This window comes from Ligilactobacillus pabuli (genome assembly GCF_022836475.1).
Lineage (GTDB): Bacteria > Bacillota > Bacilli > Lactobacillales > Lactobacillaceae > Ligilactobacillus > Ligilactobacillus pabuli.
On sequence record NZ_BQXH01000001.1, the window covers coordinates 115,344 to 173,014 of the forward strand.

The following is a 57,671-nucleotide window of genomic DNA, read 5'->3' on the forward strand; positions in this document are numbered from 1 at the left end:
TCTTGTTCTTGGTCAGATCTTTGCTTAGCTGGGACTAAGAGCTTCACCAAGCGTTTGTCAGCGTTAGCGACTGCTTCACTGCGAACTTCGCTAAATAAGCGTTCCTGTTCCATTTGATAAGCAGATTCTACCAGATCACGGACCATCGATTCCACATCGCGGCCGACATAACCGACTTCGGTAAACTTGGTAGCTTCAACTTTAACAAATGGTGCATGTACGATTTTCGCTAACCGACGGGCAATTTCCGTTTTACCGACCCCAGTTGGTCCGATCATTAGCAAGTTTTTTGGCGTGACTTCTTCTTGCATGTCTGCCGGTAGCTTCATTCTGCGGTAACGATTTCGTAATGCGACGGCAATTGCCTTTTTTGCTGCGTCTTGGCCGATCACATATGCATCAAGTTCCTTGACGATTTGTTTTGGTGTTTTATCCATTGCATCCATCTTTTAGACGGTCAAGGCTTCAAACCTTGACCTGTCCTCCCTTCATTGGTCAGTTGCTTAAAGTTTTTTTCCTAAAGTTTCTGTGATCACATTATGGTTGGTGAAAATATCGATGTCGCCAGCGATTTCTAGTGCCGCCTGGGCGATTTCGGTCGCTGACATTTCAGGAGCGTGTTTGACTAACGCCACCGCGGCTGCTTGCGCGTAATTACCACCAGAACCAATGGCTAAGACATCTTCATCCGGTTCGATCACCTCACCAGAACCTGAAACTAACAACAGGTTGTCTTGATCCATCACGATCAATAAGGCTTCCAGTTTTTGTAATTGCTGGTCACCGCGCCATTCCTGGGCTAGTTCAACGGCGGCCCGTTGCAGATTGCCGCTATACTGATTTAATTTTTTATCAAAACGATCTTCTAAGTTAAAGGCATCCGAAACCGTACCGGCAAAACCGACGGCAACTTTCCCATCATAGATCTTATGAATCTTGTGGGCCGTACCTTTCATGATGACTTTTTCGCCCATGGTAACCTGACCGTCGCCAGCCATGGCAGTTTGTCCGTGGTGTCGGACTGCACAAATTGTTGTCATTATTGTTTTCCTCCTCAAAGATTAGGTTGAATTATTTAAGCACGCGGGAAAAATTTCCGGTAGTTTTTTTGGAGATTTTCCGTGGTGACATGCGTATAGATTTGCGTGGTCGATAAGCTGCTGTGTCCAAGCAATTCTTGCACGGCCCGTAAATCTGCCCCATTGCTCATTAAATGTGTTGCAAAAGTATGACGTAATTCATGGGGATGAATTGTTGTGTGTAAGGTACTTTTTTTCATGATCTGTTTTAAAATATAAGTGACACCTGCTGCGGTTAGCGGATCCCCATAATGATTAACAAAGACAAAGTCATGTTCTTTGTGGTATTTTTCCATTAACGGTGCTCTAGCCTGCAAAAAGTACTTCTTTAAAGCTCGTTCACAGTATTTTCCAAAGGGGACGTAACGATCTTTACCGCCCTTACCATGTAATAACATGGCATGGTTATCAAAGTCAACGACAGGCATCGTTAAGCCAGTACATTCCGAAACCCGCATCCCAGTGGCATATAATGTCTCTAGTAAGGCATTATTCCGCAGATCTATGGGAGTGTCGCCTTGTGTCGCAGCAAATAAGGCATCCATTTCCTTTTCATAAAAAAAGTGCGGTAAGGCCCGTGAATGGCGTTTAAGCTGCACATACATAAAAGGATTACTGTCGACTTTACCATTTTTTAATAAGAAACGGTAAAAGGAACGTAAACCGGAGATCATCCGAGAAACACTGTTTTCTCGGTAATTTTTTTCGTATAAATAACTCATATAAACGTGGACGTCTTTTTCTGTGACTGCTGCAAAAGAAGTGGCCCCGCCATTTTCTGCCAAGAATTGGCAAAAGTCTCGAATGTCATCGCGATAGGCCTTCACGGTTTCGCTAGAATATTGGCGTTCGTAGTTTAAGTAATCTTGATATTCTATGAGCCATTCTTTTTCCAAACTGTCGCCTCCTCAAAATACAAGTTAACTGTATTTTCCTATAATGGTCAAAATTAGTCAAGGAAACTCCGGCGGTTTTGCAATTTTCTTAATTTTTTCACAAACTACGGCTGGCTGGAGCACTTTACTAGCACGATGCTAACTTTAATTTAAAAAAATTCGGCTCAATCTTTTGTGATGCTTTAAACTTGCTATCCAAAAACCGCTTTACTCTTGCTGCCTCTGAGTAAATCGGCTGATATAAACGAAATTAAACTACCAGTGCAACTGAACTGGATACTAAAACTCTTGCTTGCTTTTTGCTGACCATGACTATGGCTCAGATCAAGCGGAAAGATACAAAGACCATTGAGCTGAGGTGAAGCTGATAAAAAAGCTAAAAAAATAACCGTCCTTTAGTCTAGTACAAACTGCGGGACGGTTAATTTTTTTTTGACTTGTTATTTTATTTTTGTAATGCTTCTTCGTAATCGCCATTCGGGCACTTAACTTGGGCACCTTTTTTGGACTTCTTATAAACTAAGAAGTGGTCACACTTCGGACAATTCCGTCCGACTGGTTGGTCCCAAGAAATAAAGTCACAGTCTGGATAACGGTCGCAACCGTAAAATAATCGGTTCTTCTTTGATTTACGTTCAACGATCTCACCTTTTTGACATTGTGGGCAAGTGACTCCAATCTTTTTAACGATAGCCTTAGTGTTTCGACAATCTGGAAAACGACTGCAGGCGTAAAATTTACCGTAGCGTCCGAGTTTGATCAACATTGGTGCTCCGCAGACCTCACAGTTGAAGCCGGCTGGTTCGTCTTTGATCTTAACTTTTTCCAACTTTTGTTCTGCACTTTCAACTTCTTTTGCAAACGGCCGGTAGAATTGGTCGATCACTTGGACCCATTGTTGCTTCCCCTCTTCGATCGCATCCAACTCATCTTCCAGGTTGGCGGTAAAGGTCACGTCTAAGATATCTGGGAAGCATTGGGTGATCATCGAATTTACGATTTCCCCGAGCTCAGTCGGTAAAAACTTCCGGGCACTTAACTTAACATAGTACCTTTTTTGAATCGTATTTAACGTTGGTGCATAAGTTGATGGTCGACCCACACCATTTTCTTCGAGTGTTTTGATCAAAGTCGCTTCAGTATAGCGAGCTGGCGGCAGAGTGAAATGCTGGCTCGGATCAGTGGCAGCTAAAGTCACTTCATCACCTTCAGCGATTTCTGGTAACAAATTATCTTTACGTTTCGAGTCGGTATATACCTTGGTATAACCAGGAAACTTCATTTTTGAACCGTTCGCTCTGAAAGTAGCTCCATTTTGAACGAGGTCAGCCCGTACGGTATCAACAATGGCTGGTGTCATTTGACTGGCAACAAAGCGTGACCAAACTAGAGAATATAACTTCATCTGGTCTTTACTCAAATACTTTTCCAATGACGCTGGTGTCCGGTTAACAGACGATGGTCGAATCGCTTCATGGGCATCCTGAGCATTTTCGGCTAATTTACCAGCACGTGGTTTAGTCGCAGCATATTCAGCTCCGTAGGTTTCACTAATAAAACTGGCAGCCTCGTGTTTAGCAATGGTAGAGATCCGTGTCGAATCCGTCCGCATGTAGGTGATCAAACCCACGGCACCGCCTCGACCAATGTTGATTCCTTCATACAGCTGTTGAGCAACCATCATTGTCTTTTGAGTTCTAAACTTTAAGGCGTTATTGGCTGTTTGCTGCATGGTTGAGGTAGTAAATGGTAAAGCCGGGAAACGTTTGCGTTCCTTTTTTACCACTTTTTTTGCAGTAAACGGAGCCTGTTTATCAATTTGTTTGAGGACTTCTTGAACCGCGTCATTGTTTGGCAAAGCTGTTTTTTTACCAGCTAGGCCATAAAAGGCAGCATCGAATTTACTGCGCCCTTTTTTAAACTTAGCATCAATGTTCCAGTATTCTTCTGGTTCAAATGCTTTGATCTCATTTTCACGCGAAATGATCAAGTTTAACGCGATCGACTGAACTCGGCCGGCTGACAAGCCTTTTTTAACTTTCGACCATAATAAAGGTGAAATTGAGTAACCCACTAAGCGGTCTAAAATACGGCGCGCCTGTTGGGCATCAACTAGATCCATATCGATCGAACGCGGATTTTTAAAGGCGTTTTTAACGGCCTCTTTCGTAATTTCGTTGAAAACGACCCGGTTTTTATCTTGTGGATCCAAACCTAATAAATAAGACAAATGCCAAGCAATTGCTTCTCCCTCACGATCCGGATCGGCTGCGAGATAAACATGTTTGGCTTTTTTAGCTTCTTTGCGAAGTTCCTTGATTACGTCGCCCTTACCCCGAATGGAGATATAGTGCGGTTCGTAATCATTCTCAACGTCAATACCCATCTTACTTTTGGGCAAATCACGAATGTGACCTAAACTGGCCATCACCTTATAGCGTGAACCTAAATATTTTTCAATAGTTTTAGCTTTAGAAGGTGATTCAACGATCACTAAATTTTTTTTAACTTTTCGTGTTGTTTTTTTCTTTTTTGTTTTGGCTTTTGGCTGTGTGGATGTCGGCAAAACGTCCCACTCCTTTATCTAAATTGAATTTTAACGATTATTTTTTACTGGGTAATTTAACTATTCGAAATCGATAACCATGTTATGCCTTTCCAGAACGCTTTGTCAAGGGATTTAAAAAATCTTCAAGAATATCTTGGCTGGATAAGACCGGTTTTGCCCCCGCCTGGATCAGTTCATTACAGCCGACAGACGCGGGACTATCGATCCGTCCGGGAACGGCCAAAACATTGCGATTTTCTTGTAAGGCCAGGTTGGCTGAAATCAAGCTGCCGCTGTGATGTTTGGCTTCAACCACCAAGAGACTGCGGCATAAACCGGCAATGATCCGGTTGCGAGCAGGAAAATGATAGGGTAAAGGTTGTTGGCCTAATGGATATTCGGTTAGCAGCAGCCCCTTTTGAGCAATCAATTCCTGTAGTTTTTGATTGGTGCGCGGATAAGCTAGATCAAGCCCGGTTCCGATCACCGCGATAGTTGGTGCATGATGGCTGAGCGCAATTTTATGAGCTAAGCTATCGCTGCCTGCAGCTGCACCGCTAACGATGGGGATTTGCTGGGCACACACCTCACCTAATAAGCCGGGCAAGAATGCATTGACATAAGAGGTCATTTTTCGCGCCCCCACGACTGCTAAACTAGCCGGCTTTAATAAGTTTAATTGTCCACGATAAAATAATACCAGCGGAGGCTGATAAATTTCTCGTAACTGTGGTGGATACTGGTCATCAAGAATGGTTAGGATCCCCGTTTGTCGGCGATTGGCCTCCATTTGTTGGGAAACCTTCTCAGAGTGAAAATCATGTAAAAACTTCCGTAAATTACTGCGTGTCCCACTAAAGAGTTGGGCTAATTCCGCTGCATGCGGGGCACGCTGATAAATTTTTAGAAATTGATAGAGCCGATTTTCTCCGGCCATTCCCACCCCTGTGCATAAGTGTACTCGTAATAAAAATGATCGTTGATCCATTAACATCGCCGCCTTTTTTGCCTTTATCTTAGAAGATACGCAAAAAAAGCCGATTTTAGTTTTTTAAATAAGATTTTATTGGTTCAAAACTGCGCCGATGGAGGGGCGTAATGCCAAATTGTTCAATGCCAAACAAATGTTCCTTGGTGCCATAACCAGCATTTTTTTCAAAGCCATACCCCGGATAATCCTTGGCATAGTCTGCCATTAGCTGATCTCGGGTTGTTTTTGCAATAATACTAGCTGCACCGATCGAAACGGAACGTGCATCACCTTTGATCAATTTTTTCTGAGAAATTTTAGTATCTAATTCCATCGCATCGATCAGTAATTGATCTGGCAGTAGACCAAGGTCGTTCACAGCACTACTCATCGCCTGGCGAGCAGCTTCATAAATATTGATCGTATCAATTGTCTGGTTATCCACGACCCCGATCCCAACAGCAACAGCCTGCTCTAAAATCAAAGGCGCCAAGTGCTCCCTTTTCTTTAAACTAAGCTGTTTTGAATCGTTAACTTCATATAAATTAAAGTCATGCGGCAAAATGACGGCAGCTGCCACTACCGGTCCCGCTAAAGGTCCGCGGCCAACTTCATCAATACCTGCCACCAATGGCCGACCTTGAGCCCAGGCTTCTTTTTCAAAACCCAAACGCCTTACAAAGTCTGCTTGAGCTTGCGCCACTTTAGTTTGACGTTTCTGAAAACTATGGACTAACTGTTGGACCCCCCGGCGTTGATCAGTCGCTAGCTCGTTAGCAAAATCTGCGGCTTGGGTGAGGGAGTTTTGTTCCAGCTGTGCTAGTCTTTTTTTTAGTTCAGCAATACTTAATTGCGTTATATTTTCCTTAGCCATGCGGCGTGACTTCACTTTTAGGAGTTTGGATCGTCTGAGGCACAGGATCTAAGGTATACCGCCCTAATTTTTCTTTGCGAATATCTTGGATCAACCGTTGGCTTCCACGGTCATAATCATCCCGAAAACCTGCATTTTTGGTCAACGCTAACAAGGTTTGTACATCCGTATCTGCCATTTCAGCTGCGGTTAAGCGGTAACGCTCTTGCAGTTTTTCTGGTGCATGGGCTTTAAAAAACTCGATGGCATATAGGGCAATATCATCGTCATGAAAGAGTTGGTCTTTAATGGCCCCGGTCAACGCTAATTTTTTGCCGACTAACGGATCTTCAAACTTAGGCCATAAGATTCCGGGAGTATCCAATAATTGCAGATTTTTACCGGCTTTTAGCCACTGCTGACTCTTAGTCACCCCGGGCTTATCCCCGACAATAGCGACGTTCTTTTTCACCATATGGTTTAAGAGCGTTGACTTGCCGACATTAGGGATCCCGATACACATCGCACTGACTTTCTGGGAAATGATCCCTTTTTCTTTTCTTTTAGCTAATTTGTCGGCCAAAACTGTCGAAATCTTTTGTTCGATCACTTTCAGCGACCCATTGACACTGTTGACCGCTACGGCTGGCTGACCTGTACTTTCGTAATAGTTAAGCCAACGGTTGGTTTCTTTAGCGTCAGCCAGGTCCATTTTAGTTAAGATAATAATTGACGGTTTATTTTCTAAGATATTTACTAATTCCGGGTTCCGTGATGATTCCGGTAAACGTGCATCGACCAGTTCTAACACAATGTCGACTGTTTTTAAATTTTCTTTGGCCTGGCGCAAAGCCTTTGCCATATGGCCAGGGTACCATTGAATAGTTGCCATACTGTTCCTCCTTGTAAAGTGCTAGTTAAACGGCTAGCACAAAGCTTTCATGGTGTATTATACACGGCTCGAACTATGAAACCAAATTGCGGGTGAGCTTTGGTCGCGAATAACACCTCGGTTTAACACAGAAAAACACCCCTTTTAAACCTCAGAAAAACTCAAAGTTTAAAGGAGTGTTCGCTTGATTGTATAAAAAATTGGTTAACGGACTGCTTTAATTGCCGCCTGATATGCACGGTCTGAATGCTCTAAATAGTTGCCAACTGCAGTTTGTAAACTGTTGATCGTTTGAGCATCGGCAACTCCTGAGGCAGGCAAATGCTGGTCAGTCTGGAATTTTTGCAGCGCTGTTTTGGTTTGACTACTAAAGTAGCCGTCAGTTCTTCCAGGCTGATAGCCGAGAGCTTGCAAGAATTTTTGCAAACTGGCGATTGGTTTAGCAACTTCATTTTCATGATAAGCTTTTTTAGTGTCGATCATTGCTTGATAAGCGATGGCTGGATAATCAGCCTTGACCGTTGGCTGCAAGCCTTTTTCATGAATCCACGTACCGTCAGGTGTTAACCACTTCGCAATGGTTAACTTCAATTCAGTCTTATCATTAAATGGCATTGCATTTTGGACCGTTCCCTTGCCAAAGGACTTCGTACCGATCAGTTTGATCCCAGCTGATTGGTGTAGAGCAGCTGAGAAAATTTCTGCCGCACTAGCTGAGCCGCCGTTTATTAATACGACGGTTTTTTCATGAACTTTGAACCCATCATCGTATTTTTTGCCAGCTTTGTAAACTTCTGGTCGACCGTTTTTTTGCTGGACTTGCATAATTGTTTTTCCGTCTTTCAAAAACATGGAAGACATTTTCAAAGCCTGGTCCATTAGGCCGCCTGGATTATTACGCATGTCGATCACAAAGGATGTCGCACCTTTTTTCCGTAAGCTTTGAATCGTTTGTTTCATTTCTTTGGCAGTACTTTCAGAAAAAGTAGTGACTTGCAGATAACCGACATGTTTGTCTTTAGCATCAAGTCGGCCAGCAACTGTTTTCACTGGGATTTTAGCCCGTTTAAAAGATTTTTCAAAAGTGGTATTACCACGCTTAATGGATAGTTTAACGGTGGTCCCTTTTTTACCTCTAATTAAGGAGACTGCTTTGTTTAAAGAGTAACCTTCTAAGGATTTCCCATCGATTTTTAAAATGATATCCTTGGCCTTTAAACCGCCTTTTTCTGCCGGAGTACCAGCAATTGGGGCTACAATTTGGATTTGTTGTCCATCCTTACGAACCTCAGCTCCAATCCCAGTAAAACTAGCTGAAATTGTGTCATTTAAAGATTGGGTCTCATCCTTTGACATGTATTCTGAAAATTGGTCATTTAGAACATTCACCATGCCATTTAAAGCACCATCTTCTAGCTTAGTTTTGCTGATACCTTTGTAATAATACTGGTTTAATGTATTAAAAACTGTGTTGATTTTGCCCAAAGATTGGTTGGTTCTTTCCACCGCTTGTAAACGCTGATTCATGACTACATATACGCTGCCTCCACCGATCACAGCTGCCAGGATCACTGTGACCAGCAGTGTCACCCAGCTAAATCTTTTTTTAGGTTGTGTCTTTTTGGGACTTGTATTCTGCGTTTCTTTCACCATTCCTAGCCCTCTTCCTGTGAATTTACTGCATTTTTTCTAAATATTGCTGCCATGCATCATCAAAAATTGTCATGCTTGGCAGATAGTTACCATTTAACTCTAAATATTGTGAAAGAGAGTCGTAATCTGTGGCTTGTTTTGGAAAAGATTGGTCATAAAAAGCATTGTTTGCAAATTGTGCCACTTCACTATAATCATCAGGATCACGTAAAGTCATTAAAAAACGATAAAAAGTCATTGTGATCATTAGTTATCCTCCCCTCCAAGCGGAATTAAAATTCTAAATCTGATGTCATCTTTTTTTAAGTCAAGCTGCTGGCCCTTCGCCTGAATTCCTTGTTTGGTTTTGACTTGATTCAAATTCAGCACGATTTCTGATTTTTTGGGGGAAATTTGAACAGCTGGACCGGCCTTAAAACGATTCTTTACATAGCTTAAGATGAAACTCTTTGGAGCATTGAGTGAGCCAATTGCCACTGATTTAATTTTTAGCAGGATATTTCCATCTTTGTTTAGTGTCGGTTTAGCATATAAAGTAAAGGAGATCTGGTCACCAAAGACTTTCGTCGTCCCGATTAAAATTGCTGACTGATCTAGGATAAACTTGTATTGAATATTATTTTTACCCTTTTGCTGATGATTTAAATAATAATTAACCGCACTGCTGAGCTGTTCTTTGTTCATTTTAACGTCAATTGCAGTTGCTTGGTCTGCCGGCAACTTAGTCTCAACCACTTTTTGTACATCTTGCCCTGGAGTATAGACTTTTACTAGTACAACGGCGGTTAAGGCAATCATCAATGCTAGTAAGGTCGTAAAAGCAATTTTCCAAGGATCACGCTTCCGACTACTCTTTTTCCGTTGTGTTCGTTGACTGTTAGTTTTCATTAGTTGACTCCTTTAACCAGCTGTCTCTGTGTTTCTGCATGACTTGGTATAACTTATTAGTCATTAATTGGTACCCTAAGTCATTGGGATGAAAATGATCATCCGGAGACAAGTACTTATTTTTTTCGGTTGGATCACTTAAAATTTTCTCGAGGTTCTTATTCTTAGTGCGACTGAGGTCTGAATTAACTTTGCGTTCAAGTTGAGTCTTAGATTTGCCATAGTATTGACCTTCTGATAATTGGCGATTCACATCTACAAAATACGCACTACTAATTTGAGAGGCCTGAGTTTGTGCTGCTTGGTTCCATTCGTCGGTATATTTTTGCAAAGCCGTCATATTCGGAAAATAAACGTAAAATGGATCATACACTGAAAATAAGAAAATCGGCGCAGTCGGGTTAACTGCCCGAACATCGGTGAGTAAAGCAGTCAGATCCACCTGATAACGGTCTTTTGCTTCAGCCATGTTCTTACTAAAATGATTAGATGATAAAGACTTAAAATTAGCCTGTAAGACATGCATTAAATCGTTACCACCGGTCGTGATCGTAATTACGTCAGCTTTTTTTAAACGGTTTTGAATGGCTGGTTGTTGGTCTAAACGCGTCTTAATTTGGTTAGTTGTATCGCCCGTTTTCCCAAAATTAGCAGCATCGACTTGTTTGGCATCTTTTTTTAGCAAACGCTGTTGAATCAAATAAACATAGCCGCCTCGTTGGCTGGTATCTCCAACTCCATGTGTCAATGAATCACCCAAACCGACTAAGTTTAGTTTTTTGATCCGCGGATCAGTGACTTTTTTATGTTTGACCGTCTGTTGTGAACTAGCCGTTGGTTGAGGCAGTTGCTGTTGTTTGGGACGAAATACGAAATAAAAAATTACAAAAAAGATTCCGCTAAGAACCAGCAAGGTTAATAAAAACTTGCCGACCTCAGTTATTTTCTTCATGAAACCCACCCTTATTCAAAAAAATTTACATGTGCTAATCATAGCACTTTCACTTTCAAGATTGTAACTATCTCGCCGTAATTTGGTTAATTTACAAATATCTTATTTTATTGGTGAACCTTTATAAACAAAAAACACTTTTCACCTAAACGCGGGTAAAAGAGTGTTTAATGAACAATTAATTAGGAGCCTTAAACAGCAACAGGGGCCTTAATAGCTGGAGCGGGATCGTAATCAGTCACCTTAATGTCTTCCATTGTAAAATCCGCTAAATGTTTTTTAGCTGGGTTCAACCATAACTGTGGTGCATCTTGCGGTGTCCGAGTCAGTTGTTCTTGGACTTGCTCAAAATGGTTGCTGTAGATATGGGCATCACCTAAAGTGTGGACAAATTCACCAACCTCTAAGCCGGTTTCTCGTGCAATTAAGCTGGTCAATAAGGCATAACTTGCGATATTAAACGGTACACCTAAGAATACATCACCACTACGCTGATATAACTGACAACTTAATTTGCCGTTGACCACATAAAATTGGAATAAGGTGTGGCATGGCGGTAAAGCTGCTGAGGGAACATCTTCTGGGTTCCATGCCGTTACGATCATTCGTCTTGAGTCTGGATTGGTTTTGATAGTATTGATAACATCTTGAATTTGATCGATCGTGTCATGGTTACGTGTTTGCCACCGGCGCCATTGTGCCCCATAGACATCGCCTAAATTACCATATTTTGCCGCAAAATCGTCGTCAGAAACAATTCGCTGACAAAAAGCCTTTTTTTCTTGTTGATAAAGCTCATTAAAATCCGCATCAGTTTGTGACCGCAAACCAAAATCGGTCATATCTGGTCCTTGATATTCTGGACTCTTGACCCAGTTTTCAAAGGCCCATTCATCCCAAATATGATTTTTATGCTGCAAGAGAAATTGGATATTGGTATCTCCATGTAAAAACCACAGTAATTCACTTTTAATGAGGCCAAATGGGACTTTTTTGGTTGTTAACAACGGAAAACCTTGGCTTAAATCAAAGCGCATTTGGTAACCAAAAAGACTTTTGGTTCCTGTTCCTGTCCGATCGCCCTTGAAGTTTCCATGATCTAAGATATCTCTGATCAACTGTAAGTATGGTTCTTCTACTTTTACCATTTTAATCCTCCCAAAATATTTTCAGTCGCATGATAGTTATTCAACATACTGTCCTAATTCTTCCCAACGGGCCATTTTCTCCTCTGACTTTTGGGTTAAATCGTTTAATTGTTGCTGTAAGTCGCCTAGTTGTAAATAATCATTACCGTTAGTTTGACTCATTTGTTCATTAACTTCTGTCATCTGCTGGTCAATTTGGTCAATTTCTTTTTCCAACTTGTCAAATTCAATTTGTTCGGCATAAGTTAATTTAGTTTTAACTTTAGGTTCAGCCGGTTCAGTTGGCTTCGGTGTTGGGGCACTAGCAACTTTCTTAGCCGGTTGCTGTTGTTGTTCTAGTTGCAAATAATCAGTAAATTGACCAGAATAGCGGTCTATTTTTGCATCACCGTCAAAAATTAGCAGCTGGTCCGCGACTTTATCCAAGAAATAACGGTCATGAGAAACAGTGATCACAGTTCCAGCAAAAGTTTCTAAATAATTCTCAAGAATTGTCAACGTCCCGACATCTAGGTCATTAGTTGGTTCATCTAAAAACAATACATTGGGTTGCATCATTAATAATTTTAATAAATATAACCGTCTTTTTTCTCCACCAGATAATTTACGAATCAAAGTTCCATGCATAAATTTAGGAAAGAGGAACTGTTCCAATAACTGGGTGGTACTGATCCGTTCACCATTGCTATTAATCACATTTTGAGCGACTTCGTTTAAATAGTTGATTACTCGTTTATCTTCGGGGATCGGTTCAGTTTGCTGACGATAATAAGCGGTCCTGACAGTTTCACCAATGATCACTTCACCTTGGTCCAGCGGAGTTTGACCAGCTAAAACATTTAAGAAACTAGACTTACCCGCACCATTTTTACCAGTGATCCCGATTCGATCGCCAGCATTGATCATGGTGCTAAAATCATTGATAATTTGATGGTCGCCAAGTTTTAATGAAGCATTCTTTAATTGTAAAACTTTTTTACCCAAACGTTGTTGACCTAAATTAATATCGATGTTTTGGTCGACTTGTACCTTGTCGCTAACTTGATCGGCTAATTTTTCAAACCGATTGATCCGAGCTTGCTGCTTGGTTGAACGGGCTTTAGCACCAGTCTTCATCCAAGCTAGTTCTTTTTTATAGAGTTGCTGATTTTTGTGTTCCTGTTGCAAAGCTTGTTCTTGCCGTTCGGCTTTTTGCCGGACAAAATCCTCGTAGTTCCCCTGATAAGCGGACATTTTGCCAAATGATAGTTCATAAATTTGATTAGCAACATGATCCAAAAAATAGCGATCATGGGTCACGATCAATAATGCACCTTGATAGTTCTTGAGGTATTCTTCCAGCCAATCGATCGAGTCAAAATCTAAATGGTTAGTTGGTTCATCTAAAATCAACAAGTCCGGACTTTGAATCAAAACTTGTGCCAGGCCAACCCGCTTGCGCTGTCCACCGGATAAGGCTGCAACTTTTTGGTCTAATTCAGTGAGGTGAAGCTGCGTCAAAATAGTTTTAACATCACTTTCAGCATTCCAAGCGTCTTCTTCGTTCATGCGTTCTTCTGCTTTAGTATACTGTTCGATCGCGCTTTGATCTGTCGGATTTAATTCAAGTTTTTGCAATGCTTGTTCATAGGCTCGAATTATTTTAAAAACTGGCGCACTTCCCTGAAAAACTGCCTCTAAAACAGTTTTATCAGTTGCTAAATCAGGATTTTGTTGCAGATAGCCGATCTCATAGTCGTTAGCATGGATCAATTCACCGCTGTCTGCAGGATCCAAACCGCTAATTGCATTTAATAAAGTGGTCTTACCAGAGCCATTTGTACCAATCAAGCCGATTCGGTCGTGTTCATTAATAATAAAGTTTAAATCCTCAAATAGAGTCTTTTCACCATATGTTTTAGTTAAATGTTCAACACGTAATGTTTGCAAAATTCTCACTCTCTTCTCTAAATACTAGATTATTTTCGAATCACTAAACCCTACTTAAACGTTTTTGCATAATGCAATAAAGTTTCTTTGTCATTTGCCAGTTTTTTCGTCAAAACTAGTTGTTCGACTGCTTTAATGATTTGACCAATTTGCGGTCCAGGTTTCATTTGTAAGGTTTGGATCAAGTCTGTTCCAGTTAATTGTAATTCTTTTTTGTCTTTAATCGGCAACTCGTTATACCAGTTGGTTAATTGTGTAACCGGTACAGCGTGACCTTCATACTGCGCCACTTGGTTAGCGACTAACAATAATGGTAACCCGGTTTGATACAAAATTTGTGCAGTTGGCTCTGGGAAAAAGGCAACTGCCTCTTGTGCATGAACAACTGCATTAATAATCTCATTGGAAGTTTTCCACTGACGCAGCATTTTACCAGTCTGTTGCGGCTTTTTATTTAAAAATCGCCCACATAACGTCCAAACAGCTTCTTCGGAGGACAGCTCTAAATTTTCTAAAGCTGCGATGTGAGTTAACTGCACTTTTTCTTCGGCAAAAGCTGGACAATACTTAAACATATCAGTTTGGAGAAATTCTGTTAAGCCTTGGTTCGGATTTTTGCCTAACATTAATTTGACCCATTCAACATGGATCCGTTCAACTGCGATCTTGGTCAATAAGCTAGCATTAGCCATAATTGCTTGCTTGGTTTGTTCCTCTAATTTGAAATTTAATTGACTTACGAATCTAACTGCTCTCATCATTCGTAACGCGTCTTCATGAAACCGTTCGGTCGGATCTCCCACTGCACGAATAGTTTTGTGCTTTAAATCTGTTAGACCACCAAACAGATCAATGACGTTTCCTTGCGCATCCATTGCTAAGGCATTGATCGTTAAGTCTCGTCGCTTGAGGTCTTCCTTTAAGGAACGCACAAAAGTCACCTGGTCAGGGCGACGAAAGTCTTGATAACCGCTCTCGGTTCGAAATGTGGTGACCTCGTAGCCTTCACCATGGTCCAAGATCATGACAGTTCCATGCTTGATCCCAGTATCAACGGTCCGCTTAAAAATTGATTTAACTTCTGCTGGATAAGCACTTGTTGCAATATCAACGTCGTGAATTTCCATGCCTAACAATGTATCACGTACACTGCCGCCAACAAAATAAGCTTCAAAGCCGTGCGCTTGGAGTTGTTCTAAAATCGGTTGTGCCTCAATAAACTTTTGTGGTAAATTTTCAATTTTCATAGAATATTTTTTTCGCCCTGCTTTCAACCATGGTCTATCGTGAATTTAAATAATTAAGGGTAATTACTTTTCAGTGTTTAAACTTAAAATAAAGGCCCTTTAAACGTTTAAAGCTTAAATCATAAAACTACCCGTTAATTAGTTTAAGTGGTCAAGAAGATTGGTTGTCGTAATAATTAACGGTAGTTTACATCGGACTAGGTTACTAATGTATAAACTAGTAATTTCTGATAGTTTAAGTCTCGTTATCAATTTTAACAAAACTGCTGTTGCTTGCCTAGTAGCAGCCAAGCGAAAAACGACTCCCTTGTTGCTAGTTTTTATTAATTTTGATAAAGTAAAAGTAACAATTTACTAATTGAAAGGAGCCTTACAAATGAGCTTTCCCTACGAAAAAAGATTTAGACACTATCTGCAAACCGACAAGCTAGCCGCTCAAGCAACTGAAACTGATACTTGTCATGATGTGAACGATCTCTTTACCTATCTGCGTAATTTTAATGAAACCTACCGGCAATCTCCAGACTTGTCCGTTTTGGAAGAAACCGATATTAACGAATACTTAATTATGTTACAAACTAAACGCGCAATCAAGAATACTACCTATAATAAAGTCCTGACTCACTTGAACACTTATTTTAAGTTCTTGTTTAAAAACAAATTATCTCACAGTTTACCAACACTCGCTATTAAGGGATTAAAACGTCCGCAAAAACAACTAGTGGAACTGCTAGGCTGGCAACAAGATCTGGTGAGTTATTTGAATAGTGACCAACTTTCAAATTATAGTAAGATGGTTTTACTGCTATTAACTCATTTTTATACGATTACAGAAATCGTTACTCCCGGTTTCTATCAGGTTTTAGACCGAGAAGATTGGCAACCGGCCGAAACAAATTTTATCCAGCGTTTCCAACAAGAACAGGCCTCTTTGCAGCAATTACAAAATTCGCCCGATTTATTCTTAAAGGTACGTTTAGATTTAACTGAACCACATTTGTCATTAGCTGGGTTGCATAAAATTTTAAAAAACGACCAGCCATTCTGTGACCTGCCCCTCGCCCCTCGTCGCCTCTATCAAGCAGTTATCATGGACTTTATTCAACGACACCAGGAACTAACTGACAGTCAGCTCTGTGGACAATTACGGCTAAATCCAACTTCACTAAATTACTACCGGGGACTGTTGACCCAACAAAGAATTTGAAAATACGGGTTAGAAATCGACTTGTTGATTTCTAACCCGTATTTAGTTATGTTTCGCTACTTGACTCCTAGCCGGCTCATTTCGTTTTTGTTAGTTAATCTTGCAGTTCTTCCCATAACTCATTTATTTCTGGATCATTAGGTTCAAGTGCCAAAAACTTTTGGACACATTGCCGGGCTAACTGCCGCTGCCCTGCATTCCGGAAAAAGAAAGCTGCATCAAATAAGAAGTCAGTTGAATCAGTTAATTCTTGATAGGCTGCTTGGTAGTCACTGAGAGCATCTTCATAATTATCAAGTGCAGCAAAAGACCGCCCTTGATTCCATAATAAACGGGCGTTAGAAAGTTCTTCTTCTTGGTAGTCCTTGATCAACGCCAGGTTTTCTTGATGTTCTCCAAAGCTAACCAGTAAATTACTGAGTGCAAGCACTAACGTCAAGTTATCGGGTTCTTGTTCTAAAGCTTTTTCCAAATACTTCTTTGCGTCCTCATTTTGACCTAATTTAGCAGCCAATCGACTCGCATTTTGGTAAAGCGCAATATTGTATTGATCGACACTTAAACCATCTTGTAAAATTTGTAAAGCATTTCTAAGTTGGCCTTGGTTTTCATAAATTTTAGCTAAATACGGATACAGGGTTGCGTAATCTGGTGCAATTTCTTTTAAATGAACAAAATTTTTCAAGGCATCTTCTTCATGTTTTAATTGGAATTGTGTCACTGCTAATTGAAAAATTAAATCTGGTTCCAAATCTTCTTTATGGATTTGTTCCAGGTAGCCTAACGCCTGCTCAAATTTACCGATTTCAGCGTAACATACGCCTAAGCGACCAACTAGATTAACCTGCGAATAATTTTGGAGACCTTGTTTGATCAGACTGAGGTAATACCCCAAAGCCTTGCGGTATTCTTTAATACTAAAGTACAATTCCGCTAAAGCAAACTGAATCACTTCTTCATCAGGAGCTAACTTAGCAGCGGTTAATAATTTTTGCTCACTAACTTCAAATAGTCCTTGAGTTTGATAAAGGTCAGCCTCTACCAGCAGCGATTCTACATACGCTGGCGATATTTCCTTAATCTGTGATAAATAGTTCAATGCTTGGTCATCCTTGCCCTCACTAATCAAAATATCGGCCAGAGCAGTCCGTAATTCATCTTCAGCAGGATAACGGTCTAATAATAGTTGATATGTCCGAGTTGCCATGGATGTAAAGCCTAAAGAATAAAGTTCTTCAGCCAGTCCATATAAAGTGTCATCATCATCTTTACGTAGGGCCCATGCAAACTTCTTTTTGGCTTCATCAAATTGTCCGAGTTCTAGATTACTTAATGTTTCTTGTGAATAGCTCATTTAACTGCTCCTTTGCTAGTAGTATTAATTATTTTTTTATTTGATTTATTGTTTCAATCCAGGCAGATTTTTCGCTGTTAAAAAAGACCAGGATAAGAATGAAATCTTACCTGGTCTTTAAAATGCAGTTGTTCTTATTTAACAACATCCTTCAGAGCTTTACCTGGCTTAAATGCAGGAACTTTGCTTGCAGGAATTTGAATTTCTGCACCTGTTTGTGGGTTACGGCCTTTACGAGCTGCGCGTTCGCGTACTTCGAAGTTACCAAAACCGATTAGTTGAACTTTTTCGCCATCCTTCAAGAAATCTTGAATTGAGCCAAAAACAGCGTCAACTGCAACAGTTGCGTCCTTTTTTGTCAAACCTGTTTTTTCTGCAACAGTTTCGATCAATTGTGCTTTATTTGCCATGTGTTTCACCTCCTGAATTGAAGATTTCGGGTATAAAATAACTTTATACCTTTTATAAGTAATTGGCTTGTGCCAAATACATGAAACAATGACTAATAAATCATTGCTCATGTAATAAGATAGCACATAAAGCCTAATATAACAAGGTTTTTGGGCTCATTTAGCTGATTTTTTTGCTAAATTATCGCATATATTAAAACATTCTAATATAAACCTTTGCTTTACTTATTTTCTCCGTCTTTCAATAATTCGGATCGGTGTTCCAGTAAAGTCAAACGCCTCTCTAATTTGATTTTCCAAGAAACGTTCATAAGAAAAATGCATTAAATCAGGGTCATTGACAAAGACCACAAAAGTTGGCGGCTTAATTGCAACTTGAGTCCCGTAGTATACACGCAGACGCTTCCCATTTTCAGTTGGTGTTGGATTATGCGCGATTGCATCCATTAAGACATCATTTAAGACAGACGACGAGATCCGCTGTTCATGATTATGGTAAACTCGTTGAACTAAATCAGGCAAGCTGCTTAACCGTTGATGAGTCTTTGCAGAAACAAAAACAATTGGTGCATAGCTCAAATACTGAAATTCGGCTCTGATCAATGCTTCGAACTGTTGTAAAGTATGGTTACTCTTCTTTAAGGTATCCCATTTATTAACAACAATGATCACACCACGACCAGCTTCATGAGCATATCCAGCAACGTGCTTATCCTGTTCACGAATCCCTTCTTCAGCGTTTAAAACAACACAGACCACGTCACTCCGATCAATGGCACGCATCGCACGTAAAACGGAGTATTTTTCAGTGTTTTCATAAACTTTACCCCGTTTTCTGATCCCGGCGGTATCGATCATTGTATATTCAGTATTATTTTCCGCCACAAATTTGGTATCGATCGCATCACGGGTTGTTCCTTCAATTCCAGAGACGATAACCCGGTTTTCACCTAAAATTGCATTAACTAATGAAGACTTTCCGACATTAGGACGACCGATAAAGCTAAATTTAATCGAAGAATCTTCCTCATTCGCAGTATTTTCAGGGAATGCTTGACAAATTTTATCAAGTAGATCACCAGTCCCGATCCCATGGGTTCCGGAAACGGCAACTGGATCACCTAAGCCAAGAGAATAGAAGTCAAAGATCTCAGCCCGAGCCTCGGGATTATCAACCTTATTAACTGCAAGGATCACAGGCTTATTAGATTTATATAAAATTTGTGCGACCTGCTCATCAGCATCCGTCACACCTTCTTGAACACTAGTGATCACTACGATCACATCAGCTTCATCGATCGCAATTTTGGCTTGTTCAGTAATCTGAGTGATCAAAGGTTCATCACTGATTTCAATCCCACCAGTATCAATAATATCAAAATTTTGCCCTAACCATTCACTATGGGCATAAATTCGGTCTCTTGTGACCCCAGGAGTATCTTCCACAATGGAAATTCGTTCCCCAGCTATCCGATTAAAAATAGTTGACTTTCCCACATTAGGACGACCAACAAAAGCAACTACTGGATTGGCCATAAATATCCACCTCTTTCTAAAACTACACTTTCACTATTTTAACAAATTTTATAAGTATAAAAAACCAGTCCAAGAACAACAGGCATGGACTGGTTTCGACTTATCAATTTAAGTTAAATTATTTTTTCAACTCGTCGCCAATAAGGTCGCCCAATGTGAAACCTGTTTCTTCATCAGGGAAGTTATTGGATTGGTTTTTGTTTGACTTGCGTGCTGGTTCTTGATGTTCAGCAGCAGGTTTTTCTTGCAAGGCTTTGATTGATAATGCCAAACGATGATTTTCACCATCAACGCTCAACACTTTAGCTTCAACTGTTTCACCAGAAGTTAATACTTCATTAGGTGTAGCAATGTGCTTGTGTGAGATTTGGGAAATATGAACCAAACCTTCAACGCCAGGGAATACTTCAACAAAAGCACCGAAACTTGTTAGACGTTTAACAGTTCCTTCAATGACGTCGCCTTCAGCAACTTTTTCGTTAATGTCATCCCAAGGTTGTGGTAATGTTTGCTTGATTGAAAGTGAGATTCGGTCTTTTTCAGGATCAACTGAAAGAACTTTAACCTTCACATCTTCACCAACTTTAAGCACGTCAGATGGCTTGCCAACACGTTCGTATGAAATTTCTGAAACGTGTACCAATCCGTCAACGCCGCCAAGGTCAACAAAGGCACCAAAGTTGGTCAAACGAGCAACTTTACCTTCAACAACATCGCCTGCAGCCAATTTACTCATGATTTCTTGGCGTTTAGCTTCACGTTCTGCACGAGCAACTTCTTTATGAGAAAGGATCAAACGATTTTCGCTTGGTTCGATTTCAATGATCTTAAGTTCAAGTTCTTGACCTTTGAACTGGTTAAGATCTTCCACAAAGTGATCAGAAACCATCGATGCAGGAATAAAACCGCGAACACCTGCGTCAACCACTAAGCCACCCTTAACAACTTGTGTAACAGGGGCTGTGATGTTTTCACCAGCTTCAAATTTTTGTTCAATTTCATCCCAAACTTTACGTGCTTCAAGTCTGCGTTGCGACAATAAGAAACTGCCGCCTTCTTTATCAGAGCCGATCTTCGAAATCACAACTAAATCAAATACATCACCGATTTTAACTTGATCTTCGATTTCATCTGCTTTAATACTTAATTCGCGGGCAGGAACGATACCTTCAACACCAGTACCTTCAATCCCAACAATAACTTGTTTTGAATCGTCTAAGGCCAATACTTCACCTTTAACGACATCACCAATTTTAACAGGCTTTACACTGTTCAACGCTTCTAATAAATCCTTGTTTTCTGATTCACTCATGGACTAAGTCCTCCTTAACAACTAACTCTAAGTTATATCTTAACCGATTTTAGTTAAAATTTCCAGTTAATTTTCATTTTTTTGTGCTTGTTTGACAAAATAAAGTATTTTTTCCACAACTTCTTCGATATTTAATGAAGTTGTGTCCAATAAAATTGCATCACTCGCCTGAGTTAATGGTGAAATTTCACGGTGTGAATCCTTGTAATCTCGAGCAGAAATTTCTTGTTCCAATGTTTCCATTGAAGTTTCAATGCCTTTGCTGATATTTTCTTTATACCGTCGAACTGCTCTTTCGTGAACACTAGCGACCATGAAAATTTTTACTTCAGCAGCCGGCAAAACAGTTGTCCCAATATCCCGGCCATCCATCACAATTGCACCAGCTGCTGCAATTTCTTGTTGTTTAGCGGTCATTTCTTGGCGGACACTGGCCTGAGCAGAAACTAACGACACTTGGTTCGTAATTTCTGGCAACCGAATCGCCTGAGTCGCATCTTCGCCATTTACGTATACTAATTGTTCAGGAGCAGCAGGTACAAATTTTAATTCAAAGTTTGTCAGCATTTTTTTAAGCGCTGCATCATCATCTAATGCTACTCCTTGCTTTAACGCTGCATATGTGACTGCGCGATACATTGCACCTGTATCACAGTAAATATAGTCCAACTTTTTTGCGACTAACTTAGCAACCGTACTTTTCCCAGCAGATGCTGGACCATCGATTGCAATTTGCATTTTTCTTGTCATAATTTTCCTTCCAAATTACGTATTTCAATCTTACTAATTTAAACAATGTTCTCCACAAATAAATAGAGGCCACTCACCAGGAACGACCTCTGTAAATATTACTTGATCCGAATCTGTTGACCAGGATTGATCGTTGAATTAGCATTCAAGCCAGGATTGAGTTGAATTAGTTCTTCAACTGTTAAGCCATTGTTAGCAGCGACCCGGTATAAGCCTTGTCCTGCGTCTACAGTGACATATGAGCCATCTGAGCTTGAACTGTTCTCGCTGGCACTAGAAGATTGCTGGCTGCTTTCTGCGGCACTGCTAGAAGTTTCACTAGCGACTTGAGAAGAACTAGCAGCTGAAGTTGTTTCACTTTCACTAGCACTCTCCTGAGTCTTGGTTGACTCAGTCGTACTCTTAGCGACAGTTTTTTTAGCCGCCTTCTTTTTAGCTGGCTTGGCTTTTTTCTTGGACGAAGAAATGACTTCGACTTGGTTATCACTATTTAATGTTTTATTCGATGAAGTTTTTTGTGAAATAAAATAAAGTGCGATAGTACCGATAATGATAATCAAAAAAATAACCAACAAAGAACTGGTCAAAACTGTATTGCTCTTATTATTCCGGCGAGTTACCGACCGCGAATAATTGCCGTTGTTATCTTTTTCATCTTCAAAAGTACTTTCCCATGGCTTTTTTGTATGTTGGTCATCCTTATTGTTCATGAATCACACCTCCTTAAGTTAACTCACCAATTATTTTACCATAGTTATTTTTTTTTAAAAAGAAATGGTGCAGAAATCTTGCAGATTCAGCAAACTTTTTACACACTGACCTAGTCATCCCGAAATAACTTCTGCAAGACTTGCCGATAATCACGACTTGGCGGTGTGTTTTTTGGTAAATTATTGGTTACTTGGTCGACGTTGGCAAAAATTTGTTGCAGATCATAGGATTCTTCTCCTAATTGACAACAATTTTGTTGATGCTTAACTACCCGTTCTTCATCAAAATACCGCAAAATAAAGTTTCGTTTACAGTCTGGATAATTAACATAGGCTAACATCTGTTGCAACGCTCGTAACTTTTCTGTCCGTCTTTGTGTAAAAATTTGTTCCATATCCGCAAAACTGATCCCCATTTGCTGGTAGCGTGTGACCAGATAAGCACTCTCACTCTCTAAACTGGCACTTTTTAAAGCAGCTGGTGATTGTTGATACAGTTCTAATTCATCTGAATTTGGCAATGAATTAAAGGCCAATCTTTTTTGTAAAAAACGGTCATTTTCATTAAATAAAATAATTGCAATACTTTGTTGACCGTCTCGACCTGCTCGTCCAATTTCTTGGACATAATTCTCCAGATCTTGCGGCATATGATAGTGGATCACGTAACGGATATCAGTTTTATTGATTCCCATTCCGAATGCTGAAGTGGCGCAGATCAAGTCCAACTGACCAGTTAAAAATTGTTGTTGGACAGCATAACGTTCAGCAAACGATAAACCGGCATGATAAGCAGCAACATGTAAACTGGTTTTTTGCTGAATTAACTCCGTCAGCTCATCACACTGCTTTTTGCTAGAAAAATAAATCAACCCTGGCCCAGGTAATTGCTTGAGCAAGGATAATAAACGTTCCTTTTTCGTTTGTTCATCTGGTAGTTTTTCCGTCGCTAAAAAAATATTGGGCCGATCAACTGAGTATTGAACTAACTTAAAACTAGCTGGTAAGCGTAATAGTTTAGTCATGTCCGCTAAGACACGCTTAGTTGCCGTTGCAGTCACTGCTAAAGTCAAGGGGTCACCAAGTTGATGCCGCATTTGACCTAACTGTAAATAATCTGGGCGAAAATCTGGTCCCCACGCTGAAATACAATGCGCTTCATCGATCACTAGTAAGCCAATGTTTAGTTGTAATAAAGCTGCAAGCACTGCTTCATTCCTTAACATTTCTGGTGCCAGATAAATAAAGGCATAGCGATTTAACTGCTCTAAGACCTGTCTTTTATCTTGGAAGCTTAAATTTGAATTCAAAGCGACCACTCTTTTTTCGCCTTGTAAGCGTAACTGTTCAACTTGATCTTGCATTAAGGATAATAAAGGCGAAATAATCACGACTGGCTGCTTAGTGTATTCACCAAAAAATTGATAACACAGTGATTTGCCGGTCCCGGTCGGTAAAATTGCAACCGTTGAACGATTATTCAATAAACTAGTGATGACTTCTTCTTGACCAGCTTTAAACTCAGTAAAACCAAATTTTTGTTGTAAAAAATGATGTAATTCATGTTCAACGTTCACTTTGTTCACGAGTCCTCCAAATTGCATATAATCTATACTTGAAAAAAGAAATTTTTGCCTGGTACTCACCCACCATCGAATACTGCCACTGATCAATGTCAGCCGGTAAGATTTTCCCCAATAACTGCCGTTCAGTGTTGCTCAAAAATAGTTCAAAGGGAAAATCAGCATTAAATATCGCTGCATTTAGCAGGTGTTCTAAAATTGTACTTTCTTTGAGCTGACTGCGCTGAACAATTTGGGGAATAGAAAATCCCCGCGTAATTAAAGTTAATGTTTTCTGCGATTTCTGGTATAAAGCATTTTTGGACTGAAAATGCGTAATCATCGGTGCTAACGGCGAATTGGTCTGGATCAGTTCCAGAACAAAACGACTATTGAGATCTAACAGGGTTAATTCAACTGCTCGTTGACTAATATTAAGTGCTTGTGCGACTTGTTTTGTGGTGGCAGGAACTGTCTCATGTCCGGCAAATTGGGAACAAAAGATCCAGGCATCCTGCGGGTCTTCTAGAGCTAAAAATTTTTTTAGTTCAGTCACTAGCTGTTCTTTTAGCGCCCTTAGGCCATGTGCTCTGACCCAGTTTTTGAGGACTGCCTGACATTCAAAATCATCGACAGCGACATAATAGCGGGCATTTTTCCAACTGGCTTCGGAAGCAACTTGTACTAATAAACGTAATAATTTGACTAAATCGTACACGCGGTAATTGGCAAAAACTTGTGGTGCAGCTAAAGAATGCTCTGCTTGTAATTGTGCTTGGCAAGCTTGTCCGTCTGCCGTTAATAAAACAGTCCCATCATCTTGTTTTAGGAGCATTTTTTGTTGACAAAGCAGCTTGATCTGCTGGTCAAATGCCTGTGTATCCATACTTGGACAGAGGTTAATATAAGCTAACCACTGATAACGCATGCCCCAAAATAACGTGGAATTGGATAACCGTTTGCTAAGTAATTGGCGCAAAACGGCAGGTCTGCGTGCTTGCTGAGTCGAAAAAAACAGCAGCCAATTGTCTTCACTAACCTTTGACATACTGCTGCCCTCCTCTTACTAATATGATCTGCTTATTTTTTCTCAACCATTTGTTTCAATAAGGTCACTTCTTGGTTACTTAACTCGCGGAAATCTCCAGAAGTTAAGCCATCCAAGTTTAAGAAACCATATGTTTCACGTTTTAATTTCTTAACCGGATGCTTTACGGCAAGAAACATCTTTTTAACTTGATGGTAGCGTCCTTCATGGATCGTTAAAGAGACCACAGCCGTATTTTTCTTAGTATCTGTCGAAAGAATTTTTGCTTTCGCAGCGGAACTGCGGTGTTTCTTGTCTAACGAGACCCCATGACGCAACCGTTCCAGGTCATGGCTGTCCGGAATTCCCTCAACTTTAGCAACATAGGTTTTATTGACATGGTAACTAGGGTGCATCAATTTATTGGCTAAGTCACCATCGTTAGTCATTAACACTAAACCAGAAGTATCATAATCTAACCGCCCGACAGGATAGATCCGTTGTGGCAGATCAGCGAAAAAATCTGTGACAACTTTACGGTTCTTATCATCCTTTGCGGCTGAGATCACACCACGCGGTTTATATAAAATAAAATAAACTTTAGCATTTTTTTGTGGAATTAAATGTCCATCGACTTCAACGGCATCTTCACCGTTAACTTTAACTCCTAATTCCGTGACTACCTTGCCATTGACCCTAACTCGGCCAGCCACGATCAATTTTTCACTGGCTCGCCTTGATGCTACTCCAGCATTAGCCATTACTTTTTGTAATCTATCTGTCATGCTTTTCATCCTTTTCTGTGCGATCTGCGTTTCCGACAGTCTTTTCAAATAATCCCATTAAATTTTCAACATTTAAATCAGTTTCAACTTGCTCATCGGTTTGAATTTCAGGCAAGTCAGCTAAACTTTTTAACCCAAAATAATTCAAAAATTCAGGGGTCGTTTGGTACAAAATCGGTCTGCCTGGCGCGGCTGAACGCCCCTGTTCAGTGATCAAGGAAAACGCACTGAGCTTTTGTAACATTCCACTTGATTGAACTCCCCGAATCTCATCGATTTCTGTCCGTGTGATGGGCTGCTTGTAAGCGATGATCGCCAAGGTCTCTAAGGCTTGCGCCGATAAAGCCGTCATCGTTGGCGACTCAAAATAATTTTTGACTAATGGTGCAAAAGCTTTCTTGGTGGTCAACTTATAAAAGTCGCCAGTTTGAACTAGTTGAAAACTACAGCTGGCATCAGTTACATATTTTTCTTGCAATTTTTTTAGCTGAGCTAAGACAGCTGGTTTCATTAACCCGCAAAGTTGGGAAAGGTCCGTGGCCGTAATTCCTTCATTACCGCTCACAAACAATAAGCTTTCAATTTTTGCTTGGTTTGATAACATTTTTATCACTACTTATCATTTTAATTTCGCCAAAGTTATCAACTTGTAAGACTGTCGCACTACCTTTTTTAACCAACTCAAGTAAGGCTAAAAAAGTTGTCACATACAGCTCAAGTTCAAAATCAGCGGTAAATAAATCAGCAAAAATGACCGGTTGTTGTGCACGTGATAAAAATTCATGCAGGCGAACCATTTCATCTTTAATGGAATATTTATCGTTGGTAATACTTCTCCGCAAAGGTGTCCGTTTTTGGCGCCGGACAAGGACTTTTTTAAAAGCCTGTTCCAATTGGCTAATGTTTAGCTCCGAAGTAGTCAGTTGCCCTAATTGTGCTTCACTAGGGATTAAAGCCTGCTCCCGTTCAAAATGCTGGGTCCGCTCTTCAAATTTACCCTGCAGCTGAGCAGCAGCTTGTTGGTATAATTGATGAGCTAAGAGCTGCTGCACCAATTGATCCCGGGGATCTTCTTCAAACTCGCCGACCTCATCATTTTCTTCATCAGCTGTCGTTGCTTGACTTGGAAGCAGCATGCGGCTTTTAATATTTAATAACATTGCTGCCGTAACAAAATACTCCCCAGCAAGATCTAACTCCATTTTCTTCATGTGATGGAGGTAATCAATATACTGCGAAGTAATCGTGGTCATTGGAATATCATAGATATCCATTTCATTTTTCTTGATCAAATGCAACAGTAAATCAAGCGGGCCTTCAAAATTAGCAATTTTAAAAGTCAGTTGAGTGCCTGTTTGCACGTTTGGCTGTTTCTTATCCATGATTCTTTTCCCACTGTGTGATCAATGGGCCAACCTCAAAACTGCCCATCATCTTATAGTCCGGGTACATTTGTGAAAGAGCCGTTAACATCGCAAAACTAACGCCTTCATCCCGATATTGTGGTGAAACTGCAATATGACGAACCAAAACAACTTCGTCACTAATTTCTGCTCCAATAATTCCACAAAAATCCCCGGACTCATTTTTCCACAAAAACAAACAGCGCTCATCTTCTGCTTCATACCAATCAATTTCTGTCGAAAGACGTGAAACATCCTTGAGATTAGCAATCAGCGATAATAAGCCCATTGCAATTTTTTTATAATCTTTTTTATATTTATAAAGCATTTGATTCCTCCGTGGCATTCTAAACGTTACTTGCCACAATACCATATTTAAAGTTTTAAAACAAATTTCAAAAAACCTAAATTTAGCTGCTTTCTAGCAACCAATCAACACTTAAGCCCGAGGATGAGTCTGCTCATAAATCGCACTTAGTCTCCGTTTGGACAAATGTGTGTAAATTTGGGTCGTCGAAATGTCCGCATGACCTAACAATTCTTGGACGATCCGAAGATCAGCACCATTTTCTAAAATATGCGTGGCAAATGAATGACGTAAGGTATGCGGCGTGATGTTCTTAGTGATTCCAGCTTTTTGCACTTGAATTTTCAGGTTTTTCCAAATTCCTTGCCGGGTTAATTGATTCCCATGAAAATTCAAGAATAAAAAATCGGACCGCTTTTGCTTCAACAGTTTTGGTCGTCCGTTTTCTAAATAACTATTGATCCAGTACACTGCTGTATCTCCGATTGGAATAATCCGTTCCTTTTGCCCTTTACCAATCGTTTTCAGCAATCCAACCGTGGTATGCAGATCCGCTAGCCGTAAATTAATGACTTCACTAACTCGTAAGCCAGTGGCATACATTAATTCCAAAATGGCTCGATCACGAATTCCCAACGCCGTACCGGTATTGGGTGTTTCTAATAAACGTTCAACTTCATTTCTGGATAGAACTTCTGGTAAATGGCGCTCTTTTTTGGGAGTATCGATCAACAACATGGGATCTGTTGTAATTTGATTTTCATGCAACAGGTACTGAAAAAAGCGTCGTAAACTCGTCACACTGCGGACAATTGAAGAATTAGCCTTTTTTAAGGCTGTTTCTTGGTGCAAATAATCCGTAATATCCGCTCGTTGGAGTTGGGCAAAACTCGTAAAATTGTGCTCCTTTAAATAAATAATAAACTGCTCGAGGTCATTTTTGTAACTAGCAACTGTGTTGTCCGAAAGTCCGCGTTCGACAGTTAGAAAATGTAAATAATCTTCAACAATGTCATTCATGCTAACCACTCTCCAGTAAGTTACTATTCTGACAATCTTGACATAAACCGAGAAATGTTAAGCGATGATCAGAGACTTGAAAATGGTACTGTCGTAACACGACCTTTTCAACGTCGCCTAATAAATCTTCATGAATTTCAACAGTTTTTCCGCACTGGGTACAGACCAAATGATGATGAAAATGTGCGGGATCCTCAGTTCTTAAATCATAGCGGGCTACACCGTCTTCAAAAGAAACACGGGTCAATAAATTCAGACTAGTTAAAATATCTAGTGTGCGATAAACTGTCGCCAAGCCAAATGCCGCAGAAACTCGTAATAATTCTACATAAATTTCTTCGGCTGATAAGTGTTCTTGGTGATGATCTAATAAGACTTTGACAATTGCGTGTCTTTGCGGCGTGAGTTTAAAGCCAGCCTCATGCATACAATTCTGAATATTGATCATTTTATTTTTTGTATCCACTGTGCTTTTGCCTTCTTTCACGACTAGTTAGTCATTTAAATAGATTTTACCATTTTCTTGTCGCACTGCCCCAGCTTTTAACAAATGGCCTAAGGCACGCTTAAATGAACCCTTGCTGATACCAAAATAATCCTTGATTTCTTCAGGACTGCTTTTATCTGAAAAAGCTAAACTGCCTGAGGAATGTTGCACTGCTGCCAAGATCATTTGTGCATCATCGCCAATCACTTCAAAGGCCCGTGGCTTCAAAGATAAGTTCAAACTGCCATCATCACGCACACCGATCACACGGGCATTAAGCACTTGACCTAAACGTGGTTCTTCGTTTCTTTCCGAAGGATGAATAAAGCCTAAGCAATAATCTTTGGTTAAAACTCTGGTCCCAATTTTTTTCAACCGGTAGGCCACACAAGTTACATTTTGATTTTTCATATCACCTTTAGCCCGTTGACTAACACCTTGGAACATTGTTTCTGTGGCTAAATCACCCCAGAGACGTCCCTTATTGTCAATTTTTAAACCGACCATCAGTTTGTCATCTTTCTTTGGCCAAAGTTCACGTTGTTCAGGCAGATCATCCAAAGAAACAACGATATCTTTGTTTGGTAAACCAATATCAACAAACACGCCTAAATCATGCTGCACGGAAACCACCGTACTCCAAGCATATTTGCCAAATCCAACTGCTGGTTCATTTTTAGTTAGCTGTAAATGATGATGTTCATTTTCATATGCAAATCCGGTGAGTTTACTCCCCATTTTAGGTAATTTATTTAGTTCTGCTTTAGCAGTTCTGAAAGTTTCACCTTCAATTTGCGAGTAAATATATTTTTCATTTTCATCAGTTACATCTGCAGTTACAATTCTGCCGAGTATTTCTTTTTTCATTGTTATTTTCTTCCCTTACTTAAAGCTTAATCCGAGTAATGTGACGATACAATATGCCATTCCGCTGGCAATGACTGGTCCGGCTGCGACACCACGTAAAAAAACTACCCCACAAATTGTTCCAAGCACCAATGCCAGCGTAACTTGCGGTGAAGCAGCTAACTGGTTGACACCATACCGGGATAAAACCGCCACTGCGATTCCACAGCCGATTGCGATCCAGCCGGCTGGTGATTTGAAGACGCTAATTAAATCACTGAACTTAATTTCACCTGTCGCAATGGGAACCAAAATGGCAATTGAAATAATCGTGACACCCCAATTGATCCCCTTACTTTGAATTGTTGGCAACCACTTTGTCGCAAATGGCAGTGCTTTGATCACCATCACTACCACAGCAGCAATGATCAAGGAAGAATTTTTCCCCAACAGTGCCACTACTAAAACCAACAACAAAAATAACCAACTTTCCATTCTATCCATCCTTACCTAAAAACTTCTCTTACACATTGTAACGGATTAACGTCCAAAAAGCTAATTGGACCCGTGTTAACTTTAGTTTTGCACACCAAACTGTTCGGCACCATTTGAAATTTAACTTTAACTCCATTAAAAAAGCAATCCGCAACATCAAAGTTTTGGATTGCTCAACAAACGCAAGGTTTGCTTAATTATTTTATTTCTTAAAGTGCATTGGATGCGCCATGGTAAACGATCCCACGACGTGAATCAACCGTTACAACTTCATTTTCGGCAACTAAGGTTGTTGCATCATGGGCTCCAACAACAACAGGAATACCCATTGAGATCCCAACGACAGCAGCGTGTGAAGTTAACCCGCCATTTTCAACGATCAATGCTGAAGCTTTTTCGATTGCTGGCAGATAGTCTTTATCTGTGCTCTTTGTAACGAGGACACAGCCTTCGTCTGCTTTTTCAATTGCTTCTTTAGCTGAAGTAGCAACGACTGTCTTACCAATAACAGTTTCATCACCGACACCTTGACCTTCAACGATCTTAGAACCGATCAACTGAATCTTCATAACGTTAGTTGTACCTTTTTCACCAACTGGAACACCAGCAGTGATCAAGATCAAGTCGCCTTCTTTAGCGAAGCCTTCTTCTTTGGCTTTTTCAGTTGCTAAAGCAAACATTTCATCAGTTGAAGCTGGTGTATCTGCTAGAACTGGTTGAACACCCCAGTTAACAGACAAACCACGGCGTGTCCGTTCGTCAAAAGTAACTGCCAAGATATTAGCATCTGGACGGTATTTTGAGATCAAACGTGCAGTGTGACCTGATTTAGTAGCGGCAACAATTGTCTTAATATTTAAGTTGTCAGCTGTTTCAGCCACAGAACGAGCAACTGCTTCAGTTACATCTGTTTTGTCAAAATCGTTGATTGAAAAGCTCTTGTGCTGACGCAACGTATTTTCTGCTTTAATATCGATTCGTGCCATTGTAGCAACAGATTCAACTGGGTAATCACCATTAGCTGATTCACCAGAAAGCATTGTTGCATCAGTCCCATCAAAGACCGCATTCGCAACATCAGAAGCTTCCGCACGAGTTGGGCGTGGGTTTTCCTGCATTGAATCAAGCATCTGTGTCGCTGTGATAACTGGTTTACCAGCAGCATTACACTTCTTGATCAAGCTCTTTTGTACCAATGGTACGTTTTCAACCGGAATTTCAACCCCCATGTCGCCACGAGCAATCATTAATCCGTCAGAAACTTTTAAAATTTCATCAAAGTTATCGATTCCTTCTTGAGATTCGATCTTAGGGAAGATCTGCACATGATCCATGTGTTTTTCTTCGATCAATTCACGAATATCTAAGACATCTTGTGGTTTACGAACAAAAGATGCAGCAATAAAGTTGATCTCATGGTCTAAACCAAAACGAATGTCAGAAGAATCTCTTTCGGTGATACCAGGCAAATTAATGGCAACACCAGGTGCATTCACACCTTTTCTCGAGCCTAAAACACCTTCATTAAGAACTTTACATACAAGTTCCTTATTTTCGTCATCTTTTTGTTCGATCTGCATATCAATCAAACCATCATCAAATAAAACATGACCGCCTTCATGAACATCATCGAATAATCCAGGATAAGTTACGGCAATTTTTTCATTCGTACCTTCGATAGTATCATCCATCGAGATCCGTACTTCGTCACCAATATTGAATGAAAGTTTGCCACCTTTTTGAACTGTTGTCCGGATCTCAGCACCTTTGGTATCGAGCATCCGGCCAACCATCTTACCAGTGACCTTTTCAGCTTCGTCAACTAACTTCATTCTGCCTAAATGTTCTTCATGGTCACCATGAGAAAAGTTAAAACGGAAAACATTAGCACCTGATTCGATCAATTTTACAATTGTATCTAGATCATTACTAGCTGGTCCAAGTGTACTTACGATCTTGGTCTTTTTCATTATGAGTTACCTCTCCTTTGGAAAATAAAGTAATGTAGAATCGCTTAAAAATAGTTAAAAACTCAAAAAAAATGAGTATAACACCTATGGTTAGCTAAAATCTAACGCGATCATTCAAATCTAACAATGAAAGATCGGCATAATGTTTGTGATTTTCAAGAGTATCAATGATTTCTGTCGCAATCAACTCATTGTTGTGCATTCCTAGAGCTAATCCGCCTTTGCCTTCTAACAGCAAACGCACAGCGTAGTCACCCAATTGGGTCGCAAAGACACGGTCTTTAGCAGTTGGCTGACCCCCGCGTTGAACGTGAGCTAAGGTTACGGCACGACTGTCAAAGTCACCGTACTTGTCTAATTCTTCTTTTAGTTTTTGAGCAGACATGACACCTTCGGCAATCACGATCAGACCGTGGTCTTTCCCGTTTTCACGGTTAGTCGTCAACTTCTTGGCAATTCCTTCAATATCATATTGACGTTCAGGAACAACAATTGCATCTGCACCCGTTGCGATCCCAGCCCATAAGGCAATATCGCCGGCACCGCGTCCCATAACTTCCACAATGAAAGTCCGTTGGTGGGAAGTTGCAGTGTCATTGATCTTGTCAATTGCATCAACAGCAACATTTACAGAAGAATCGAAGCCAATGGTAAAATCTGTCCCAGGAATATCGTTATCGATCGTACCGGGGATACCAATTGAATTAAAGCCGAGCTGTGTTAAACGTTCGGCACCATGATATGAACCATCGCCACCGATCACAACTAGTGCATCGATCCCAAATTTTTTCAGTTGTTCGATTCCTAGCAACTGATACTTTCTTTCAGCAAATTCAGGAAAACGAGCAGAGTATAAAATAGTCCCGCCGCGTTTGATGATCCCATCAAGACGATCAAGGTCTAACAGTTCAATGTTTCCCTCAACCAAACCCTTGTAACCATAGTTAATACCATATGCTTCCAAGCCAGCAGAGTTAGCAGAACGAGCAACCGCACGGATCGCAGCATTCATACCTTGGGAATCCCCACCACTTGTCAAAATGCCAATGCGCTTCATTATTTTCACCTCAAATAAGATTTCTGTGTACTACATTCTCCAATGTTCATATTATCACTTTTCACGTGCCGTGTCTTGTTTATTTCGGAAAAAAATGAAATTATTCACGTGATTTACATTCTTTTTCATTAATTTAAAACTACATTATTTTTACCTAATAGTTCAATAACCCCATTTTGTGCACGTGTATCAGCGCTTAACCATAGCTTTTGGCTTAAGAGTACCTTTCGGTCGGATGCAACATCGTAAATGATGACTGGAACTTCACCGTGAAAAGCAACTAAGATTTTTTTCAATTTTTGTTTATCTGTGAATGAAAAATCTGTCGGCAAGCGCAAAAAATAACGTTGATTGACGATATTAGTAGCACTTTTCACAGAATCAACCAACAATTGCAACCCACGACGTTCTTCCACTGTGCCGCTCACCAAGACTACCTCGCCTTCCCGCAACTGGTCTTCATACCGGCGGTATTGTTGCGGAAAAACGGTGAGATCTAACGTACCAGTTTCATCATCGGCAGTCACAAAAGCCATTTGTTCCCCTTTTTTAGTCCGAATGACTTTCACTTTTTTAAGATACACAATTGCCGTTAATTTTTGCTTAACGTGCATCTGAGCAACTTTAGTCGTGTGATAGATCGTTGCAGCTTGGGCAAATTTTTCCACCGGATGGCCGGATAAAAAAGCACCTAGATAGTAGTTTTCGCGTTCTAGCCGTTCGGTTTCAGATAACTCTGTAACCGACGCTTCATTTTTAGGCAGCAACATTTCAAATAATTCGACGTTATGTCCACTTAATTCCGCATTTTTCAGCATTTTAGGCAATTGGGCTAACAACTGGGCACGTGAGGGTTCTAATTCATCAAAAGCACCGCTATAAATTAGAGCTTCAATTGCGTCTTGTTTTAAAAACTCTGCTGGTAACCGCTGCAAAAAATTGCTAAAGCTGGTGTAGCGTCCTGCTTGACGACGTTGAGCTAAGATTTCCTGCACAAAATTATGCCGCACAGTCTTGATACAGCTCAACCCAAAATAAATTGCGTGATTTTTTAAAATAAAATAGGACTCACTCAGGTTAATATCTGGGGCATGCACGGTAATTTGACGTTCCTTAGCCTCCATTAAATAAGTTTTCAGTTTCTGCTCTGCACCCACCACAGAATTTAGGAGTGCGGCATAGAAGGCTGCTGGATAATGGCACTTGATATACGCTAATTGAAAAGCCATTTTTGAATAAGCGACCGCATGCGAACGGTTAAAACCATAGTCCCCAAAACGACTAATATAGTCATAGACTTTGGCTGCATTTTGTGCGCTATAACCTTTCGCTACCGCCCCAGTCACAAACTTCGTCTGCATTTCGGCAATCACGTCATGTTTCTTTTTACTCATAGCTCGACGCAATAAGTCCGCTTGACCTAAAGTAAAGCCACCCATGACTGAAGCCACTTGCATAACTTGTTCCTGGTAAACCATGATCCCGTAAGTTGGTGCGAGAATTTCTTTTAACGAAGGGTCCGGGTAAGTCACCCGACTTTGCCCATGCTTTCTGGCAATAAATTCATCGATATTCTTGATCGGACCTGGACGGTACAAGGCATTGACCGCCGCAATATCTTCAAACGATGTCGGTGATAGTTTGCGTAAAACATTGCGGATCCCATCTGACTCAAATTGAAAGACACCGTTTGTATCCGCAGCTTGAAACAACTTGATCGTTGCTTCATCCTCTAGATCGATCGTTTTAACATCTAGTGTTTGACCATAGCCAAACTTGATAAAACGTAAGGCATTTTCCAAGATCGTTAAATTCCGCAACCCTAGGAAATCCATTTTTAATAAGCCAACTTTTTCTACTTGGTCTTTCGCATATTGAGTCACTAACATGTCATCTGGTCCCAGCTGAACTGGGACAATATCAGTCAACTTTTGTTCACTTAAAATGACCCCTGCCGCGTGTAGCGAATAATGTCTGGGTAACCCTTCTAAGTTTTTCGTAGTTTGGAAGAGCATTTCATTTTTTTGACTGTCAGCAACTAAATTCCGCAATTTTTGTGATTGTTGATAAGCCTCTGTTAAACTAATATGCAACGCAGCAGGAATTGCTTTACTCCATTGATCCATCTCATATGTGGTTGCACCTAAGACTCGACCTACGTCACGCAAAGCCTGTTTGGCGGCTAAGGTCCCAAAAGTAATAATTTGTGACATTTTTTGATGGCCATACTTTTGGTGAACATATTGAATAACATCAGCCCGCTTTAAATCTGGGATATCTAAATCAATATCCGGCATTTGTGCCCGTTCTTCGTTTAAAAAACGTTCAAATAAAAGATTATATTTCAACGGATCAACGTCTGTGATCATCAAAGTATACGCCACCAAAGACCCAGCCGCCGAACCACGTCCAGGACCGATCATGATCTGATTTTGGTGGGCAAAATTGGTTACATCCCAAACAATTAAAAAGTAGTCATCAAAACCCATTCGGTCAATAACAGCTAGTTCATGGTCTAGCCGTTTCTGATAAGCGGTTAGATCCGTTAACCCATTTTCTTGAGCACGTTTTTTCAGGCCAGCAGCACATAATTGCTGCAAATACTGTGCGGAAGATAAACCCGCTGGAGTTTGAAAACGCGGCAGTAAAGTTGGGGGAAAGTCCAGCTGAATCGAGATTTGGTCAATGATCTGTCCGACATTTTGAAAGGCATCTTCTAGGCCGGATTGCCGATATTCTGCTTGGAATTCAGCCGGATCTTTCAAATAATCAGCACCATCGCGACGCTGCATTAATTCTTCATTCGTCAATTTCTTTCCTAAACGGATCGCATTTAAAGCGACAGCCTCAAAATTCTGGTTAGGATACAGATATCGAACGGGCTTAGCCGCTACGACCTGCAAGTGAAACTGTTGTGCTAAATGACGTAAGTTGATCACCATTTGGTCAGACATTACCGGACTCAATCCCAGGTACAAGGCGCCTGTCGGCGTGATTTGACTAAGTTGCTGAAGCCATTTTTCTGCAGTTCGCAGATCACCTTCAGTTAAAGCTGTTAGCAAGAAATTATTTTGCGCCGGTGTGATCACGATCAAATCTGTTAAAAATGGGGCAATTTCTGCCAAAGTTAGCCGGTCTCCTGTCGGTTCAGTCGAACTCTTCGTCATTTTTAAACTAGAAAGCTGGATCAAATTTTGATAACCTGCCTTATTTTTAGCTAAAAAGACTAGCTCATTTTTATCACCATCTTGCCGCGTATTTTCTAATTGTAAAGTTAAACCTAGTAATGGCTTAAGCTGGTACTTTTGACAAGCTTGATAAAAGTCCAAGATGCCATACATAGTATTGATATCTGTTAATCCGATCGCCTGATAGCCAAGTTCATGCGCCTTTTTAACCAACTCTTCAATTTTAAGCGGACTTTGCAGTAAACTATAACAACTAATAACTTGCAATGGACTAAACATGCTGACACCTTCTTTTACGATAGTATTGATAAGTTAATTATACTCAAAATTTCGATGGGCTTCAAAACAATTCCCTACTTGACAGTTAACTTCTTTTACGCAATTTTTCACACATTTTCCCACCAAAAGAATGTTTATTTAGTTCATTTTGTGCTAAACTACTAGTTAATGAGAGGTGAATAATATTGGTAAAACAGCTTATGTTACTCTTCTGGAGTGCAATTTACGGTCTAGTCTTAGGCTACATTGTGTCTGCTTTAACTAGCTCTGCTTTTAATGTTACTACAAGTGTGATCGTCTCAATGATCGGCGGTTTTGTAGTCATTAACTTAGTTGCACCAATGATCAAAATTCAAAGAAAATCTGACGATTAATCAAAAAGACGCTGCTCAAATTATTAGCAACGTCTTTTTTTGTGCTCTTTTAGTTTTGAGCAGTTGTTTGAAAGCTCAAAGCATGATTTTCATCTAAGGTAATTTCTACTGTGGAATGTGGTAAGATCTTTCCACCAATGATTTGTTTAGCCAGTGGTGTTTCAACTTGGTCTGTAATGAACCGTTGTAATGGACGTGCACCATAGGCAGGTTCATAACCATTTTTAGCGAGCCATTCCTTAGCTGCGCCATTGATCGTTAAAGTGATCTCTTGGTCAGCTAAACGGTCGGACAATAAGCCGATAAACTTGTCAACGATTTGTTCGATGGCTGTTAGGTTCAACGGAGTAAACATGATAATATCATCGATTCGGTTTAAGAATTCGGGCTTAAAATGACTCTGAGCCAGCTTCATCACCGCATCATGGGTGCTCGTTGAAATTTGACCATCGTCTGTCACTTGATCTAATAAAAGATCTGAACCAAGGTTTGACGTCATGATCAAAATCGTATTTTTAAAATCAACTGTCCGACCCTGACTATCAGTTAACCGACCGTCATCTAAGACCTGCAGCAAAATATTGAAAACGTCTGGGTGAGCTTTTTCAACTTCATCTAACAAAATAATGGAGTACGGATTACGGCGAACAGCTTCGGTCAGCTGACCACCTTCTTCATAACCTACATACCCTGGTGCCGCACCAACTAAACGACTGACAGAGATCTTATCCATATATTCACTCATGTCCAACCGAACCATGTGCTTGTCTGAATCAAACAAGTTTTCCGCCAAGGCTTTTGCCAGTTCGGTCTTACCAACACCAGTCGGCCCAAGAAACATAAATGAACCAAGCGGTTTAGATGGATCTTGCAGTCCGGCTCGTGAACGTAAAACAGCATCTGAAACAGCTGTCACTGCTTCATCTTGTCCAATGACACGCTGATGCAAACTATCGGCTAAATGCAACAGTTTTTGCCGTTCCCCTTCAACTAGCTTAGCGACTGGAATCCCTGTTGCTCGACTAACGACCGCAGCAATTTCATTTTCAGTCACCGATTCTTCAACTAACCAGTCGTCTGGACGATCACTTTGTTCTAAATCAGCCAATTCTTTAGCTAACCGTGGTAAAGTTCCATGTTGTAATTTTGCAGCTTTTTCCAAGTCATATTGGCTTTCAGCTTCTTCTAATTGATGCTTAGCCTGGTCAATTTCCGCTTTTTTATCACTGACCCGCTTGATATCTTCTTTTTCGCTTTCCCAGCGCATTTTCAGTTGATTATCTTTTTCATGCTCATTCGCTAACTGTTCTTGCACATCCGCGAGACGTTTTTGTGAAGCTTCGTCAGTTTCCTTTTTTAGAGCAGCTTCTTCAATTTCTAAGCGCATCACTGCGCGATTGACTTGGTCTAGTTCAGTTGGAACAGAATTCATTTCAACTCTGATTTCAGCACAGGCTTCGTCGACCAAATCGATTGCCTTGTCTGGTAAAAAGCGGTCGGTGATGTAACGGTCAGACAACGTTGCTGCCGCCACTAAGGCATTGTCATGAATTCTAACGCCGTGATGGATCTCGTAGCGTTCACGCAAGCCTCGCAGAATTGCGATCGTATCCTCAACCGTTGGCTCCTGGACTAAAACTTTTTGGAAACGTCGTTCTAAGGCCTTATCTTTTTCTAGGTTTTCTCGGTATTCGTCTAAAGTTGTCGCACCGATCAAATGCAGTTCACCACGAGCTAACATTGGCTTTAAAATATTGCCGGCATCCATGCTGCCTTCAGTTTTTCCTGCGCCAACGATCGTATGGATCTCATCGATAAATAAGATGATTTGGCCTTCGCTTTTTTTAACTTCTTTTAAAACTGATTTGAGTCGTTCTTCGAATTCACCCCGATATTTAGCACCAGCGATCAATGAACCCATATCCAAAGAAAAAATCGTCTTATTTCTCAAATTTGCAGGAACATCGTTTTTTACGATCCTTTGGGCTAAGCCCTCGATGATCGCTGTTTTACCTACCCCTGGTTCACCAATTAAAACTGGGTTGTTTTTGGTTTTACGTGATAAGATCCGAATTACATCTCGAACTTCCTCATCCCGGCCGATAATGGGATCTTGCTTACCCGAACGAGCTTCTGCCACCAGATCAGTCCCATATTTTTCTAAGGCCTTATATTGTGCTTCTTGATCTTTTGATGTCACGTGTTCTCCTCCTCGTAAATCGGTGATCACCGTTTGTAGTTTTTGAGCAGTGAGCCCATTTTTTTGTAAATATTCTGTCAGTGGCTGGTACTTGAGCTGCATAAGTGCAAGGACGATCGTGTCTAAGGCGATGTATTCATCCCCCAGTTGTTGTTTTAACTGGTCCGCCTTTTGTAAAAGCTGCACTAAATTTTGACTCATGGATTGTCCGTAGGCAACATTACCGGAAACAACTGCGATTTGATCAAGCTCCTGATCAATTTTCTTTTCAAAAGCGGCAACATCAACACCAGCTTTTTGATACAGATCCGCTGCAAATTCACCGGGCTGGATCAAAAACTTGAACAAATGCGGAATGTCAATTTCTTGGTGTTGTCGGGTCATTGCGATTTGTTGCGCTTGCCCGATGGCTTCTTGGACTGCATTAGTTAAACTATCATTATTCATGTTTTTTATCCTTTCCATCTTCAAAATAGCTGAATTAATTTTAATTGTAATTATTTTTGTCAGTAATTTAATTTACTGACTCTCATTATACAGCATATTATTCTAGATGCTAATAAAAAGTCTTACCTTCTTTGACCAAATTGATTAACCGGCATTTTCAGGCTTAAATCATCAAAAAAAGGCCCCTCATTTTTTAAATGAGAGGCTCTTACTTTTATCGCTCACAGTGTTGTTGCCACTGTTGCATGATCGTTTGTTTGTATTCTGGGTAGACCGCTAAAATTTCTGGAAAAACTTGATCTGCAATAATTTTAAATGCCGTCGTTTTCCCCACTCGACTACTGATCATTTCCAATAAATTATCATAATTAGTGTAATCATGGCGAATCGTATTCACAATTTTCCAATCATCAACCTCAAAAGGTTCAAGTTCATCGAAGTTTCGACTCACCATAAAAATCTCATGATTTAATTTCGCACGATGAACTAATTTTTTTCGGCTCACTCTTTGGACAGTAACTCCTTGTTGCACCACCAAGTCTGTTAACCGGTGGGTTTTTGTGGCAACTGCTTTTCTGGCAGCTTGTGCTCGTTTTTCTTTATTTTTCATTTTTCGCGTGTAAGTTTCCTGAACTTCTGGCAGCAAAAAAGTCTGTGTTACTTGTTCTTTAGACCAAATTGGTACCACTTGTGAAGCATAATATCCACGTTTGGTTTTTTCAGGCTGCGGTAAGTATTTGACCATTTTGTCAGTCCATTCAAACTCCTTTTTTAATTCCGCTCGACTGAAATATTGTTTTTCTTCCATGCTCGTTCCTCTTTTCTAAAAGTCGTTTAGTTAAGCACACACTCAACCAGAGGCCTTAGAAAATCACCAGCATCAAACATCACCAGAAAAACAAATTGGTCAATCTCAGCGCATAAAACGCCTCACCATCAACTTTATCAATTAATTCACCCGCACCTTTCATACGTGTCATGCTAATTCGGAAGATTTTTCGAACATATGTTCATAGTATACCGCTATTTTATTTTAAGGACAAGTCAAAAAAACATCAACCACAACGCAGCTGATGTTTTTCCAATTATTTAGTTTTCGTAGCTTTCAGCAACTTAGTCTTCACTCACTAACTTGATGATCTGTAAGACCACGTCAGTTGCCTTTTCCATCGTTTCTTTTGAAACGTATTCAAAGCGGGCATGCATGTTTTCTGGACCAGCGAACAAGTTTGGTGTTGGCAAGCCCATAAATGAGATCTTCGAACCGTCTGTCCCACCACGAACTGGTGCGATCAATGGTTTAATATCTAAGTCTTCCATTGCTTTCTTAGCAACTTCAACGACTGTCATATCTTTTTCGATCACTTCACGCATGTTGTAATATTGGTCTTTCATATCCAAAATAACGCGGTCTTCGCTAAATTGTTCGTTCATTTTTGCGACAATGTTCTTAATAAGTTGTTTCCGTTCTTCAAACTTATTACGATCATGGTCACGAATAATATAAGTCATCTTAGCTTCATCAACCGTTCCGTTAATTGCTAAGAGATGGAAAAATCCTTGGCGACCATCGGTCTTTTCTGGGACTTCAGCACTTGGCAAATGATTTTCAAATTCAACCGCCAGCTTCAAAGCGTTGATCATAATGCCTTTTGCTTCTGAAGGATGAACATCTTTCCCGACAAATTTAATTGTAGCTTGGGCAGCGTTAAATGTTTCATATTCTAATTGACCCAATGGACCACCATCGACGGTATAAGCCAAATCGGCACCAAATTCATCGACTTCAAAACGATCGGCACCAGTCCCGATTTCTTCGTCTGGACCAAAGGCAACTTCAACTTCACCGTGTTTGATTTCTGGATGAGCAACTAAATATTCGACCGCAGTCATAATTTCAGTCACACCAGCTTTGTCATCAGCACCCAACAAAGTTGTCCCGTCAGTTGTGATCAAAGTCTCGCCTTTGTAATTTTTCAGATTAGGGAATTCAGCAGGTGATAATGAATAGCCGCTTTGACCCAGCTTAATGTCTGATTCACCATCGTAGTTTTCAACTAATTGTGGTGCAACATTGTGCGCATTAAAATCAGCTGTATCAATATGTGAAATAAAGCCGACTTTTTTAGCTTCTTGGCCTGCAGGCAAGTTACTTGGTAATGTAGCGAAAACATAACTGCTCTTAGCTGCGATCCGCACGTTATCCAAACCAATCTCGTTTAATTCCAATACTAGTTCGTTGGCAAACTCAACTTGATTTTGGGTTGATGGAACTGTAGTTGATTCTTCATCCGAACGCGTTTCTTTCCGAACGTACTTCAAAAAACGTGGTACTAACTTATCATACTTTGTCATGAAAACTCTCCTTTATATTCAAGCTACCCTGTTGTCAACAAGATAACCTGGTTAATTAATTTAAATAAATCTAAATGGATCCGTATTAATTGTAGTCGAGATGACTTGAATTGGCCAGTTATTTTCAGTTGCCCACTGGCTAAAGAGTGCTTTTAATTGCGGTTGGCAGACCCATTCAAAATGGTGACCCGGGTCAAGCACATTTAAACCGCCAGCCAACATATCATGGGCCGTGTGATAACTAACATCACCAGTAATATACACCTCAGCTCCCGCAGCCTGTGCTTGTGGATAAAACTTCGCTCCACTTCCGCCAAGAACTGCTACTCGTGAAACTACTTGCTGAGGGTCAGGACTAACCAACCGTAAACCATTAATTTCAAAAATTTGTTTACATTTGGCTGCCAAATCAGCAACAGTTATCGGATGCTCTAAATTACCGACCCGTCCCATTCCATATTGCGGCCCACTGTCCTCAATTGCATACAAATCAAAGACGATTTCTTCATACGGGTGATTTGCCCGCATCGCCGCTAAAATTTGGTTCTTTAACCGCGCCGGAAAAACAACTTCGACTTTTTCTTCTGAGACACTTTCGGCCTGGCCCACACTACCAATTGCCGGTGTAGCAGCCTGTCCGGGAGTAAACCGGCCAGTTCCTTGGACAGAAAATGAACAGCCGCTGTATTCTCCAATTTGGCCAGCTCCGGCAGCGGCTAAGCCCGCCCGTAGTTGGGATGCACTTTCAACTGGGACAAAGACTGCTAGTTTATAAATTTTTTCAGCAAGCGGCCCTAGTAATGGCATGGTATCTTGTAACCCCAGCTTGTCAGCTAGCCAATCATTCATTCCACCTTGAGCACTGTCTAAATTTGTGTGGGCAGCATAGACTGTAATGCCATGCTTGAGCAGCTCCGCATACATTTGATTTTGCGGCACACTTAAATCAAAACTATGAACAGCATGAAACATTGCTGGATGATGTGCAAAAATAAAATCAACTTTTTGGTCAATTGCTTCTTGAACAGTTTCTGGGCGGACGTCAAGCGTGACCATCATCCGATGGACTTCCTGCTGTAAATCGCCTAATTGCAAACCGATCGGGTCACCTTTTTCAGCTAACCATTTCGGGGCAAATTCTTCAAAACGTGTCACAATGTCATTGACTGTCGTCATCAGCTAACACTCCTTTAATTTGAACGATCTTAGCAGTAACCTCCTGATATTTAGGTGTGGCAGTCTTGCCAGCAGCAGTTAAGGCTGTACAAATTTTTTCTTCACGGTGCAATTCACGCGTCCATTTTTCAATAAAAGCTGGGTCTTTTTGGGCTACTAATTTAGGGCCAAAAAAGATTTCATCTGCACTTAACTGCTTGATGTTAGCCACTGGTTGAGCCACCATCAGTTCATAAACATGGCCCGTTTCACTCAAAATTTCTTCGGCGGTAATTTCATAATAATTATTCATCAGCCATTCTCGTACCGCATCCGCACCAACATTAGGTTGTAAGATCAACAAGGGCTTTGCTGCCAATTTCTGGGGGTCAGCACTCAAAATGTTGACCATCAAAGGACCACCCATCCCGCAAATCGTCACGGTATCGATTTGGTCTTCTGCGGTATAAGCCGCTAAGCCATCCGCTAAACGCGACTGCACGATTTCAGACATTTGTTCTTGAGCAATAATTTTGGTCGCATTGTGGTGGGGACCAGCAACCACCTCACCAGCGACCGCAAAAGAAATTAATCCTTTTTTCGCCAAATAGACCGGCAAATACGCATGGTCTGAGCCAATATCAGCTAACCGTGCCCCCACCGGGACATGTTGCGCAACGTGTAGTAATCTTTGTGATAATTTATTTGAATCCATTTTATGCTCCTTAGTAACTCAATATTATTGTACACCAAAAAGAAAGCGTTTTTTAGTGATGCACTACTCATTTTTAACATGAGACTTATGTATAGAAAAAGGCCGAAACATTTTCGACCTTTTTCATCTTGCACAGTGCTAAGCTGCAAGCGTTAATTTTTAATCCAAGAAATCTTTCAGTTGTTTTGATCTGGAAGGATGACGCAGCTTGCGCAACGCCTTGGCTTCGATCTGACGAATCCGTTCGCGTGTAACGCCAAAGACCCGGCCAACTTCTTCCAAAGTTCTGGTCCGACCATCGTCTAAACCAAACCGTAACCGTAAAACATTTTCTTCGCGGTCGGTCAAAGTATCCAAGACACTTTCCAACTGTTCTTTTAATAATTCATAAGCAGCGTGGTCCGCTGGGCTAGTTGCTTCTTGATCTTCGATAAAATCACCCAGATGCGAATCATCCTCTTCACCAATTGGTGTTTCCAATGAAACAGGTTCTTGCGCGATTTTCAAGATCTCACGGACCTTTTCAGTCGGCATATCCATTTCGGCCCCAATTTCTTCGGGAATCGGTTCACGGCCAAGATCTTGTAGTAATTGACGTTGGATCCGGATCAGTTTGTTGATAGTTTCGACCATATGCACTGGGATCCGAATTGTCCGTGCCTGATCAGCAATCGCACGGGTGATCGCCTGGCGGATCCACCAAGTAGCGTAAGTTGAAAATTTGAAACCTTTACGGTAGTCAAACTTTTCAACAGCTTTCATGAGTCCCATGTTTCCTTCCTGAATTAGATCCAAAAAGGACATTCCGCGACCAACATAACGTTTAGCAATTGAAACCACTAACCGCAAGTTAGCTTCGGCAAGGTTTTGCTTAGAATATTCATCGCCTTGTTCGATCCGTAGTGCTAAAGCAATTTCTTCGTCGGCAGTCAACAAGTCGACCCGTCCGATCTCTTTCAAATACATCCGAACTGGGTCATTGATTTTAACACCAGATGGTGCTGAAACATCTCTTTTAGCATTTTCTGCCTGCTTAGTCGCAGCATGCAAAGCGTGCTCACTTGGTTCACCTTTTTCATCAACTACTGAAATTCCGGCATCTTCCACGGCTTCAATCAATTTATCCATCGCATCAGCGTTTAATTGATACGGTTCAACTAATCTCTTAGAAAGAACAGAGTATTTAATTTGCTTTTTGGGCTTAAATTCATGAATCGTGCTCCGTAATTCTTTTTTATATTTTTTCTCTAATTCAGTTACTTTATTTTTATCTTCTGCCAAGGTGAGGTCCTCCTTATATTGCTGAAATCCCAGCTTGTTTCCGTTGTAATAAGTCAATTAATTTAACAGTTAAATCAACGACTGTCTCTTGATCATTCATTCTTTTAGCTCGTGCCAATTGCTGATTTAAGTGTGCAATTTGTTCTTCTAACGGCGAGGCTTGCAAAATCAACTGTAAACAATCGTTGATCTCTTGTTCACTAGTTTGTTCAGCAAAGTTATTCATTTCTAATGACACCACAATTTCTTGTAACGCACCTTCTTGTACGAAATCTAAAAACGCAGCACTATCAAAGGTCTGATGTTGATTGAAGAACCCCTGAGCCAATAAATAAATGGTCTGATAATTTTCATGCACAAAGCTAAACTCTGGCATTCCTGCGACCTTCAGCCACGTACTCCGATCGTGTAAGAGTCGGTATAACAATAACCGTTCTGCTTGCTCGATTCGATCATAATGAACTGGAGCTTGAATCTTAGGCCCCACAGCACGTGGTGCTTGGGTAGGCGCTTGAACTGATTGAGACTGCTTTTTCGGCGCCCCTGTTGCACGTAATTCCTTCAACTGGTTTTCTAAGGTCAGCTTGTCTAGCTGAAATCTTTGTGCCAGGCGATTTAAATACAAATCACGTTCAATTGCGTCATTACTTTGGGCAATTTTTTTCAGGACATCTTCGATATAAGCTAATTGGTCGTTTTCATTATCTAAGTTACGCCCTTGTTGATAGTAACGCAAATAAAAAGCTAATTCACTTTCCAAACTATCATGGACATGGGTCACAAACTTCTCTGCCCCGTATTTCCCGACATATTCATCAGGATCAAGCTTTTCCGGGAGTGAAATAACACTTAAATTGAAGCGGCCTGTCGCAGCTAACAACTCTAGCGCTCGTTTGGTTGCTTTTTGTCCCGGCTCGTCGCCATCGTAACAAAGACTAACATTTTTCGAGACCCGTGCTAAAGTGTAAACCTGTTGTTCAGTTAAACTAGTTCCCATCGAAGCTACACCATTTTTAACACCAGCTCGATATGCAGCCAAAACATCCATAAAGCCTTCAAATAAAACGAGGCTTTTTTCAGTCCGGACACTATTCTTAGCTTTATCAAAGTTAAACAAGACGTCCCGCTTATTAAAAATCTCCGTTTCGGGTGAATTTAAATATTTAGGCTGCTGGTCGTTTTTTTGTAACAGGCGCCCAGAAAAGGCAATCACCTGTCCAGCCGCATTCCGAATCGGAAACATGACTCGGGACCGAAAACGATCACTTAGTTGTCCATCTTGTCGTTCTACAAACAGTCCAGATTTTCGTAATTTTTGGTAATCCGGTTGATGTTCATCGAAAAACGGTAGTAATAATTTATTTGCAGGTGCATAACCAATTTGAAATTCAGCGATCAATTCATCAGTTAAACCCCGGTGATGCAAATACTCTAACGCTTCTTCACCCAACTGCGTATTCACTAAAATATGATGATACAATTCAGCAGCTTCACGATGATAATCTTTTAAAATCGCAATTTCAGGATTATCCTGATTTCCCGGTTTAGCGCCACTCAAGTCAGCTTGATATTCTTGACTAACCTGCACGTTTCCAAGTTCAGCAACACGCAACACAGCGGCTGGAAAACTGAGATTTTCAAGCTCCATCATAAACTTAAAAACATTCCCACCCCGATGACACGAAAAACAGTTAAAAATCTGTTTTTGTTCATTAACAGAAAATGAGGCCGTTTTTTCAGTATGAAAAGGACAAAGCCCAAACCAATTTTTTCCTGAACGATGCATTTGAACAAATTGTTCAACGACATCTAAAATATTGACCTGCGAACGAACATCATCGATCACCTCTTCAGGGATCATTTTGCTCACACAACCACCTCAAAATAACTTTAGCATTAAGCGGGTAAAAGTCGCACGAAGCTGTGCGACTTTTACTTTTCTTTTTTTACATAATCAATAGTAATGATATAATGAAATCCACTGTTATGCAAGGAAAAAGCACCCTTTTCATGAACTTTTCTCCGTTCATCTTGACCTAAAAATGTCCAGAGCACATTTAGTCTCTGGACATTTTACTATAAATTTTAATTGGTGCTTATTTGACGTTCACATTATCTAAAGCGCCAAAAACAACTGTCAAACGAGCAATTTGAGCTAAAAGAGCTAACCGATTGTTCTTAACTGCTTGGTCATCAACCATGACCATGGTTTCTTCAAAATATGCACTGATTGGTTCGCGCAAACTAGCTAAAGCTAAGTAGCGTTCTTCCAAATCTTGATCGGCATAGTCTGCAGCCACAGTTTGAACAGCTTGATATAAATTAGTTTCAGATTCGTTTTCAAACAAAGCTGGATCAACAGTCGCTGAAAAACTGTCTGTATTCTTTTGTGCGAGTCGAACAGTTCTAGTTAAGGCTTCAATATTTTCTTTAAAGTCTGCATCTGATTGATGAGCAGCTAACACTTCAGCAGCCGCAAAAATCCCTGGGAAGGTATTTTCTTGCACTGCAGATACTGTATTAACAATATCATAGGCATAGTTTTGGTCAGACAATAACTGGTGCACGCGGTCTAACATAAACTGTTTCCACTCTTGCTGATTTTGTTCAGGTTGAGTATTAACATAGAGCGTAGCTTCTTGTTGAGCCGAACTGTCAATTGCCTGAGCTAAATCAAGTACTGATAAATGCCAATCTTGGTCCAAAACGATTCGCACAATTCCTAAGGCTTGACGTCTTAGAGCATATGGATCATTGGAACCGCTAGGCAACATTCCTGCTGCAAAAAATGATTGGATACTATCCAATTTATCTGCAAGCGACAACATTGCCCCCACTTTAGTTGTTGGCAAGGCACTGTCTGAACCTAAAGGCAGGTATGATTCACGGATTGCTTGAGCAGTTTGGTCGTTTTCACCAGACAGTTTAGCGTAGATCTCACCCATCACACCTTGTAATTCAGAAAATTCGCCGACCATTTCAGTTACTAAGTCAAACTTGTAAATTTGTGCAGCTCTAGCTAGATCATGCAACTCAGCAGCTGATAAATGAACTGCTTGTCCTAAGTTAGCAGCAATTTGCCCAACTCGCTGCATCTTGGTTGCAAGTGTCCCGATCTTATCATGGAACATCACGTTTTGCAGCCGGGCAACGTTAGCACTTAATGGTGTCTTTTGGTCTTCTTCATAGAAGAACTTTGCATCTTCCAAACGAGCGGTTAAAACTTTTTCGTTTCCGGCCACCACATTTTCGAGGTGTTTTTCATTTCCGTTGCGGACCGAAACAAAGTGCGGCAACATCTTGCCTGCTTGATCCAGCACATAGAAGAAACGTTGATGGTCTTTCATTGAAGTGATCAAAACTTCGTCTGGTAAAGATAAATATTTCTCAGCGAATGAACCCGCAAAAACTGTTGGGTATTCAACTAAGTTATTGACTTCTTCTAATAAATCTTCATCGACTACGATCTGCCAGTTATTTTGTTGTGCTAGTTCGGCAATTTGTTGACGAATAATTGACTTACGTTCCTTAGCATCAGCAATCACATGTTCTGCCAACAAACTAGCTGGATATTGGTCAGTACTTGCTAAAGTGACGTTCTTACCTAAGAAGCGATGGCCAGCAGAAACCCGGTCAGCTTTAATTTGTAAAATTTGCACCGGAATAACTTGTTCATCCAGCAAACAAACCAGCCAACGAATTGGACGAACAAACTCAAATTCATTGATACTCCAGCGCATCATCGTTGGGAAACGCATCGACGTGATCACTTGTTTCACATCTGCCAAAACTTCAGTCACTGTTTTGCCTAGAATAGCTTTTTCCACATAAGCATATTCAGTTCCTTTAAATTCTTTAAAGTAAATTTGGTCAGGATCGACCCCTTGTCCACGACAAAAACCCTGTGCTGCTTTAGACCAATTTCCTTGGTCATCTAGCGCAATTTTTTTAGCCGGACCTTTGGCTTCTTTTTTAATGTCTGGTTGTTTGTCAGCCAAGCCTAAGACTTTAACGGCTAAACGGCGAGGAGTTGAATATTTTTCAATACTTTCAAATGAGATCCGAGCGTCATTTAAAAATTTTTCCATCCGTTCAGCTAACTGATCAACACTAGGTGTGACCACATGTGCAGGGATTTCTTCAAGCCCAATTTCTAGTAGGAATGTATGTGTCATTTATTTATCCTCCTCTAATAATTGCTGGCGTAATTTTTCATCCTTGATCAACGGATAACCCAACTTCTTACGTTCGGCAACAAAAACTTTGGCAACAGCCTTGGCCATGTTTCGAATTCGGGCGAGGTAACCAGCACGTTCCGTGACAGAAACAGCTCCGCGCGCATCCAACAGATTAAAGGTATGACTGCATTTTAAAATATAATCATAGGCCGGATGAACTAAGCCGTTTGCGATTTGCTTTTTAGCTTCGATTTCATACTTATCAAAAGCTTCAAATAACATTTCTTGGTCACTTTCTTCAAAGGCGTATTTTGATTGTTCATATTCAGGCTGTAAGAAAATGTCACCATACTTCACTCCGTCAGCCCATTCTAGGTCAAAAACAGACTGCACATCTTGAATATAAGATGACAGACGTTCCAAACCATAGGTAACTTCAGCAGCAACTGGCCAAACTTCTAGGCCGCCAACTTGTTGGAAGTAGGTAAACTGAGTGATTTCCATTCCGTCCAACCAAACTTCCCAACCAACACCGGCACAGCCCATTGATGGATTTTCCCAGTTATCTTCGACGAAACGAATATCATGTTCAGCCGGATCAATGCCTAAAGCTGCTAAGCTGTCCAGGTATAGGTCCTGAATATTAGCTGGTGACGGCTTCATGATTACCTGAAATTGATGATGTTGGTATAAACGGTTCGGGTTTTGACCATAACGTCCGTCAGCTGGGCGACGGGAAGGTTCAACATAGGCAACGTTCCATGGTTCTGGTCCAATGGCACGTAAAAATGTATATGGGCTCATTGTCCCCGCACCCTTTTCAGTATCGTAAGACTGCATTAGCATACAGCCTTGTTTTGACCAGAATTGTTGTAACGTTAAGATAATTTCTTGAATACTTAACTTTTTTGACATGCAGGTTTCCTCCTTGAGAATTTACAGCAGCATTATTTAAATCAGCATAGTTAAATTTAAAAATCTAAACTGAGTAATAATTTAACTCTACTTACTTAAGCTAGCGTTGACGTAGAGCGTTGGACTTAGGCCACAAAAAAAGTCCCTATGCAGCCCACTAAAGGTCCTGCATAGGGACGATCAGCCGATCGCGGTTCCACCCTATTTCCGGTTACTACAACCGACCACTTTTAAAATCCAGCTAAAGATTGCCACTCGTAGAGTTCATTATCTGCTTTCACTGTCCAGACTCGCTGCTAAATTTCACCACTACGATCAAATCTTATCCTCGCCAACGCTATTTGAATAGTATAACCATAAGTCACACGCGGCTATTTGTCAATATCCAATCACGTCGATTGAACGTTTTCAACCCGCACAGCTGGCATTTTAATCGTCTTTTTTTAAAAGTTGCTCCCAACCGCTCATTTGATCAAGAAATTTTTTGGCTTTAACAAAGACCCCAACTTGATCACTATAAATCGCATCCAGTGTTTTTCGTAACGCCTTTTTAGTACTTTCTTTGACCTTAATCGAATGCAACTGAGTTAAATCAACCACTGAAAAAAGTCTCAAATAGTAGACCGTTCGCTGGTCTAAATGCAGCCGATGCGGGTCTAAATGCCAGTGTCGTTGGCATAAAATGCCCCCATAAGTTTCGGAAAAGTCAAATGGCGCCTGAGTATTTTGACAAATAACACAACTTTCCAATGAAGGTTTGACCCCAAACGTTTCCAGCAACTGAATTTCGATAATATTGGTAATGATTGCTGGGTCCAAGCCTTCATCAATTAAGTTGATTGCTGTAAAAATTTTGGTAAACCAGAGTGGCGGTAGCGCTTGATCAGTTCCAAACGCTGCTGTTGCTAATCCTAGAATATATGAAGCATAGGCGTTTAATTCGATTTCTGTAAAAATCCTTTGATACTGGTCAAGTTCTCTTGTTCCTGAAATAAAGGATAGGCCAGTATCATGCACCGTCCCAAAATAAGTCCCATGAGAAAAGGGCAAAATCGCGGCTGCCAGCTTAAAGCCTCTTTTTCTTGCACCACGGACAAAAAAAGTTTTGATACCAAATTTGTCTGTCAAAATTTTAACCAGCATATCTCGTTCTTTATAGTCTGACCGCGAAATCACGATGCCCTGAAAATCAACTGCTTGGTGGGTCGCCATTTGTGCACTTCCTTACTTTAACCAAACTTGCTAACAAAAAAACAGACCTAGACTTTCACTGCTAGATCTGCCTCAATTTTAATAATCGTCTTGCTTATAACCTAGTGATTGTAAATCAGTTTGGCGATCTTTCCAGTTTTCTTGGACTTTGACCCACAACTCTAAAAATACTCGATCACCAAGCAAGGTTTCAATATCTTTACGGGCTAATGTACCGATCCGCTTCAGCATTTTTCCGCCTTTGCCAATAATGATTCCTTTTTGACTATTACGTTCAACGACGATCGTTGCGGAAACTTGAACTTTCTGTTCATCCTGACGCTTGACCCGTTCAGTCACCACTGCAACAGAATGCGGCACTTCTTCACGTGTTAGTTGATTGACCTTTTCCCGAATCAGTTCAGAAATAATAAAACGTTCTGGGTGATCAGTGATCTCATCTTCCGGATAAAATTGTGGTCCTTCTGGTAAATCAGTCACCAAATTGTCCACTAATTCGTCCACGTTGTTACCCTTTAGCGCAGAAATTGGGTAAATCTCTTGAAAATCTAGAGTTTGACGGTAATCATCGACAATTGGCAACAAATCATCAGGCTTAACCTGATCAATTTTGTTGATCACCAAGTAAATCGGCTTTTTAACGTTTTGTAAACGACGGATGATAAAATCATCGCCCTTGCCCCGCTTTTGTGTTGCGTTAACCATAAATAATACTGCGTCAACTTCATTCAAAGTTGATAAAGCTGAATCAACCATAAAATCGCCTAACTTACTTTGCGGTTTATGGATCCCTGGAGTATCAATAAAAACAATTTGAGAATCATTAGTCGTATAGATCCCCTGAATTTTATTTCTAGTAGTTTGGGGTTTATCGCTCATAATCGCAATTTTTTGTCCAATCACGTGGTTTAGAAACGTAGACTTCCCCACGTTGGGACGTCCAATAATGGCTACAAAGCCAGAATGAAAAGCATTTGTCATCTTATTTTCCTTTCTCATTTCAATGCAACATTAATTAACTCTCAGCGCAACCAAAAATTGCCAGAGTTTCGGCAATAAAATCATTGCAGCAGTGAAAACTGCATAAAGCGATGATAATAAAACTGCCCCAGCAGCAATATCTTTAGCTTTTTTGGCAGCTGGTTGGTGTTTTGTCCCGCAGATCAAGTCAACGATATTTTCAATCACCGTATTCCACGCTTCACTAGCCAAGACTAAAAAGACCGCGAGCAACAGACTTCGCCATTCATTGTTAGTGACTTGGAGCAAAAATCCCGCTGCCACTACCGCTAAACCTGCCCAACAATCAAAGCGGAAATTCCGCTCATCATGATAAACTGTCTGTAAACCTTCACCTGCATGCTTTAAAGCCTGAATGAAATTCCGGTTTTTCCACTGAGTAGTGTAGGACTTTTTATCTTTTAAGGCCATAAGCATCTAGAATCTTTCTTTGCAAGCCAAACATTTCCTTTTCGTCATCCGGCTGCATGTGATCATAACCGTTCAAGTGCAAGAAACCGTGGACAACTAAAAAGCCTAGTTCTCGTTCTTGTGAATGACCCAAGTATTCAGCTTGTTCTTTGACCTTGTCAATTGAAACAAAAATGTCACCGATATTCTTCGGAATTTCTAAGGCTAATTCGTCGCTCAAAATAATCGGCAGGTCTTCGCCATCATCTTCCTCGATTGCAAAACTGATCACATCAGTCGCCTTATCTACTCCGCGGTATTCTTTATTGATCGCATGAATTTTTTCATTATCAACCAAAGTCACTGACATTTCAGTATTATCAGGCAATTCAATATATTTACCAGCATAGTCTAATAACTGTTCAATTAAAGTCAGCCATTCTTGGGATACTTTTTTTGTTTCATCAAATATTTCTAGATCCATAAATTAACTAATCCTCGTTTTTTCTAAAATTTTTATTGTGGTAATTTAGCAGCTACTTTTTCATAAGCAGCAACGATTTCTGACACGACTGGATGCCGAACAACTTCTGTGTCCGAGAATTCGACAAATTCAATATGCGGCAAGCCTTGCAGCACCTTACGTGCGTCAACTAAACCACTTTCCTGGTGCCCTTTTGGTAAATCAATTTGACTAATATCACCATTGACCACCATTTTTGAGCCAAAGCCTAAACGAGTTAAAAACATTTTCATTTGAGCCCGTGTTGTATTTTGAGCCTCATCCAAAATCACAAATGCGTTTTCCAACGTTCGCCCACGCATATAAGCCAATGGTGCAATTTCGATCACACCGCGCTCAATCAATCTTTCAGTGTGTTCAGCACCTAAAATCGCATATAAAGCATCATAAATTGGTCGTAAATATGGATCAACTTTTTCCTTCAAGTCCCCAGGTAAAAATCCTAAGGACTCACCAGCTTCAACAGCTGGTCGGGTTAAAATCAGGCGTTCCACTTCTTTTTTCTTTAGTGCTGCCACCGCCATTACCACGGCTAAAAATGTTTTCCCGGTTCCGGCTGGACCAATCCCAAACGTTAGGTCTGAAGTTTTAATGGCATGAACATAACGTCGTTGCCCATAATTTTTAACACGGACTGGCCGGCCATGATTATCCTTGATCAAAGTTTCTCGATACAACTCTTTAAAGTCCGCTAAGGTCCCATTTTTAGCCATCGTTACGGCTGAAACAACGTCACTTTCTGCAATTTTTACCCCTTGTTCAATTAAATCTGCCAGGTTTTTCAAAACATTGATTGCTTGAGCGGTACTCTGGTTTTCGCCCTCAAACTTGATTTCCTCACCAAATGGTTTAATTACAACATTGAGGCTTTCTTCAATCAGTTTCAGATAAGTATCATTCACACCAAATAAAATTGCTTGAACATTTGGCTTGGTGATTCGCAGTTCTTTTTCAACAACTTGTTTTTCTGACAATTGAAGGTCTCCTTTAATTTCGTAGTTAGCTACTCTAAATATAGCTTATCGCTTAGGTTTTTACAAGTCAGGCTAAATCAAAACCAACTTTTTAAATCAATAAAAAAGTCCGACCCGAAAGTCGAACTTCTTTGTTTATTTAGAAAGTAACTCTTTAACTGTTGAGTTAACGAGTTTACCATCAGCTTGCCCTTTGACTTTAGGCATCACGGCGCCCATGACTTTACCAAAATCACTAGTTGATTCAGCATGGACTTCTGCAATCGTTGTTGCAACAATTTGTTGAACTTCATCTGCGCTAAGTTGAGTAGGCATATAGCTTTCAACGATTTTGATTTCATTCTCTAATTGAGCAACCGTCTCAGGACGATCAGCTGCTTTAAATTCAGCTAAGGAATCTTTTCGTTGTTTAAGCTCATGCGACAAAACTGAAACTTCTTCGTCTGGGTTTAAATCGCGACCCAAATTAATTTTTTCATTTGTCGCTGCAGCCTTCAGCATCCGGACAGTACTTAATTTTTCCTTATCCTTGGCTTTCATGGCTGTAATCATATCTTTTTGCAGTGTATCTAGTAAACTCAATCCATCTGCCCCCTTAGGACTTTAGAAACGACGTTTGTTTTTACGTTTTCTAGCTGCTTCAGATTTTTTCTTACGCTTAACACTTGGCTTCTCGTAGAATTCACGTTTCCGGTATTCTTGCAATGTACCTGTTTTGGAAACGGTACGTTTGAAGCGACGAAGAGCGTCATCAAGTGATTCGTTTTTACGAACGACTGTTTTTGACATGATGTTTTCCCTCCCTCCGAGCTTAAAGTGTAACCGTATAAATTGCATAAACAAACACAAACTTAACAGTTCCTTATTATTATACATAAACATAAAATACGCGTCAATACGTGTTTTGCTTCATTTGAAAATTTTCACGATTTAATTGGCAATATTTGCGAAATAATTGATTTTTAGGTCATTTTTTCGTAGTTATTAGCTTAAATTTGATTCACATACCACATTTTTAACGGACCAATTCATAAACTGTTCTCATTTTTCTCAACCTTCTGAGTTTTAATCTACTAACATTCCAGTTATAATTACTGTAAGAAGTGCGACAAATAATGCTTGTCTCTCCAACTAACAGCAAATTAGGAGGAATTATTTATGCCCGATAATAAAAAAGTGACAGTTTTCGTGATCTCAGATTCAATTGGTGAAACCGCCTATAACTTGGTTCAAGCCGCTATCGTTCAATTTCCTGAAATTGATTTTGACGTTCAACAGTATCCACTAGTTAAAACGTCCTCTCTGCTCAGCGGGATTTTGAAGCGTGCTAAACGTGCGGATGCAATGATCGTCCACACCCTGGTTTTAAAAGAACTTTATCAACAGATCACTGAGTTTTGCGAAGAAAACTCATTACCTTGTGTTGGTGCTTTAGACCGCTTATTAGGGATGTTTGAAAAGCGAACCAACGTTGCTCCACGGTTAGAAGCCGGCATGAATCACCATACTGACCAAGACTACTTCAAGCGGATCGAATGTATGGAGTTTGCCGTAACTTATGACGATGGCAAGGATCCAAGCGGCTTCATGCACGCCGACATTGTCTTATTAGGTGTCTCACGGACCTCTAAAACACCCCTTTCCCTTTATTTAGCCAATAAGGGCTATAAAGTTGCGAATTTACCGCTGGTTCCTAAAACTAAGCTTCCCGATGAGTTATTTGAAATTGACCGTTCCAAGATTTTTGGTTTAACTAATAATCCTGAAATTTTAAATTCAATTCGTCGGCAAAGAATGGTTGCCTACGGTTTAAACCCTGATTCCCACTATTCAAACCTAGACAATATCAACAGTGAATTAAACTTTGCACAGGAACTGTACCGAAAGTTAGGCTGCTTAGTGATCAATACCGCTAATAAATCGATTGAAGAGACCGCCACTTTAATTATGGAAAGTTTAAGTGAAAATCAAAATCCAACCGTTTAACCAAAAAATTATTCTTAAAAATAAAAATCGCGCTAAAATGACAGATAGTTACTGCCATTTTAGCGCGATTTTTATAATCAACTGGCTACCAGTCATTTGGGTAAGAATCACTAGTTGCTTTCGGATTTTTTTAAAGCCCCGCAAATAAATCATTAAAAGCTTCAGCCATCGTTGGGTGGGTATAGATTTGATCCCGCAACCCTTCTGCTGGAATGTGATATTGCATTGCCAAGCTGATGAGATTAATTACTTCATAAGACTCCTCAGCATAAATTGTTGCACCAAGGATTTGGTGATCAGTCGCAGCAACTAGTACTTTGTATTGTCCTCGCGTTTCATGCAAAACTTGTGACTTAGGGATACCAGCGGTTTGCATCTGGTAAACCTCATAAGCAATCCCTGCTTCTTTCAGCTGGGCTTCTGTTTGTCCAACACTACTAAAGGCCGGTCTTAAGAAAATTGAACTTGCATGGACGGGACGATTTTGCTTACTACGAGTCTGATTGCCAAAGAGCTGATTGTCCACGATGCGCCAATCATCTAAGGAAATGTAGGTGAATTGCGGACCACCAGCCACATCTCCGAGCGCCCAGATTCCACTAACATTAGTTTGCAAAAATTGATCAACCACTATTTCACCCTGGTTGCCAATTTGTAGATCAGTGCGTTCTAGATGTAAATCAGCAATGTTGGGTGTTCTTCCTGTAGCGACTAATAAAGCATCTGCTGATATTTCTTGCTGACCACTGGCAGTTTGGACTTGTAACGATAAAGCTCCGTCTTGCGCTGCCACTTCTGTCAATTCACTGGCTAAATAAAAATTAACTCCATCTTCAATCAAATCTTGTTGTGCTTGTGCAGCTGCTTCTGGTTCAGCGGCTGGTAAAATGTGGGACTGTTTACCAATCACAGTTACTGCACTGCCAAAGTTAGCGTACATCGATGCAAACTCTAGTCCTATCGGTCCACTCCCTAAAATTGCTAAACGTGGAATTTGAGTAGTTTGATCCAACAAAGTTTTTGAAGTAAAGACTCGTGGACTATTTTCACGAATCCCGCGAATCTCGGGTAGAATTGGCGTAGAACCAGTATTGATAAAGATTCGGTCAGCCGTCAATTGTTCCTCGCCCGATTCATCAGTGACCTTTAGTGTGTGGTTGTCTAAAAACTCAGCCTGGGCATTTAA

Annotated in this window: 53 protein-coding genes (2 of these 53 cut by a window edge); 3 read left to right on the top strand and 50 right to left on the bottom strand. The window is 40.5% G+C overall.

Annotation, left to right across the window (positions count from 1 at the left end; translation table 11 throughout):
- The 14 genes from hslU to LPAF129_RS00630 all read right to left on the bottom strand — a co-directional run.
- Window positions 1-446, bottom strand: the 5' portion of a protein-coding gene (hslU, locus tag LPAF129_RS00565; protein ID WP_244053961.1) for an ATP-dependent protease ATPase subunit HslU. Its footprint begins 976 nt before the window's first position; only the first 446 of its 1,422 coding nucleotides appear in the window; it begins with the start codon at window positions 444-446; its stop codon lies beyond the left edge, outside the window.
- A 57-nt stretch (window positions 447-503) separates the two neighbouring features.
- Complete coding sequence (gene hslV, locus LPAF129_RS00570) at window positions 504-1,040, bottom strand: HslVU peptidase proteolytic subunit (RefSeq protein WP_244053963.1); 537 nt, start codon at window positions 1,038-1,040, stop codon at window positions 504-506.
- A gap of 35 nt (window positions 1,041-1,075) precedes the next feature.
- A complete protein-coding gene (gene xerC / locus LPAF129_RS00575) occupies window positions 1,076-1,975 on the bottom strand; it encodes a tyrosine recombinase XerC (protein ID WP_244053965.1) in 900 nt (299 codons plus the stop codon).
- 445 nt (window positions 1,976-2,420) lie between these two features.
- Window positions 2,421-4,541 carry a type I DNA topoisomerase gene (topA, locus tag LPAF129_RS00580; RefSeq protein WP_244053966.1) on the bottom strand — a complete coding sequence of 707 codons (2,121 nt, stop codon included), beginning with the start codon at window positions 4,539-4,541 and terminating at the stop codon, window positions 2,421-2,423.
- Window positions 4,542-4,623: 82 nt separating this feature from the next.
- Window positions 4,624-5,511 carry a DNA-processing protein DprA gene (dprA, locus tag LPAF129_RS00585; RefSeq protein WP_244053968.1) on the bottom strand — a complete coding sequence of 296 codons (888 nt, stop codon included), beginning with the start codon at window positions 5,509-5,511 and terminating at the stop codon, window positions 4,624-4,626.
- Between the two features lie 55 nt (window positions 5,512-5,566).
- Complete coding sequence (gene rnhB, locus LPAF129_RS00590; RefSeq protein WP_373875017.1) at window positions 5,567-6,367, bottom strand: ribonuclease HII; 801 nt, start codon at window positions 6,365-6,367, stop codon at window positions 5,567-5,569.
- Window positions 6,360-7,238, bottom strand: a complete 879-nt coding sequence (gene ylqF / locus LPAF129_RS00595; protein WP_244053971.1) for a ribosome biogenesis GTPase YlqF — start codon at window positions 7,236-7,238, stop codon at window positions 6,360-6,362. Before ylqF ends, rnhB begins: the two co-directional genes overlap by 8 nt.
- A gap of 204 nt (window positions 7,239-7,442) precedes the next feature.
- Window positions 7,443-8,891 carry a S41 family peptidase gene (locus tag LPAF129_RS00600; protein WP_244053973.1) on the bottom strand — a complete coding sequence of 483 codons (1,449 nt, stop codon included), beginning with the start codon at window positions 8,889-8,891 and terminating at the stop codon, window positions 7,443-7,445.
- A gap of 22 nt (window positions 8,892-8,913) precedes the next feature.
- On the bottom strand, window positions 8,914-9,138 hold the full coding sequence (locus LPAF129_RS00605) for a YozE family protein (RefSeq protein WP_244053975.1): 225 nt from the start codon (window positions 9,136-9,138) through the stop codon (window positions 8,914-8,916).
- Complete coding sequence (locus tag LPAF129_RS00610) at window positions 9,138-9,779, bottom strand: YpmS family protein (RefSeq protein WP_244053980.1); 642 nt, start codon at window positions 9,777-9,779, stop codon at window positions 9,138-9,140. The genes LPAF129_RS00605 and LPAF129_RS00610 overlap by 1 nt, the downstream gene beginning before the upstream one ends.
- Window positions 9,769-10,731: an SGNH/GDSL hydrolase family protein gene (locus LPAF129_RS00615; RefSeq protein ID WP_244053982.1), complete on the bottom strand. Its 963-nt coding sequence runs from the start codon at window positions 10,729-10,731 to the stop codon at window positions 9,769-9,771. The genes LPAF129_RS00610 and LPAF129_RS00615 overlap by 11 nt, the downstream gene beginning before the upstream one ends.
- Window positions 10,732-10,922: 191 nt before the next feature.
- Window positions 10,923-11,879: a thymidylate synthase gene (locus LPAF129_RS00620; RefSeq protein WP_244053984.1), complete on the bottom strand. Its 957-nt coding sequence runs from the start codon at window positions 11,877-11,879 to the stop codon at window positions 10,923-10,925.
- 36 nt (window positions 11,880-11,915) lie between these two features.
- Complete coding sequence (locus LPAF129_RS00625; RefSeq protein WP_244053986.1) at window positions 11,916-13,808, bottom strand: ABC-F family ATP-binding cassette domain-containing protein; 1,893 nt, start codon at window positions 13,806-13,808, stop codon at window positions 11,916-11,918.
- Between the two features lie 50 nt (window positions 13,809-13,858).
- Entirely contained in the window at window positions 13,859-15,055 is a 1,197-nt protein-coding gene (locus LPAF129_RS00630) for a CCA tRNA nucleotidyltransferase (RefSeq protein ID WP_244053989.1), read from the bottom strand.
- Between the two features lie 376 nt (window positions 15,056-15,431).
- On the opposite strand from LPAF129_RS00630, the gene LPAF129_RS00635 reads away from it, so the two are divergent.
- Window positions 15,432-16,262 carry a site-specific integrase gene (locus LPAF129_RS00635; RefSeq protein WP_244053990.1) on the top strand — a complete coding sequence of 277 codons (831 nt, stop codon included), beginning with the start codon at window positions 15,432-15,434 and terminating at the stop codon, window positions 16,260-16,262.
- A gap of 94 nt (window positions 16,263-16,356) precedes the next feature.
- Here the strand turns inward: LPAF129_RS00635 and LPAF129_RS00640 are convergent, their stop codons facing one another.
- The 19 genes from LPAF129_RS00640 to dnaE all read right to left on the bottom strand — a co-directional run bounded on the left by LPAF129_RS00640 (window position 16,357) and on the right by dnaE (window position 36,760).
- Window positions 16,357-17,616: a tetratricopeptide repeat protein gene (locus tag LPAF129_RS00640; RefSeq protein ID WP_244053993.1), complete on the bottom strand. Its 1,260-nt coding sequence runs from the start codon at window positions 17,614-17,616 to the stop codon at window positions 16,357-16,359.
- A gap of 134 nt (window positions 17,617-17,750) precedes the next feature.
- Window positions 17,751-18,026: a non-specific DNA-binding protein Hbs gene (hbs, locus tag LPAF129_RS00645; RefSeq protein ID WP_017868147.1), complete on the bottom strand. Its 276-nt coding sequence runs from the start codon at window positions 18,024-18,026 to the stop codon at window positions 17,751-17,753.
- Between the two features lie 225 nt (window positions 18,027-18,251).
- Window positions 18,252-19,562, bottom strand: a complete 1,311-nt coding sequence (gene der, locus LPAF129_RS00650) for a ribosome biogenesis GTPase Der (protein ID WP_244053995.1) — start codon at window positions 19,560-19,562, stop codon at window positions 18,252-18,254.
- Between the two features lie 118 nt (window positions 19,563-19,680).
- Window positions 19,681-20,874: a 30S ribosomal protein S1 gene (gene rpsA / locus LPAF129_RS00655; RefSeq protein WP_244053999.1), complete on the bottom strand. Its 1,194-nt coding sequence runs from the start codon at window positions 20,872-20,874 to the stop codon at window positions 19,681-19,683.
- A 66-nt stretch (window positions 20,875-20,940) separates the two neighbouring features.
- Window positions 20,941-21,624: a (d)CMP kinase gene (gene cmk, locus LPAF129_RS00660; RefSeq protein WP_244054000.1), complete on the bottom strand. Its 684-nt coding sequence runs from the start codon at window positions 21,622-21,624 to the stop codon at window positions 20,941-20,943.
- A 98-nt stretch (window positions 21,625-21,722) separates the two neighbouring features.
- Window positions 21,723-22,334, bottom strand: coding sequence for a LysM peptidoglycan-binding domain-containing protein (locus LPAF129_RS00665; protein WP_244054003.1), 612 nt, complete (start codon window positions 22,332-22,334; stop codon window positions 21,723-21,725).
- Between the two features lie 110 nt (window positions 22,335-22,444).
- Entirely contained in the window at window positions 22,445-23,938 is a 1,494-nt protein-coding gene (locus LPAF129_RS00670; protein WP_244054005.1) for a RecQ family ATP-dependent DNA helicase, read from the bottom strand.
- Complete coding sequence (locus tag LPAF129_RS00675) at window positions 23,901-24,944, bottom strand: helix-turn-helix domain-containing protein (RefSeq protein WP_244054008.1); 1,044 nt, start codon at window positions 24,942-24,944, stop codon at window positions 23,901-23,903. Before LPAF129_RS00675 ends, LPAF129_RS00670 begins: the two co-directional genes overlap by 38 nt.
- A 32-nt stretch (window positions 24,945-24,976) precedes the next feature.
- Entirely contained in the window at window positions 24,977-25,708 is a 732-nt protein-coding gene (locus tag LPAF129_RS00680; RefSeq protein WP_244054011.1) for a pseudouridine synthase, read from the bottom strand.
- Complete coding sequence (scpB, locus tag LPAF129_RS00685; protein WP_244054014.1) at window positions 25,698-26,312, bottom strand: SMC-Scp complex subunit ScpB; 615 nt, start codon at window positions 26,310-26,312, stop codon at window positions 25,698-25,700. The genes LPAF129_RS00680 and scpB overlap by 11 nt, the downstream gene beginning before the upstream one ends.
- The gene (locus LPAF129_RS00690) at window positions 26,287-27,090 is read right to left on the bottom strand and encodes a segregation and condensation protein A (protein WP_244054017.1); all 804 of its coding nucleotides are present in this window, start codon (window positions 27,088-27,090) and stop codon (window positions 26,287-26,289) included. The genes scpB and LPAF129_RS00690 overlap by 26 nt, the downstream gene beginning before the upstream one ends.
- The gene (locus LPAF129_RS00695) at window positions 27,083-27,439 is read right to left on the bottom strand and encodes a GNAT family N-acetyltransferase (RefSeq protein WP_244054019.1); all 357 of its coding nucleotides are present in this window, start codon (window positions 27,437-27,439) and stop codon (window positions 27,083-27,085) included. The genes LPAF129_RS00690 and LPAF129_RS00695 overlap by 8 nt, the downstream gene beginning before the upstream one ends.
- 111 nt (window positions 27,440-27,550) lie before the next feature.
- Window positions 27,551-28,438 (bottom strand): site-specific tyrosine recombinase XerD, encoded by an 888-nt coding sequence (gene xerD, locus LPAF129_RS00700; RefSeq protein WP_244054022.1) that lies wholly within the window; start codon window positions 28,436-28,438, stop codon window positions 27,551-27,553.
- Between the two features lies 1 nt (window position 28,439).
- Window positions 28,440-28,904, bottom strand: a complete 465-nt coding sequence (locus LPAF129_RS00705) for a Fur family transcriptional regulator (RefSeq protein ID WP_373875018.1) — start codon at window positions 28,902-28,904, stop codon at window positions 28,440-28,442.
- A 27-nt stretch (window positions 28,905-28,931) separates the two neighbouring features.
- Complete coding sequence (locus LPAF129_RS00710) at window positions 28,932-29,792, bottom strand: CvfB family protein (RefSeq protein ID WP_244054024.1); 861 nt, start codon at window positions 29,790-29,792, stop codon at window positions 28,932-28,934.
- 15 nt (window positions 29,793-29,807) lie between these two features.
- Window positions 29,808-30,266: a DUF441 domain-containing protein gene (locus tag LPAF129_RS00715; protein WP_244054026.1), complete on the bottom strand. Its 459-nt coding sequence runs from the start codon at window positions 30,264-30,266 to the stop codon at window positions 29,808-29,810.
- A gap of 209 nt (window positions 30,267-30,475) precedes the next feature.
- Complete coding sequence (gene pyk, locus LPAF129_RS00720) at window positions 30,476-32,236, bottom strand: pyruvate kinase (protein WP_244054028.1); 1,761 nt, start codon at window positions 32,234-32,236, stop codon at window positions 30,476-30,478.
- A gap of 94 nt (window positions 32,237-32,330) precedes the next feature.
- Window positions 32,331-33,293: a 6-phosphofructokinase gene (gene pfkA / locus LPAF129_RS00725; protein ID WP_244054030.1), complete on the bottom strand. Its 963-nt coding sequence runs from the start codon at window positions 33,291-33,293 to the stop codon at window positions 32,331-32,333.
- Window positions 33,294-33,421: 128 nt separating this feature from the next.
- Window positions 33,422-36,760, bottom strand: coding sequence for a DNA polymerase III subunit alpha (dnaE, locus tag LPAF129_RS00730; protein ID WP_244054032.1), 3,339 nt, complete (start codon window positions 36,758-36,760; stop codon window positions 33,422-33,424).
- A 185-nt stretch (window positions 36,761-36,945) separates the two neighbouring features.
- Here dnaE and LPAF129_RS00735 point away from each other — a divergent pair, with 185 nt between their 5' ends.
- The gene (locus tag LPAF129_RS00735) at window positions 36,946-37,134 is read left to right on the top strand and encodes a YjzD family protein (protein ID WP_244054034.1); all 189 of its coding nucleotides are present in this window, start codon (window positions 36,946-36,948) and stop codon (window positions 37,132-37,134) included.
- Window positions 37,135-37,183: 49 nt separating this feature from the next.
- On the opposite strand, the gene clpB is transcribed toward LPAF129_RS00735, so the two are convergent.
- From clpB to rpsU, 16 genes are all read right to left on the bottom strand, one after another.
- Window positions 37,184-39,781 carry an ATP-dependent chaperone ClpB gene (clpB, locus tag LPAF129_RS00740; protein WP_244054035.1) on the bottom strand — a complete coding sequence of 866 codons (2,598 nt, stop codon included), beginning with the start codon at window positions 39,779-39,781 and terminating at the stop codon, window positions 37,184-37,186.
- 214 nt (window positions 39,782-39,995) lie between these two features.
- The gene (locus tag LPAF129_RS00745) at window positions 39,996-40,589 is read right to left on the bottom strand and encodes a hypothetical protein (protein WP_244054037.1); all 594 of its coding nucleotides are present in this window, start codon (window positions 40,587-40,589) and stop codon (window positions 39,996-39,998) included.
- A 305-nt stretch (window positions 40,590-40,894) separates the two neighbouring features.
- Window positions 40,895-42,136, bottom strand: coding sequence for a peptidase T (gene pepT / locus LPAF129_RS00750; RefSeq protein WP_244054039.1), 1,242 nt, complete (start codon window positions 42,134-42,136; stop codon window positions 40,895-40,897).
- A 60-nt stretch (window positions 42,137-42,196) separates the two neighbouring features.
- Window positions 42,197-43,312 carry a Nif3-like dinuclear metal center hexameric protein gene (locus LPAF129_RS00755; protein ID WP_244054041.1) on the bottom strand — a complete coding sequence of 372 codons (1,116 nt, stop codon included), beginning with the start codon at window positions 43,310-43,312 and terminating at the stop codon, window positions 42,197-42,199.
- Window positions 43,296-44,006, bottom strand: a complete 711-nt coding sequence (locus LPAF129_RS00760) for a tRNA (adenine(22)-N(1))-methyltransferase (RefSeq protein WP_244054043.1) — start codon at window positions 44,004-44,006, stop codon at window positions 43,296-43,298. The genes LPAF129_RS00755 and LPAF129_RS00760 overlap by 17 nt, the downstream gene beginning before the upstream one ends.
- Window positions 44,007-44,165: 159 nt before the next feature.
- Window positions 44,166-45,287 carry an RNA polymerase sigma factor RpoD gene (gene rpoD, locus LPAF129_RS00765; protein WP_244054045.1) on the bottom strand — a complete coding sequence of 374 codons (1,122 nt, stop codon included), beginning with the start codon at window positions 45,285-45,287 and terminating at the stop codon, window positions 44,166-44,168.
- A gap of 13 nt (window positions 45,288-45,300) precedes the next feature.
- A complete protein-coding gene (dnaG, locus tag LPAF129_RS00770) occupies window positions 45,301-47,157 on the bottom strand; it encodes a DNA primase (RefSeq protein ID WP_244054047.1) in 1,857 nt (618 codons plus the stop codon).
- Between the two features lie 226 nt (window positions 47,158-47,383).
- Entirely contained in the window at window positions 47,384-49,462 is a 2,079-nt protein-coding gene (glyS, locus tag LPAF129_RS00775) for a glycine--tRNA ligase subunit beta (protein ID WP_244054048.1), read from the bottom strand.
- A complete protein-coding gene (gene glyQ, locus LPAF129_RS00780; protein ID WP_244054050.1) occupies window positions 49,463-50,380 on the bottom strand; it encodes a glycine--tRNA ligase subunit alpha in 918 nt (305 codons plus the stop codon).
- A gap of 429 nt (window positions 50,381-50,809) precedes the next feature.
- The gene (gene recO / locus LPAF129_RS00785) at window positions 50,810-51,592 is read right to left on the bottom strand and encodes a DNA repair protein RecO (protein ID WP_244054052.1); all 783 of its coding nucleotides are present in this window, start codon (window positions 51,590-51,592) and stop codon (window positions 50,810-50,812) included.
- Window positions 51,593-51,670: 78 nt separating this feature from the next.
- Window positions 51,671-52,573: a GTPase Era gene (era, locus tag LPAF129_RS00790; RefSeq protein ID WP_244054148.1), complete on the bottom strand. Its 903-nt coding sequence runs from the start codon at window positions 52,571-52,573 to the stop codon at window positions 51,671-51,673.
- A 30-nt stretch (window positions 52,574-52,603) separates the two neighbouring features.
- Window positions 52,604-53,023, bottom strand: coding sequence for a diacylglycerol kinase family protein (locus tag LPAF129_RS00795; protein ID WP_309296488.1), 420 nt, complete (start codon window positions 53,021-53,023; stop codon window positions 52,604-52,606).
- Entirely contained in the window at window positions 53,007-53,486 is a 480-nt protein-coding gene (gene ybeY, locus LPAF129_RS00800) for an rRNA maturation RNase YbeY (protein WP_244054056.1), read from the bottom strand. The genes LPAF129_RS00795 and ybeY overlap by 17 nt, the downstream gene beginning before the upstream one ends.
- Before the next feature lie 32 nt (window positions 53,487-53,518).
- The gene (locus tag LPAF129_RS00805; RefSeq protein WP_244054058.1) at window positions 53,519-54,499 is read right to left on the bottom strand and encodes a PhoH family protein; all 981 of its coding nucleotides are present in this window, start codon (window positions 54,497-54,499) and stop codon (window positions 53,519-53,521) included.
- 135 nt (window positions 54,500-54,634) lie between these two features.
- The gene (locus LPAF129_RS00810) at window positions 54,635-55,081 is read right to left on the bottom strand and encodes a GatB/YqeY domain-containing protein (protein ID WP_244054060.1); all 447 of its coding nucleotides are present in this window, start codon (window positions 55,079-55,081) and stop codon (window positions 54,635-54,637) included.
- Between the two features lie 21 nt (window positions 55,082-55,102).
- Complete coding sequence (gene rpsU, locus LPAF129_RS00815) at window positions 55,103-55,288, bottom strand: 30S ribosomal protein S21 (protein WP_003690207.1); 186 nt, start codon at window positions 55,286-55,288, stop codon at window positions 55,103-55,105.
- A gap of 369 nt (window positions 55,289-55,657) precedes the next feature.
- Here rpsU and LPAF129_RS00820 point away from each other — a divergent pair, with 369 nt between their 5' ends.
- Complete coding sequence (locus LPAF129_RS00820; protein ID WP_244054062.1) at window positions 55,658-56,485, top strand: pyruvate, water dikinase regulatory protein; 828 nt, start codon at window positions 55,658-55,660, stop codon at window positions 56,483-56,485.
- 130 nt (window positions 56,486-56,615) lie between these two features.
- On the opposite strand, the gene LPAF129_RS00825 is transcribed toward LPAF129_RS00820, so the two are convergent.
- A protein-coding gene (locus tag LPAF129_RS00825) for an FAD-dependent oxidoreductase (protein WP_244054063.1) crosses the window boundary here: on the bottom strand, window positions 56,616-57,671 show its 3' portion. It continues 282 nt past the right edge of the window; the window shows 1,056 of its 1,338 coding nt (coding positions 283-1,338); the start codon falls outside the window, past its right edge — the gene reads right to left on this strand; it ends in the stop codon at window positions 56,616-56,618.

Bases quoted from the DNA above. Each gene is read 5' to 3' on its own strand.
- hslV (WP_244053963.1), bottom strand. From the start codon at position 1,040: ATGACAACAATTTGTGCAGTCCGACACCACGGACAAACTGCCATGGCT.
- dprA (WP_244053968.1), bottom strand. From the start codon at position 5,511: ATGGATCAACGATCATTTTTATTACGAGTACACTTATGCACAGGGGTG.
- rnhB (WP_373875017.1), bottom strand. From the start codon at position 6,367: ATGGCTAAGGAAAATATAACGCAATTAAGTATTGCTGAACTAAAAAAA.
- ylqF (WP_244053971.1), bottom strand. From the start codon at position 7,238: ATGGCAACTATTCAATGGTACCCTGGCCATATGGCAAAGGCTTTGCGC.
- LPAF129_RS00600 (WP_244053973.1), bottom strand. From the start codon at position 8,891: ATGGTGAAAGAAACGCAGAATACAAGTCCCAAAAAGACACAACCTAAA.
- LPAF129_RS00605 (WP_244053975.1), bottom strand. From the start codon at position 9,138: ATGATCACAATGACTTTTTATCGTTTTTTAATGACTTTACGTGATCCT.
- LPAF129_RS00610 (WP_244053980.1), bottom strand. From the start codon at position 9,779: ATGAAAACTAACAGTCAACGAACACAACGGAAAAAGAGTAGTCGGAAG.
- LPAF129_RS00615 (WP_244053982.1), bottom strand. From the start codon at position 10,731: ATGAAGAAAATAACTGAGGTCGGCAAGTTTTTATTAACCTTGCTGGTT.
- LPAF129_RS00620 (WP_244053984.1), bottom strand. From the start codon at position 11,879: ATGGTAAAAGTAGAAGAACCATACTTACAGTTGATCAGAGATATCTTA.
- LPAF129_RS00630 (WP_244053989.1), bottom strand. From the start codon at position 15,055: ATGAAAATTGAAAATTTACCACAAAAGTTTATTGAGGCACAACCGATT.
- LPAF129_RS00635 (WP_244053990.1), top strand. From the start codon at position 15,432: ATGAGCTTTCCCTACGAAAAAAGATTTAGACACTATCTGCAAACCGAC.
- LPAF129_RS00640 (WP_244053993.1), bottom strand. From the start codon at position 17,616: ATGAGCTATTCACAAGAAACATTAAGTAATCTAGAACTCGGACAATTT.
- hbs (WP_017868147.1), bottom strand. From the start codon at position 18,026: ATGGCAAATAAAGCACAATTGATCGAAACTGTTGCAGAAAAAACAGGT.
- der (WP_244053995.1), bottom strand. From the start codon at position 19,562: ATGGCCAATCCAGTAGTTGCTTTTGTTGGTCGTCCTAATGTGGGAAAG.
- rpsA (WP_244053999.1), bottom strand. From the start codon at position 20,874: ATGAGTGAATCAGAAAACAAGGATTTATTAGAAGCGTTGAACAGTGTA.
- cmk (WP_244054000.1), bottom strand. From the start codon at position 21,624: ATGACAAGAAAAATGCAAATTGCAATCGATGGTCCAGCATCTGCTGGG.
- LPAF129_RS00665 (WP_244054003.1), bottom strand. From the start codon at position 22,334: ATGAACAATAAGGATGACCAACATACAAAAAAGCCATGGGAAAGTACT.
- LPAF129_RS00670 (WP_244054005.1), bottom strand. From the start codon at position 23,938: ATGCAATTTGGAGGACTCGTGAACAAAGTGAACGTTGAACATGAATTA.
- LPAF129_RS00675 (WP_244054008.1), bottom strand. From the start codon at position 24,944: ATGTCAAAGGTTAGTGAAGACAATTGGCTGCTGTTTTTTTCGACTCAG.
- LPAF129_RS00680 (WP_244054011.1), bottom strand. From the start codon at position 25,708: ATGACAGATAGATTACAAAAAGTAATGGCTAATGCTGGAGTAGCATCA.
- scpB (WP_244054014.1), bottom strand. From the start codon at position 26,312: ATGTTATCAAACCAAGCAAAAATTGAAAGCTTATTGTTTGTGAGCGGT.
- LPAF129_RS00690 (WP_244054017.1), bottom strand. From the start codon at position 27,090: ATGGATAAGAAACAGCCAAACGTGCAAACAGGCACTCAACTGACTTTT.
- LPAF129_RS00695 (WP_244054019.1), bottom strand. From the start codon at position 27,439: ATGCTTTATAAATATAAAAAAGATTATAAAAAAATTGCAATGGGCTTA.
- xerD (WP_244054022.1), bottom strand. From the start codon at position 28,438: ATGAATGACATTGTTGAAGATTATTTACATTTTCTAACTGTCGAACGC.
- LPAF129_RS00710 (WP_244054024.1), bottom strand. From the start codon at position 29,792: ATGAAAAAAGAAATACTCGGCAGAATTGTAACTGCAGATGTAACTGAT.
- LPAF129_RS00715 (WP_244054026.1), bottom strand. From the start codon at position 30,266: ATGGAAAGTTGGTTATTTTTGTTGTTGGTTTTAGTAGTGGCACTGTTG.
- pyk (WP_244054028.1), bottom strand. From the start codon at position 32,236: ATGAAAAAGACCAAGATCGTAAGTACACTTGGACCAGCTAGTAATGAT.
- pfkA (WP_244054030.1), bottom strand. From the start codon at position 33,293: ATGAAGCGCATTGGCATTTTGACAAGTGGTGGGGATTCCCAAGGTATG.
- dnaE (WP_244054032.1), bottom strand. From the start codon at position 36,760: ATGTTTAGTCCATTGCAAGTTATTAGTTGTTATAGTTTACTGCAAAGT.
- clpB (WP_244054035.1), bottom strand. From the start codon at position 39,781: ATGAATAATGATAGTTTAACTAATGCAGTCCAAGAAGCCATCGGGCAA.
- LPAF129_RS00745 (WP_244054037.1), bottom strand. From the start codon at position 40,589: ATGGAAGAAAAACAATATTTCAGTCGAGCGGAATTAAAAAAGGAGTTT.
- pepT (WP_244054039.1), bottom strand. From the start codon at position 42,136: ATGACAAAGTATGATAAGTTAGTACCACGTTTTTTGAAGTACGTTCGG.
- LPAF129_RS00755 (WP_244054041.1), bottom strand. From the start codon at position 43,312: ATGACGACAGTCAATGACATTGTGACACGTTTTGAAGAATTTGCCCCG.
- LPAF129_RS00760 (WP_244054043.1), bottom strand. From the start codon at position 44,006: ATGGATTCAAATAAATTATCACAAAGATTACTACACGTTGCGCAACAT.
- glyS (WP_244054048.1), bottom strand. From the start codon at position 49,462: ATGACACATACATTCCTACTAGAAATTGGGCTTGAAGAAATCCCTGCA.
- glyQ (WP_244054050.1), bottom strand. From the start codon at position 50,380: ATGTCAAAAAAGTTAAGTATTCAAGAAATTATCTTAACGTTACAACAA.
- recO (WP_244054052.1), bottom strand. From the start codon at position 51,592: ATGGCGACCCACCAAGCAGTTGATTTTCAGGGCATCGTGATTTCGCGG.
- era (WP_244054148.1), bottom strand. From the start codon at position 52,573: ATGACAAATGCTTTTCATTCTGGCTTTGTAGCCATTATTGGACGTCCC.
- LPAF129_RS00795 (WP_309296488.1), bottom strand. From the start codon at position 53,023: ATGGCCTTAAAAGATAAAAAGTCCTACACTACTCAGTGGAAAAACCGG.
- ybeY (WP_244054056.1), bottom strand. From the start codon at position 53,486: ATGGATCTAGAAATATTTGATGAAACAAAAAAAGTATCCCAAGAATGG.
- rpsU (WP_003690207.1), bottom strand. From the start codon at position 55,288: ATGTCAAAAACAGTCGTTCGTAAAAACGAATCACTTGATGACGCTCTT.
- LPAF129_RS00820 (WP_244054062.1), top strand. From the start codon at position 55,658: ATGCCCGATAATAAAAAAGTGACAGTTTTCGTGATCTCAGATTCAATT.